Below are 53,467 nucleotides of genomic sequence, written 5' to 3'. Positions count from 1 at the left end.
GCTCCGGATCACAAACAATAAAATGCGGACATGACGGTTTTTTGGATTCTGCAAGTCATCGGTCAAACAGTGTGAACGTGCGAGGCCGCCTGCGTCGAGAGACTTCGATATCTCATCGGGAGGTCGAAGAGGCTTTCGATCTGCTTGATCTCACTGAGCGTTCGGGCATGGCCCATACGCTGGCCGCGCATCGGAATGCCATTGGCCGGCTGCTGCCTAGCCTCGTCAGCCACCCGCTGTTCTCGCACGAGATCCAGCGGCTACAGGAACTCGCCGAAAAGTCTCGCGCAGTTCTTGGCGTGTCGGAGGATGAGGCCGAGGTAGAGATCGCATCTCCTGTCCATCCTCTGGCTGCAGCTTATGTCATTCTCGGTTCTCGGCTCGGGGCCGAAATACTTCGCAAAAGGCTGAAGGCGGCACCGACGGATTGGGACTCGGGAGCAGAAGCCTATTTCAACGACGGAGGGTCGCAGCAGCACTGGAAAGTTCTCCAGCAAATGCTCGGCGACATCGATTGTGAGCGGGAAGCGAACGAGATCGTTGAAGGCGCGCAGGCCGCTTTCGGCGTTTTCCTTGAAGAGGCGAACATCGCGGCACGACACGGAGGGGTTTCCGCAACGTTATGAATGTTGACTTGTCCAATTGCGACCGCGAGCCGATCCATCTCCTCGGCCATGTCCAGAGTTTCGGATGCCTCCTCGCGGTGTCGTCCGACTGGATAGTCCTGCACGCCTCACGCAATGTGGAAGACCATCTTGGGCTCCCGGCCGAACAGCTGATCGGCCAGCCCTTGCGCGACAGGATCGCCCCCGACGGGTTGCACGCCATTCGCGGCCGGCTGCAGACGCTCTACACGGACGATGCGATCGAGCGCCTCTATGGGCTTGAGCTGATCGAAGGCGATGACCGCAAGTTCAATGTCGCCATTCACATTTCCGGAGCGGCGATCGTCCTCGAAGTAGAGCCAGCGTCCGACACGGAGCTGGAAAAGGATCACCTTTCGTCGGTTCGCGGGATGATCGAACGCCTAAATGCAGGGGGTGAGGTCGAGGAGATTTGCCACACGGCCACCCGTTTTCTGCGTGCCCTGTGCGGGTTCGATCGCGTGATGGTCTATCGCTTCGGCCCGGACGATACCGGCGAGGTCATCGCGGAAGCTGCGGCGCACCACGTCGATTCCTTCCTGGGTCTTCGTTACCCGGCAACCGACATCCCCCGTCAGGCGCGAGAGCTCTACAAGCGGTCGCTCATTCGCATTATCAGCGATGTCGATGACGAGGTCTCCCCGATAATTCCCGAGACGAATTCGGAGAAAGTCCCGCTCGACCTGTCGCTCAGCACCTTGCGCGCGGTTTCCCCGATCCACCTCGAATACTTGAGAAACATGGGCGTGAAGGCTTCGATGTCGATCAGCATCCTCCACCAGGGACGTTTGTGGGGCCTGTTCGCCTGCCATCACTATGAGCCGCGCGTTCTCGATTACAGCATTCGCTCGGCGTGCGACCTGTTCGGACAGATGTTCAGCTTCGTACTGGGCCAGGCTGAATCAGAGCGTGGGAGGAAGGACGCGGAAGTGGCCCGCGATCTTCATGACCGGCTGATGCGCCAATTGGCAGAGGATTCGAATATCTCGCGGGATTTCGGCCTGGTGGTCGAGGGGCTGTCCGAACTCATCCCGTTCGATGGTGCCGCCGGGTGGATCAACGGCAACTTCCAGTCGATCGGTGTGGCGCCCACCAAGGAGGAGTTCCTCCAGCTGGTAAAGTTCCTCAACACCACCGCCACCAGCCGGGTCTTCGCCACCGATAGCCTTCACAAGGTCTTCCCGCCTGCCGAGGATTACATCGAGCGGGGCGCGGGCCTGCTGGCCCTGCCCGTTTCCCGCACGCCGCGCGACTATATCGTGCTGTTCCGCCGGGAGGTCGCCAAGACGGTGAAGTGGGCGGGAAATCCCGAAAAGCCGGTGGAACTTGGCCCCAACGGTGTCCGGCTTACCCCGCGCAAGAGCTTCGAAGCGTGGAAGGAAACGGTGAGCGGCCATTGCGCCGAATGGACCGCCAGCGAATTGCAGGTCGCGGACGCAATCCGCGTTACGCTCCTCGAAGTCGTGCTGCGCATGTCGGATGCGGCGAATACCGACCGCACGCGGGCGCAGGAACGGCAGGAACTGCTCATCGCGGAACTCAACCACCGCGTGCGCAACATTCTCAACCTAATTCGGGGGCTGGTCGACCAGAGTCGTTCCGAGACGACATCGGTTGCCGATTTCACAAAGACCGTAAGCGATCGCATTCATGCCCTCGCCCGTGCGCATGACCAGATCACGAAAGAGTCCTGGGCCGCGTCCTCCCTTCGCGAACTCGTGAAGACCGAGGTCGAGGCCTATCTTGCCGACAAGGGTGAGCGGGTTCACTTCAACGGCATCGAGGCGATCATCAAGCCCGAGGCGTTTTCGACCCTGGCGTTGGTGATTCATGAGCTCACGACCAATTCGGCGAAGTATGGCGCACTCAGCGACAGTAGCGGAACCGTTGCGATCACCTTGTCCCGGGAGGCGGACGATGCGCTGACCATCCTTTGGGAAGAACGCAATGGACCACCGGTGAAGCCGCCTCTTCGGCGCGGTTTCGGATCGACGGTGATCGATCGGTCCATACCCTTCGAACTGGGCGGGCAGGCGGAGGTGAACTATCCGCTCACCGGCCTGACTGCGCGCTTCGTCATCCCTTCTCGCCATATCGAGAGGTTCGAGTATATCGAAGGCGGGAAGATCACCCCGGACGCAGCTCCTACCGTCTCCGCAAGTGAGCCGCGGATCGCTGGCAAGGCCCTGCTTGTAGAGGACAACATGATCATCGCCCTCGACGGTGAGAAGCTGCTTCGCGAACTGGGCGCATCGGAAGTCGTCGTCGCATCGAATGTGGACGAGGGCCTGCGCCTCATCGATGAGGTGGCACCGGATTTCGCAGTGCTCGACCTCAACCTGGGCACTCAGAACAGCCTGCCTGTTGCGGAGCGCCTGAAAAGTCTTGGCACGCCCTTCGCCTTTGCGACCGGCTATGGCGATGCCTCGGCCTTGCTCACGGACTTTCCCGACACGCCCGTGGTAACCAAGCCATATGCGAAGGCGAGCCTTTTGACGGCCATTCGAAGTTTTTTTTAAAGGGGCTTTTTCCAGCGCAAATCGAACCAGCCTGAGGGGTCTTGCCCACGGGGAAAACTATCCCGAAAAGAAGGCTCGTGAAACCGCGCAAGCTTCCATCGCACTTTTCGGTCCACTGATCAGCTCCGCCGAAACCTAAGCGCCACTGCCGCATTCCAGCCTCATGGTTAAGGAGATTGCACAGTGACCAAGAACTTCGAACTGTCCGACGGCGGAGCCAACCACCAGAAACCCACACGCGATGACGACGTGATGACCACGGCACAGGGAGTGCCGATGGCCGATGACCAGAACTGGCTGAAGGCAGGGGCACGCGGCCCGAGCCTCCTGGAAGATCATATCGCGCGCGAGAAGATCTTCCATTTCGACCACGAACGCATTCCCGAACGCGTGGTCCATGCACGCGGATATGGCGTGCATGGCCATTTCGAACTGACGCGGGCGATCCCCGAATATTCGAGCGCAGCCATCTTTAACGAGGAAGGTGTGAAGACGCCCACCTTCACCCGTTTCTCGACCGTAGCAGGCAATAAGGGTTCTCCCGACCTGGCACGCGACGTGCGCGGCTTCGCGACGAAGTTTTACACCAAGGAAGGCAATTGGGACCTCGTCGGAAACAACATCCCGGTCTTCTTCATCCAGGATGCGATCAAGTTTCCCGACCTGATCCATGCCGCCAAGCCCGCGCCCGATCGCGGCTTCCCGCAGGCGCAGACCGCCCATGACAATTTCTGGGACTTCGTCTCGCTGACCCCAGAATCGATGAACATGATCATGTGGATCATGTCGGACCGCACCATTCCGCGCTCCTTCCGCTTCATGGAAGGCTTCGGCGTCCACACCTTCCGCCTCGTCAACGAAAAGGGAGAGGCGCATTTCGTGAAGTTCCACTGGAAGCCAAAGCTGGGCGTGCAGTCGGTGGTCTGGAACGAGGCGTTGAAGATCAACGGCGCCGACCCGGACTTCCATCGCCGCGACATGTGGGATGCGATCGAGATGGGCGACTATCCCCAATGGGACCTCGGCATCCAGGTTTTCGACGAGAAGTTCGCCGACGAGTTCGAATTCGACGTGCTCGATGCGACCAAGATCGTGCCAGAGGAGCAGGTACCGGTGGAGATTATCGGCACGCTCACCCTCGATGCCAATGTCGACAATTTCTTTGCCGAGACCGAACAGGTCGCCTTCTGCACGCAGAACATCGTGCCGGGCATCGATTTCACCGAGGACCCGCTACTGCAGGGCCGCAACTTCTCCTATCTCGATACGCAGCTGAAGCGGCTCGGCAGTCCCAACTTCACCCATATCCCGATCAATGCGCCCAAATGTCCAGTGCGGCATTTCCAGCAGGACGGACACATGGCGATGTCCAATCCCAAGGGCCGTGCGAATTACGAGCCCAATAGCTGGGACGGTCCGATGGACGACAATCGCGAGCCTCGCGGTCCGCGTGCCTGCCCGATGCGCGGCTTTACCAGCTACGAAGCGCCAGTCGAAAGTCCGAAGATCCGCGTGCGCAGCGAGACCTTCGCCGACCATTACAGCCAGGCGCGGCAGTTCTACATCTCGCAAACGCCGGTCGAACAGACGCATATGGCCAATGCGCTGACTTTCGAACTGAGCAAGGTTGAGCGGATGGATATTCGCGAGCGCATGATCGGCCATCTTCGCCATATCGACGACGATCTCGCCAAGGAGGTCGCTGACGGGATCGGCCTCGAAAAGCTGCCGGAAAAGGTGCCGGTGGCGCGCAAGCCGATCACCGACCTGCCGGAAAGCCCGGCCCTGTCGATCCTCAAGAACAGCCCGAAAAGCTTCAAGGGCCGCAAGCTCGGCATCTACATCGCCGAGGGAGGAGATGCGAAGATTGTGCGTGCGCTGATCAAGGCGGCGAAGGACGAAGGGTCCGTCACCGAGATCATCGCCCCGCATGTCGCCGGCGCTAAACTGTCCGATGGCAAGATGCTCGAAGCCGACGAGAAGATCGATGGTGGCCCCTCGGTCGTCTATGATGCCGTGGCAATCGTCATGGGCGAGGATGCGGCGAAGAACTTCGCCAAGGACAAGCCGAGCATCGACTTCGTCAACGACGCCTTCGCCCATGCCAAATTCATCGCCTACGTGCCCGAAGTCATGCCCTTGCTCGAAGGCGCAGGCGTCGCTGACCGGATGGATGACGGGTTCGTCAATGTCTCCGGCGGCGGCGACGCGGCGCAAGGCTTCATCAAGACCTGCAGGAAGCTGCGCCACTGGGACCGGGAAGCAGTGAAGAAGGACTAAGGTCCAACTGCGGCCTTCCCTGCGCGACAGCGCGTAAAATCTGGAATCGGGGCAAGGTGCAATGCGCGCCTTGCCCCTTTTCAAATCCGCCCGCTCGTCTTCGCGGCGGAAACAATCATGCCCCTCCGGCTTTTTCTTCCTGAAGGAGCGAGAAGAATGGCAGCGCGCGCATATTGGCAGGGACAGATCAGGCTGGCACTGGTGAGCATCCCTGTCGAAATCTATTCGGCGACCAAGTCGGGCGCCCGGATCAGCTTCAACCAGATCCATGAACCGAGCGGAAAACGCATCTCCTACGAGAAGGTCGTTCCCGGCATAGGACCGGTCGACCGCGACGACATCATCAAGGGCTAAGAAATATCGAAGGGCAATTACGTCCTGCTCGAGAACAAGGAGATCGAGGCAGTCAAAATCGAGAGCAAGCGCACGCTGGAACTCGTCCAGTTCGTCGATACCTGCGAGATCGATCCGCTCTATTTCGAAAAGCCTTCTTACGTCGCTCCGCAAGACGAGCTGGCGGATGAAGCGTTTGTCGTGCTGCGCGAGGCGTTGCGCCGGTCGAAAAAGGTGGCGCTTGGCGAGCTTTCGGTTCGCGGGGTGGAAAAGCTGGTCGCGATCAAGCCCTGCGGCAAAGGACTACTGCTCGAAACACTCCGCTATGCGGACGAGGTTCGCAAAGGCCAGTTCTTCTTCGCCGATATCGACGACGCCAAGCCGAAGAAGGAGTTACTCGATCTCGCCACCACACTGATCAAGCAGCGCAGCGCACTCTTCGATGCCGCAGAATTCGAGGATCGCTATGTCGAAGCGCTGAAAAAGCTGATCGACGAGAAAGCCAAATCGAAGAGCAAGAAGGCGATCATCGAGGAAGTTGCTGCATGACTGAGATTAGAGCGCAAAGCTGCCCAACGGCTCGGGGCGAGACCTACCAACAATCCTAAGATGAGCGCCAACGGCTGATCTCCTCGGCGGAAGGCAATGTCTCACCTTCAACACTCCACCCATAGCGCGTCGACAAGGCCGAGCCCCACAAAGGGAGGTATCACAAGGGCGTTTCATCCCATGGGTCCGAAAAGCACGCCCTGGGAGCAGCCTCCAGAGGCCTAGATGAGAATCGCTCGCAAAATAAAATAGGAAGAGATTGGCAGAATTCTGCGAAAAACTGCCTTTAGAAGTGGAAAATCTTTATTTGCCTTAACCACGAAAGTGGAAAGACTTTTTTGTAAATGGAAAAACTCTTTTGTCTTCCTACACTTGTTGTCAGACAAAAAAGATATTCCATTTTCGCACGCATTTCTGCGGCTCTCAGCCTACCCTGTGACAAAATAGTTTTTCCATTTTGGCTCCCTTGCGCGGGGTAAAAGGAGAACATCATCACTTGGACGCTTAGCTTGCGACAATAAAGATATTCCGTTTTGAGACCTGAGAATCCGCAAAATCTCGCCATTCTATTCGCGTAGGGCCGGAAGGCGCAATCATATCCGCTTCACCTCGATCCCGTATTTGCGGATCGCATAGCCGATCTGGCGCGGCGTGAGGTTGAGCAGGCGCGCGGCTTTCGCCTGCACCCAGCCCGTCCGCTCCAGCGCATCGACCAGTTCGCGCTTGCCGATCTTGGTATTGCCCTGCCCCTCCTCCGTGGCAGGGGCCGCCTCGTCGCCCGCCCGGCGCGTGAGCAGATCGCGCTCTGCCTGCTGCACTTCGGGTTCGGCCATGGGCTGGAAGACGGGCAATGGCGCCGAAATCGAACTGTTCCAGAGCTTGGCGGAAAGACATTCATTGTGCTGGCAGGCCAAATCGTTGTCGCTGATCCGCGCATCCAGCGCCATGGTCGCGGTCCGCCGGATGCAGTTCTCCAGCTCGCGCACATTGCCGGGGAAATTGCATTGTTCGAGGATGGTGAGCGCTGAATCCGCAAGTTCGTGCGTCGTATCGTTCTCCTGGTCGAAACGGCGCAGGAACTCGAAGGCCAGTTCGGCAATATCCTCGCGCCGGTTCCTCAGCGGCGGAAGCTGGATCGAAACCACGTTGATCCGGTAATAGAGGTCCGCACGGAACTCGCCTTGCTTGACTGCTTCTTCCAGATTGCGATTGGTGGCGCAGACAAGGCGCACATCGACCTTGATCGTCCTGGTGCCGCCCACCCGCTCGAACTCGCCTTCCTGCAATACGCGCAGCAGCTTGGCCTGGAAGGCGGGCGAGATGTCGCCGATCTCGTCGAGGAACAGCGTCCCGCCATCGGCCATTTCGAAGCGGCCCTTGCGCTGGTTCACAGCGCCGGTGAAAGCACCCTTTTCATGGCCGAACAGTTCGGATTCCAGCACGGATTCCGGCAGGGCCGCGCAATTCAGCTTCACGAAGGGCTGCTTGCGGCGCTGGGAATTGTCATGCAGCGCGTGGGCGAACAGTTCCTTGCCCGTGCCGGATTCCCCGCGCAGCAGGACGGTCGACTTGCTCCGCGCGGCAAGGCGGATTTGCTGGAGAGCGCTGTTCAGCGCCGGGCTGGAGCCGACAATGCCGCGGGTCTTGCCGCCGCTGTCCCGCTCCGCGCTTTCGGAGATGACCTTTTCGAGCAGCCGCTGCCGGTCGAGCAGCCGCTCCCGGTCGCGTCTGACAAGCTCCATCAAGGCAATGGTCTGGCCGATCAGGTTGGCGACCATGGTGAGGAAGCGCACATCCTCGTCGGCTGCGTGGTAGGTGGTGCTTTCGTCCCAGTCCTGTTCGATGGTGAGCGCGCCGGCAACGCGCTTGTCCACCTTGATCGGCACCCCGATGAAGGAACGACGCACATCGGGCGAAGGCGCCTCCTGGCCGTGCCAGCCATCGAACAGGGGGCTGTTGTCCATATTGTGCACGACCACCGGCATTTCGGTGGCGATGATCTGGCAAACCGCCTGTTCGGGGACCTGCCCGCTCCATTCCTGCGCCAGTTCCTCGCTCCAGCCGATGCCCACGACATTGGCGGGATTGCCGTGCTCATCCACCAGCATGATCAGTCCATGGTTCATGTCGAGGAAGCTGGACAGCAGCGTCAGCACATTGCCCAGAGTGACTTCGAGCCGTCCCGAAGGCACGGCGAGGATCTTCGATATCTCGTAGACACCGCGCAGGGCGATGTCGGCTCTGGTGTGGCTTTTTCGAGAAGCGGTTCCGTTCACGGCCAGTCCCGACCGTCCCGGACCTTGGGTGCTCGCGATAACCGGCATGGACGTAACCTTCCTGCCGTCAGCGCATCACGCCTCCTTGCGCCCGCCGGATCTGTTGCCCGCTGGGCAAGACAATTCAGGAATACGTTTATGGTCTCAAATCCGTCTTAAATACACAAGGGAAAAGGCGGAAGTACTTCGCCAGGGAAGATCATCGCCCATCCGTTCTTGCGAAGATCGGGGAAGCGTTTGGCAATCAACCGAATTTATACAGGACACCGAACCCGCCGCGGGGATAGTTCCACTCGATTTCGCCCGTACCCTTGGTCACAATCCGGCAGGTGCCGCACTCCAGACAGCCATCGGCGGCCAGTTCGACCTGGCCCGATTCGGCCACGGAGTAGCAACCGGCGGGACACAAATGGATCATCGCCAGCAGCCCGGCCGAGGGGACCTCGTGCGGTTTCACGCGGATATGCGGCCGGCCAGCATCGACCAGGTAGCGGTTCTGGTAGAGCTTTTCCTCCACCTTCGCGGTCTGGATTGTCGTCATCTCGTTCATCGCCATGCCCTCGCCAGCTTGAATGCATCGCCCAGCATTCCCCTGAGCGTGCGGGTTTCGCGGAAGTTCTTCATGATCGCCTTTTCCTTGCTCTTCTTGTCCACACCGTCGACGCGGAACCAGGTCTGCATCGCCTGGCTGATGAGCTGCGGATAGGTGCCGAAGAAATTGCCCTTGTTTCCATGCAGAAGGGCCGGGATGCCCTTGTATTTCTTGAGGTCCTTCATCACGAAAGTATCCTCCAGCCGGGCAAGGTAGCGCTTGAGGTTGGCCTCGCTCATCTCCTCCCGCTTGCGGTGGAGTTCGATGACCGTTTCGGCCGCCAGCCGGCCCGTCGTCATCGCCAGGTTCGATCCCTCGCGGTGGACCGCGTTCACGAATTGCCCGGCATCGCCGACCACCAGCCAGCCATCGCCATGCAGCTTGGGAATGGCGTTATATCCGCCTTCCGGGATCAGGTGCGCCGCATATTCCTTGCACTCGCTGCCTTCCAGCAACGGCCTGATCGAGGGGTGCTTCTTGAACGCATCCAGCAGTTCGTAGGGCGTGACCTCGCTTTCGGTCATGTCGGAGACGATGCAGCCGATCCCGACTGATATGCTCTCCTCGTTGGTGTAGAGGAAGCCGGTACCGGTCATGCCCTTGGTGATCGTGCCCATCGCCTCGATCACCACGCCTTCATTACCTTTCAGGTTGAAGCGCGCCTCCACCACCTCGCGTGGCAGGAAATGCATCTCCTTTACCGCCAGCGCCACGCTGTCTGGCGAGACTTCCTCGCGCAGGCCTGAGCGCTGGCCGACAAGGCCGTTCACGCCTTCTGCCAGCACCACGATATCGGCCATGATCGGCGCGCCCTGCCGGTCCGTCTGCACGCCGATCACCTTGCCCTTGAGGTCGCGGACCAGTTCGGTGACGGTGGTTTCGCACAAGAGCAGCGCGCCTGCCTCGCGCACCTTGGCGCTGAACCACTTGTCGAACTGCGCGCGCAGGATGGTGTAGCGGTTCGGCTTGTCCTCGTTGAAGTCGTCCGACCGGTAATGCATGCCGGTGTGCGAGCGATCGTCCATCGTCCACATGCGTTGTTCGATCACATGGCGTTCCAGCGGCGCGTCCTCGCGGAAATCGGGGATGATCTGCTCCAGCGCATCGGCATAGAGGATGGCTCCCTGCACGTTTTTGGAGCCGGAATATTCCCCGCGCTCTATCTGCAGCACGTTCAGGCCTTCGCGCGCCATGACCAGCGCCGCGGCATTGCCCGAAGGCCCTGCCCCCACAACGATCGCATCGAACTTTTCATCGATCATGACTGGTCCTCCTCAACTGGCGAGCCGGTTGATGCGCAGCCGCGCAGAAAAGGCCTGCGTCAGCGCCGGCAGCAGGGTGACGGCATCGGCGACGATGCCGAGATGGGCGAATTCGAAGATCGGGGCCTTCGGATCGGTATTGATCGCAACGATCATGTCCGCCCCTTCCACGCCGACGCGATGCTGGATCGCACCCGAAATCCCGGCAGCGATGTAGAGCTTGGGCCGGATGGTCTTGCCGGTCTGGCCGATCTGCCGGTCGGCGGTGATCCAGCCTTTCTGGACCAGCGGGCGCGAGCCGCCATATTCGGCGCCCATCACCTCAGCCAGCCGCTTCACCAGCTGGAAGTTTTCCTCCGAACCCAGACCGAGCCCACCCGCGACCACGATATCGGCATAAGGCAGGTTGGCCTTGTCACTGTCCCGGTCGGCGATGAAATCGAGCACCTTGGTGACGATATCGTCCTCGACGATCTGCGGATCGAATTCGACGATCCTTCCCGTCCGCCCCGGATCGCGTTCGGGCATGGGCATCACGCGCGGGCGCACCGTCGCCATTTGCGGGCGGAAGTTGAGCGTGAAGATCGTGCATAGCAGCGATCCGCCGAAAGTCGGCCGGGTCGCGGCAAGCGATCCCTCCTCATCGATCTCCAGCTCGGTACTGTCGGCGGTCAGCCCGGTCTTGAGCGTGGTGGCGACAGAGCCCGCCAGGTCGCGCCCGAGATTGGTCGCGCCCAGCAGCAGGATTTCCGGCTTGTAGGTGTTGACGAGGTCGGTCAGCACATTGGTCGCGGTTTCGTTGCGGTAATGGACCAGTGCCGGATCGCAGGCGAGGTAGACGCAGTCCGCGCCGAATTCGAAGCACTCCTTCGCCGCTTCCTCCAGCCTGGCGCGATCATCGCCCATGACCACCGCGGCCAGTTCAACCCCGCGCTTGTCCGCCAGCTTGCGGCCTTCGCCGAGCAATTCGAAAGAGACGGAGTGGATCTGGCCATGCTCGATCTCCACCGCCACCCAGACATGCTTGTAGGCCTTGAAGTGTTCGGGCAGCTCCTTCCTGGTATTCGCGCGCCCACCCCCTTGCGGCGTTGCCGGCTTCTTGTCCTCTGCCATTGCTGCCTCCTTCAGAAGTGGTGCGCCGCCTGGTCGAAAAGGTCCTTTTCGACATCAGGGGAGCGCGCGAAAATCGCATCGATCAGGGCATTGGCCCGTGCTTCGGGATTGCCTTCATTGTCGACGAGCTGGACCTCGTCTGTCCGGCCACCGGGCGCGAAGACCTTCTTCACGATGGTGGGAGAGCCGCGCAGCCCGCATTGGGTCAGGTCCTCGATCCCGACGGCCTCCGCATTCCAGGTCACGACTTCGGCCCGCGCCGCCTTCAGCGCGTTCTCCACCGAGCCGCGTCGCATTTCATTGGTCGCCTCGAGCATGGTGATGAGGACCGGGAAGCGGCTTTGCAGCACCTGCACCCCGCCCTCCGCGCGCCGCTCGACAGTGATCGTCCTGTTCACAAGGTCCGTCTCGACGATCTTCGAGACATAGGTCAGCTGGTTGCGGTCGAGCCGCTTGGCGATGCCCGGGCCGACCTGCGCCGTATCCCCGTCAATGGTCTGCTTGCCGGTGAAGATGATGGCGGGATCGCCGAATTCCGCGCCGATCTTCTTCAGCGCCATCGACAGTGCAAAGCTGGTCGCCAGCGTGTCGGACCCGGCAAAATAGCGATCGGTCAGCAGCACCGCACGGTCAGCGCCGAAGGTCAGCGCCTTGCGCAGCGATTCCACCGCCGTCGGCGGCCCCATGGTCAGCACGGTCACCTCACCGCCGAACTTGTCGCGCAGCCGCAGCGCTTCCTCCAGCGCGAACAGGTCATAGGGATTGATGATCGTCGGCACGCCCTGGCGCATGATCGTATTGGTCACCGGATGGACGCGGATCTGCGCGCTGTCGGGGACCTGTTTGATGCAGACGACGATATGCATGGCTCAGGCTCCCGTGATTTCCGTGAGGGGCACGAAGGGCTTGGCCGGTTCGGGCTTGGGCTGGATCGCTTCCTGGTGAACCTTGAACACACGCTCCGCGATGGGGGAGGAGGCGACGAAATCGTCATAGGCCTGCTGCAAATGCTCACGGCACAGCGTGCGCAGCGCCTCATCCCCGGCATCCTCCAACGCGCCTTCGACTTCGCTGCCGCGCAGATACTGCCCCATGCGGCGCATGATGTGCAGCCGCGCGACATGCACCACTTGCGGTTCGTAAGGCACGTCGAGGAAGTCGAAGAACTCCTCCGCGCTGGAGAGCTGTTGCAGGTCTTCAAGCAGGCTCATGGTCGTCCTCCCTGGACTTGGTGCGTTCGCGATGGGCAAGGCGCGCTTCGAGGAAGTCGATGCGGTCGAGCAGTTCGGAAATCGCCTCGCCCACAGGATCGGGCATCAGGTGGTGGTCGAGGTCGATGCGCCCGCCGGGGCGGCGCCGGTCGGCCGGATCGCGCACGACGCGGCCCGGAATGCCGACCACGGTCATACCCGGCGGCACGGGATCGACGACCACGCTGTTGGCGCCGATACGCGCGCTCGCGCCAACGGTGATCGGGCCGAGGATCTTGGCCCCGCAGCCCACCAGCACACCACTTTCCAGCGTGGGATGGCGCTTACCCGCCTGCCAGCTCGTGCCGCCCAGGGTGACGCCGTGATAGAGGGTGACGTCGTCGCCGATCTCCGCCGTCTCGCCGATCACCACGCCCGCGCCATGGTCGATGAAGAAGCGCCTGCCGATGGTGGCCGCCGGGTGGATGTCGACATTGGTCAGCAGGCGCGACAGCCAGGACAGGAAGCGCGCCGAAAAGCGATGGCCGCGCAGCCACAGCCGGTTGGCCAACCGGTGCCAGACGATGGCATGCACGCCCGGATAGGTCAGCACGATCTCCAGCCGGCTGCGCGCGGCGGGATCGCGGGCGGCCACGCAATCGATATCCTCGCGCAGCAGCCGGCCAAGCGAGGGCGGCGGGCGACCAGCCTCCGGTAAGTGGTCGAGGACGCGCGAGGCGGGCATCAGTTCGCTCCCACCTTCGGCGTGGACAGGCTGTGCAATTGCGCGAGATCGGCGAGGCCGACGCCCTGCTTCGTCGCAAGCGCACGGGCACGCACCTGCGCAAGGATCGCGTCGAGCCGCTCCTGCTCTGCTTCAAGCCCGATCGAGCGCAGCATTCCATGCACCGCCGCCCGGCCCGAATGGCGGCCAAGCACGATTTCCCGATTGCGGCCGAAGCGTGCGGGATCGAGCGCTTCATAACTTTCCGCATCACGCAGCAGGCCGGAGACATGGATCCCGGATTCGTGGCGGAACACAGCCGCGCCTACGATCGCCTTGTCATCGGGAATTGCCCGGCAGGCAGCGCGGGCAACCAGCTCCGCCAGCGTCGGCAGAAGGGTCAGGTCCACCTGCGTCTTGCGGCCCAGCGTTTCTCCAAGGCCGGTGACGACCTCCTCCAGCGCGGCATTCCCGGCCCGCTCGCCAAGCCCGAGTACGCAGACGCTTGCATGCGTCGCCCCTGCCCGCACCGATGCCAGCGTATTGGCGGTGGCCAGGCCAAGGTCGTCATGGCCGTGGAATTCCAGCTCGAGATCGGTCTCGCGAACGAGCATCGAGAAGATTTCGTGAGTAGCGAAGGGATCGAGCACGCCCAGCGTATCGGCAAAGCGGAAGCGGATCGCCCCGGCCTGCTCCGCCGTCACCACCACGCGGCGCAGGAAATCGTGATCTGCCCGGCTGGCATCCTCGCCGCCGACGGAGACGACAAGGCCCTTGTCGAGCGCATAGGCGACCGTGTCCTCTATCCGCTCGAGCACGTCGAGGCGGCCAGTGCCGAACTTGACGCGGATCTGGCGGTCGGAAACCGGCACCGAGAGATGCACGCGTCGCGCGCCGGTCCTCATCGCCAGGTCGACATCGGCGCGGGTCATCCGGCACCAGGGAATGATTTCCGCCCGCCCGGCATGTTCCACCATCGCGGAGATGGCGGCGATTTCCTCCTCGCCCATGGCGGGAGTGCCCGCCTCGATCTCGTCCACACCGGCGGCGTCCAGAGCCGCCGCGATGCCGAGCTTCTCTTCGAAAGTGAAAGCGACACCCGGCGCCTGCTCGCCATCGCGCAACGTGCTGTCGTTGATCACGACCGGAAGGGCGAAGCTGGACATCACGTGGTCTCCTTTCATGCGGGGCGGTCAGGCATAGGTCGGGTTGAATTCGGCGGAGGAGGCGTTCTCCCGCTCGCGCCAGAAGGGCGACATGTCGCGCAGCTTCTCGATGATGCCGGGCATGGCGGCGATCACCTGCTCCACATCGCCTTCCGAATTCTCGCGGCTGAAGGAGAAGCGGATCGCGCCGTGGGCGGCGGTGTAAGGCACGTTCATCGCCCGCAGCACATGGCTCGGCTCGAGCGAGCCGGAGGTGCAGGCGGAGCCGGAGGATGCCGCGATACCCTCGCGGTTCATCAGCAGCAGGATCGCCTCGCCCTCTATATATTCGAAAGCGATGTTGGTGGTGTTGGGCAGCCGGTTCTCGACATCGCCCGTCACGAAGGAATTGGGGATCGCCTGCAGCAGCGAGCGCTCCAGCCAGTCGCGCAGCGCGGCGACGCGGGTTTGCTCCTCCTGCATATATTCCGCCGCCAGCTCGGCCGCCTTGCCGAGGCCGACGATGCCGGGGACATTCTCCGTCCCCGCGCGGCGGCCACGCTCCTGGTGCCCGCCCCGGATCAGCGGGCGGGAGCGCACGCCCTTGCGGACGAACAGCGCACCGATGCCCTTGGGGCCGTGCAGCTTGTGTCCGGATAGCGAGAGCATGTCGATCTCGCTCTCGGCGAGGTTGATCGGCAGCTTGCCGACCGCCTGCACGGCATCGGTATGGAACAGCGCGCCGACCTGGTGGGCCATCCTGGCCAGCTGCTCGACCGGAAAGATCGTGCCGGTCTCGTTATTCGCCCACATGATCGAGACGATCGCGGTCTTGGGCGAGAGCGCCTTGCGATAGGCTTCCATGTCGAGCCGTCCCGCGGAATCGACCGGAATGATGTGCACCTTGGCCCGCTCCGTCTTTTCCAGATGGGCGACCAGGCTCAGCACGGCGGGATGTTCCACCGCCGAAGTGACGATCTCATCCCGTCCGCGCTGCGTTTCCAGCGCGGAGAGGATCGCCATGTTGTCGCTTTCCGTCCCGCCCGAAGTGTAGATGATCTCATGATCGAAAGGCGCGCCGATCAGCGCCTGCAACTGCTTGCGCGCCTTGGACACGGCATCGCCGACCTTCGCGCCGAACTCGTGCATCGAGGAGGCATTGCCGAACTGTTCCGAGAAATAGGGCATCATCGCTTCGACGACACGCGGATCGCAACGCGTGGTGGCGTTGTTGTCGAGATAGGCAGTCGGCATGGCGCGGATCTCCTCAGTGGACGGGGGCTACAGGGACGACGAGCAGCGGGATGCCCAGCGCTTCGACCAGCTTGGCCTGCACGCCTTCGATCGTGGCGCCCGAAAGGTGGCAGCCGACGCAGGCGCCGGTGAGCTTCACCATCACCCGGTTGCCGTCGACATCGACCAGCTCGCAATCGCCGCCATCGCGCTGGAGCGAGGGGCGGATCGCGTCGATGGTCTCTTCGATCTTGCGGATCTTCTGCAGCGTCGACATTTGCGCGGGCGCATCCGCCCGGCCCGCTTTCTTCTTCACGGGGCGGGCAACCATTGCGGGATCGAAGGCCAGCGCTTCGGGCAGGATTCCCTCGGCAACCATCTCCGCATTCACGCGAGCCAGCACTTCCTCGATGCCTTCGGCACAGGTCGAACAGCCGCCGCCGGCCTTGGTGTAATTGGTCACTTCCTCGATGCTGGTAAGCTTGTTCTGGCGCACGGTCCGCGCGATCATCTCATCGTCGATGCCGAAGCATTTGCAGACGAGCGCGCCTTCCTCGTGATCATCCTCCCACACCTCGCCGCGATAATTGGCGACAGCAGCCTGCAGCGCCTCGTAGCCCATCACCGAACAATGCATCTTTTCGGGCGGCAGGCCGCCCAGGAAATCGGCGATGTCCTGGTTGGAGATCTTCAGCGCCTCGTCGATCGTCTTGCCGATGATGATTTCGGTGAGGGCCGAGGAAGAGGCGATGGCCGAACCGCAGCCGAAGGTCTGGAACCTGGCGTCAGTGATGGTCTGCGTCGCCTCGTCCACCTTGATCATCAGCCGCAGCGCGTCACCGCAACTGATCGCGCCGACATCGCCCACTCCGTCCGCGCCTTCCAGCGTGCCGCTGTTGACCGGGTTGAAGAAGTAGTCCTGAACCTTCTGGCTATATTCCCACATGGCCTATGTCCTCAGCCGAATGATTTGCCGCACGAGCAGCTGTTGGTTGCGTTGGGGTTGTCGAAGGTGAAACCGGAGCCTTCGAGCGCGACGACGAAATCAATCGTGGTTCCGGCCAGCAGCGGCTGGCTGACGGGGTCGATATAGATCGCGACCTCGTCCTTCCCGATCACCGCGTCATCGGGATCGGGCTCGCTCACGAGCCCCATCTTGTACTGGTAACCGGCACAGCCGCCCGCATCGACCTGGATGCGCAGCCCGGCCGTTGCGCTGCCCGCCTGGTCGATAGCCTGGCGCACCGCCTTTACCGCACTGTCAGTCAGGACGATCATCGCACGAACTCCACAGCGATTGTTTCTGTTCGATGACGGAGCAAACTCCGTGCCACTTCGCAAAAGCCGTTGGTTTGCAGGGATCTGCGTGTGGATGCCGGGGCGGCGCTTGTTGGCTTTCGCACAAACCGGACAGTGCTTTGTTGCAATGCACACAAAGCGTGGAACCGTTGCGGGCGCGGCAACTCCCCAACTTTGCAGGGAAAAGCGAAACGGCCCGTTTCCTGCATGGGTTGCGGCGCCAACCCCAAGGGAGTGCCGACATGACCGCTACCGATATTATTGCCTTCGAAGATACCGCCTTTGGCGAACTGGACGCAGCCCACCGCCTGCGCAACGCCGTGCTGAAGGAAGCCCTGCCCAAGCCCGGAACATTCGGCTTCCGCGGCGATATCGCGCTCGCCTTCCAGGACCAGGTCGCCGACGAGGCTCGCCCGCCGGCCTATTCGATCGAGCAGGTGCTGGCGGTGGCCGATGCCGCAAGCGGGAAGATCCCCCTCCTCGCGGGTTATTTGCACGACTTCACCTGGCTGAAAGACGTGGGCGAAGTGCTGGAAGACTATTTGTCGCCCGAGGGAACCTATGTCTTCTTCGTCAACAATATCGACTTCCTGAAGAAGTACCGCGTGCCGCTGTCCGGTAGTCTCATGGCCTATGTCCTGCCGCTCGACGAATCCACCGTCTGGAAGGAAGTGCTGGAACTGGTCGGTATCGAGAAGAACGATATCAAGAAACTGGGCGCGGCCGAGAAGCTCGAATATGTGATGGATGCCGTCGCCAAGTTCGAGGCAACCTATCCCGAACTCTCCTATGAGGATGGCCTTTCCGTCATGGAACCCGTCCGCAACCGCAATGAGAACCGGCCTGTCTGAGGCAGGCAAGGTGACGCTCAGCGACGCTCCTTTCGAGGGCGTGGATTTCGGCCCCCTGCCCCCGCAGGTGCACGCCCTGCTGCAAGAGGGCGTGCGGGCACATCGCCACGACAACGCCGCCGCCGATGCCTGCTTCCGCGCCGCGCTGGAGCAGGATCCGGCGGCGCTGCCTGCCTATCTGTGCCTCTACAAGATCCACACCTATGGCGGGCGGCTGGCGGAAGCTCGCGCAGCCGCCCTCGCCGGACTGGCAGAGGCGTGCCGCCAGGCTGGCTGGCCTGCCGATTGGCGCGACTGGCCGCCATTGTCCGGATCGGCGGAGGGGCCGGGCCGCTTTGCGCTCTACACGCTGAAGGCGCTCGCCTTCATCGCATTGAAGGACGGACGGGAAAGGGACGCGCGCGCAATGCTGGAAAGGCTAGCCGAACTCGATCCGCAGGGGCTGGTCGGCTGGCAGGTGATAGGCGAGCTTGCGGCCGGGGCGAGCGCCTGACTATTCGCAGCCCTGCCCGCTATCGACCTCGTCCTCTTCCTCCAGTGCGACGCCGGCCAGGCAGATATCGCCGTCCTCGTCGATCAATGTCTCGATCGCGGTCAGATGCGCGCCGAGGCAAGGCCCGTCCACGCATTCACCGGTTCCCAGATCGAACAGCGCGCCATGCTTGCCGCACTGGATGCGGGTGCCTTCCCCGTCGAGGAACTCGCCGCGCTCCCAGTCGAGATGTTCGTCCTGGTGCGGACAGCGGTTCTCATAGGCGCGGACATGCTTGCCCCAGCGCAGGATGAATATCGGCCAGGGGGCGACCAAACCGTTCTCGTCGCGCTTCGCCAGGACGAAGGGCAAGGCCCGGCGGTTCGGAATGTCCTCCGCGGAGCAGATGGCGAAGATGGCCTCGCCGCTCATGCTGGCTGCACCCCATGCGGCTGGCCCAGCGGCAGCAGGCCGTAGCGAAAGCTCTGCGTCATATGCCGCGCACGCTTGAGGGCCTTCTCAGCCAGCTCCGGCGGCAGCATCTCTTCCGCCGCCTGCTCGAATGCCGCCAGCCAGCGGGTAAAATGCGCCTCCTCCACCTTCAGGTGGACATGATGCGAATAGGCGGTGCCGCGCTGGTAGCGGTCCGTGCCGAGCAAGGCATGCGACCAGAAATCATCAACGATGGTGAAGTGCTCTTCGAAATCCGCGATCTCCGCGCGGAACATCGGGCCAAGCAGGTCATCGGACAGGGCCAGCTCGTAGAAGCGCCGGACCATGGCGGAAATGCGCGCTTCGGAGTCGAGGGCGTCCGTTGTCATGAGGCGATGCTTTCGCGTGTCTGACTGGCGGCATTGCGGGCGAGCAGCGCAGGCCCCTCCTCACTACCGAAACAATCGTCGTAATCGTCGCATTCGGTGCAGACGGGGGCGGCACACAGACTGAATTCCTTGGCCGAGCACATCATGCGGTAGAAGAACTTCTTCCACTTCATGTCCTCGCTATTGCGCCGTGCCAGCCGGGCGAAATGGCGTTCCATCAGCTGCGACAGCTCGCCCCGGTCGGCCAGGCCGAGATCCTGCCACAAATGGTTGGGCCGCAGGCAGCGCCGGGCGATCATGCGCGACAGCAGCATCTCGAAGGCGGAGGCTTCGGAGGAATACATCCACAATATGTCGCGCAGCGCCTTTTCCTGCGGATCGGGCGTCAGGCTGGTAGAGGATGCGGGCAGGCCGCCGGGAAACATCATCGCGTTGAGCTTGGCGATCTCGCCGGAATCGAGGCCGATCCGCTCGGGCAGCGGCACCTGCTCGGTTTCGGCTTCCGCCAGCACCATGGCCGCAATCGCTGCGGCCACATGCAGGTCGAACGCGTCCGCCCCGCGCTTGCGTCCGCGCCGGACCAGGTCGGAATAGTGACGCTGCGCCGCCTCCATCGTCCTCAGGCTGCTTCGTGCTGCTGGCAATTGGTCGGGCAAACGCGGGCGCAGGCGCCGCAGCCGATACAGGCATCGGCATCATCGAGCGCCATCACACGCTTCTCGATATCCTCTTCGTCATCCTCATCGTCGAGGTCGACGATATCGCCATCGTCATTGAGCCCCTTCAGCGTCATGACATCGCGCCCGCACACCTTGAAGCAGCGGCCGCAGCCGATGCAGGTTTCCGGATCGATGGCGACGAGGTATTCGGGCGTCCATTCCCGTCCGCCCCTGGTGAGGGCAGTCATGACGCCGTTTCCATCGTCTTCAGGCTGGCCTTGGCCTCGTTCAGTGCCGCGTAGGTCTCGCACACGCGCTCTGCGGTCGCCATCACGTTTTCCAGGCCGACCGGCAGCTCTTCCGAGAGGTCATGCAGGTCCATCTTGGCCTGCATCGCACGGGCGGAGAGCTTCTTGACCTCGGCTTTCAGCGTTTCGACATCGGACATGGGATTCCTCCTCAGTAATCAGCGACTTCGGGGAAGCGCTCGATCATTGCGATCGCGCTGGTGATGACCTTCTCCGCCTCCGCATTGAGCTTTTCCATGCTCAGGAAACCGAAGCGGTGAACGTCGCGCAAGGACTTGCTCAACACCACCAGCCGGCCACAGATCAGCACCATCCGGCCGAAGCCTTCATGGCTCATCTTCATCATCGGGCTCACCATCTTGCCGCAGCGCTTCTCGATCGCGAGGCAGAGTGCTCCATAGTAGAGCTCCAGCCGCCACAGCGTATCGGGGTCGGGATCGCCGATGATGGGGATCAGCTTGCGCTTCTCCTTGTCGACGATGAAAGGTTCGAGCAGTTCCATGTCGCTCTTGCGGTCCCATGACCCATGGGTGTCCTCCGCGCGGATCTGGGCGACCAGGTCCTTTGCGAAGCCTTCGATGACGGGTTTTTCAAGGGTCGTTTCGCTCATGGCTCAGGCCTCCTCCTCTTCGAAGTCGAAATTGCGGTCGCCCGACTTGGCGAGGATCTTGCGCAACCATGGCGGCGGCGTGCCCTTGAGCACATCCTGCAACTTGGCGAGCATGCCCTCGATCGGCTCGGGCTCCGCCACTTTCATCGGGTGGATATTCTGGGCGACGACCCGCGCCGCGCCGGAGCCGCCAATCGCGGCGACGACAAGGATGGACACGCCTTCCAGCGCCTTGAGCTTGGGCTCCAGCTTGTCTTCGTTCCCGTCCTCGTTGAGCTCGCCGGAAAACTCCTCGACCCGGTCGAGCGCCCAGCCTTCAGGCGTGAGGTCATAGATCGCAAGGTTGCGCGCCCAGCCGAAATGGGCATCGATCCGCTCAAGGTCCTGCGTGGCAAAAGCTACTTTCATGGGACGGGTTCCTCCTCGGTCAAAGGGGCGGTGGTGAGTTGCAGCCAGGCATCGCGCCAGTCTTCGGGCTGCGGCTCGTGATGATGTTCCATCAGCATGTTGCCGAGAGTAAAGATCAGGTCGCGCGTGCCGCGATAGCCAATGGTGACGAGATGGGCGGCGCCCAGCGTGTCGAACATCGGGATGCCGACTTTGAAATGGGGGATGTGCAGCCGCTCCGCCGCTTGTCGGCCATGGCTGTGCGTCACCAGCAGGTCCGCATCCCCTGCCCCTTCCTCGAGATCCTCGAGATCACCGATCAGCACCGTTTCGCAGGGCAATTCCGAAAGGACGGGCGACTGCGTCGTCGTGACCGCAGTCCGTATCTGAGCGCCCATTTCGTGCAGGAAGTGCGACAGCGCGTGCAGCAGGTCCGGCTCCGCGCCGATCGCCACCCGCGTTCCGCCGATGGAAAAGTGCCCGTCCAGCATGGCATCGACCAGCTGACCGCGCTGACGGCGATATTTGCGCGGAACGGGACGTCCGGAGATTTCCGACAGGAAGCAGATCAGTTCATCACATGGCGCAAGGCCGGTCAGGCGGTCGAACAGGCGGAAAGGCACGCCCGCCTTCTTCTCCAGAGCTTCCGCCGCAGGCCGCATCTGTTCGCCGATGGCGATGGTCCAGCCCGCGAGGCCCATGGCGGCAGCCTCTTCCCTCCCCGTGCCGCCGAGCGTGGTGGGCGTGAAGTCATCCGGAATATGGCCGTCGAGCGATCCGGAAATGTCGGGCAGGAAGGTCGGCTCAAGCCCGAAAGCCTCAATGATATCGCGCAGCTCGTCGATATCTCCGGGGGTGAGGTGGCAACCAGGAAGCACATTGACCTGCCGCACATCGCGCTTCGCATCCGCCGGTGGGGGCTCCACCAGTCCCTCCACCAACGCCTTGACGGCCTTCGCCCAACCATCCTGGAAAGCGCCGGTGAAATCGGGTGTTCCAACCTGCACCAGCGCCAGATCGGCCAGTTCCGGATGACGATCGCGGATTTGTGTTACGAAACCGGCGAGGTCGTCACCCTTGATCTCGGTCACGCCGGTGGAGCAGATGCCGATGAGTTCTGGGCCGGTCTTCTTGACGATGTTGAGCACCGCCTGTTCGACATTCTCGAACCCGCCCAGCACCGTCGCCACTTCGGACATGGCGGTGGTCTGCAACGGGATCGCCTCGCGGAAATGGCGGACGAACAGCACCAGCCCGAAGCTGGTGCAGCCCTGCGATCCATGCAGCAGCGGCATGGCCCCGCGCATGCCCATGAAGGCTAGCGCGCCGCCGATCGGCTGGCTCATCTTGAGCGGATTGACCGTGCAGGCCTTGGTGGATTTGACGATCTGGGCCATCACGCCGCCTTTGCGGGCGCTGTTGGCTCGCGCGGCATATCCGCGCTCTCCCCGATCGCACGGTCCTGCCAGCTCGCCTCCTCGCCCGCCCAGGGCGCCGGGCGGCGCACTTCCTGCCACACGGGATTGGAGAGCGAGCGGTCGATCTCCTGCACCAGTTCGACCATGCCGTGATAGCCGGCATAGGCAGCGTGGCGTTCCTGGTTGATGTCGAGCCAGGGCATGCTGGCCTTCAACGCGATGAATTGTGAGCGCCCGCCCGACAGCATGATGTCGGCCTCGGCCTTGCGCAGCATGCGGTACATCTCGCGAGGGGTAAGATCGTCGTACATATGGGCATCGTCGCCCATGATCTTCTTGATCTTCTCCTTGTCCTCACGCGTCGATTTCTTGACCGAGGTGCCGACGATTTCCATCCCGGCTTCCTGCAGCGCGGCGACCACGGACCAGCTCTTCACCCCGCCGGTAATGAGGAGCACCTTCTTGCCGGAAAGGCGCTGCCTGTAGGGTTCGATCGCCGCCCAGGCGCGCGCTTCCTCGCGCGTGATCACCGCTTCGGTGCGGTCGATCAGCTCTGCATCGGCGCCGCGCTCGACCAGCAGGCGGGCGATTTCGCGCAGGCTGTCGGACATGTCTTCGATGCCGTAGAAACTGCCCTCGAAGAAGGGGATGTCGTAGCGTTCCTCCATCTTGCGGGCGACGTTGATCATCGCCTTGGAGCAGACCATCATCGCCGCCTTCGCGCGATGCGACCAGGCGACCTCCTTGTACTTCGCGTCCCCTGAAATGCAGGAGAGGATACGAATGCCCAGTTCGTCCAGCAGCGGCTTTACCTGCCACAATTCTCCGGCCAGATTGTATTCGCCGATGATGTTGATGTCGTAGGGCGTCGTGTATTCCGGCTCCTGCGTGCCGATCACGTGGCGCAGCAGCGCTTCGCCCGCGAGCTTGTTACCGAGGTTCTTCGGTCCGACAAAGCCGGGCGACTGGATGGGGATGCAGGGCGTGCCGAACTTCTCGCTCGCGGCCTTGCACACCGCGTCGATATCGTCGCCGATCATGGCGGGCACGCAGGTCTGGTAGACGAAGATCGCGGGCGGATCGTATTTCTCCACGATCTCGCGGATCGACTTGTAGAGCTTCTTCTCCCCGCCGAAGACGATGCTGTTCTCATCCATGTCGGTGGTGAAGCCGGTGCGATATGTCCGCGCGCCGGAACTCTTCGCGCCGCGATTGTCCCAGCTGTTCCCCTCGCAAGCGATGGGTCCGTGGACGAGATGGGCAACGTCCGTGATCGGCTGGAGAGCGATCTTGGCGCCGTCAAAGGCGCAGCCGCCTGCCGCTCCCCCGGGCTGAAGCTGCTTGGTGCAGCCCTTCTTGCGTTCCTTTTCCGACTTCGCCTGGTTCTTGCCGCAGCCGGGTTCGTTGAAGACGTCCTGGATGGTCTGGTTCAGTGAGGGTGTGGTTGTGGCCATCTCATCTCGTCCTTTCGAACCCGGCTGTGGCAGTTGGCTACGGCTCTCCGATCAACGGATGATGTCGTAGCTGTAGTCGGTGAGCGCCGGATCGTTCGTGGTCGCATCCATGTGCTCGAAGATCCGGTCGAGGATCGTCACCAGGACATTCAGGCCGCCCTGGTAACCCCACACCGGGTAGCGGTGCTTGTGGTGGCGATCGAAGATCGGGAAACCGAGCCGGATCAGCGGCACGCCCGTGTCACGCTCCAGATACTTTCCGTAGGTGTTGCCGATGATGAAATCGGGCTTCTCGGTGAAGATCAGCGAGCGCATGTGCCACAGATCCTTGCCGGGATAGGCCTGGCAATTGGCTCCGAAGGGCGAGCTGTCGAACAGCTCCTGCATCTTCGCGGCCCACTTCTTGCCGCCATTGGTGGCGAGCACGACATTGGGTTCCCCGCCCAGTTCCATGATGAACTGCGCAAGGCCGTAACAGAGGTCCGGATCGCCATAGATTGCGAACTTCTTGCCATGGATATGGGCGTTTGAATCCGCCACTGCATCGACCAGCCGGCCGCGTTCCTTGGCCAGTTCGTCAGGGATCTTCACGCCGGCAAGCCGGGCGACTTCCATGATGAACTTGTCGGTCGCCTCGATCCCGATGGGATGGTTGAAGGCGGCGACTTCCTGGCCGTGTCCGGCGATGAAGGGCAGCGTCTTTTCGGTGCAGTATTCCTGCATCGAAATCGTCGCCTTGGCGTGGATCGCGTTGGCCGTATCCTCCAGCGTGGTGCCGCCGTCATACATGCGGAATTCGCCATCGGTGGGCGTGTCCCACACGTCGGACGGATCGCACAGCATAGTGTATTCGACGCCCAGCAGGTCGAAGATCCGGCGCACTTCGCGCTGGTTGCCGACCGTGTAGCCATCAAACCCGCCCACGAAGTTGATCTTCGTGTTGGCCTTGCGCGTCAGCGGCTCCGCCATCTTGGCCTTGCCGTCCCAGAAATATTCCAGGACGCCCTTCAGTGCATTGTCATAGCCGGTGATGTGGCTGCCGACGAATGCGGGCGTGTGGGCGAAGGGAATGTCGAAATCCATCGGGATGGATTCCTTCTCCCGCGCCGTCTTGATGAAGGCGTTGAGGTCGTCCCCGATGACTTCGGCCATGCAGGTGGTGCTGACCGCGATCATCTTCGGCTTGTACATGTTGTAGGTGTTGGCAAGGCCGTCCACCATGTTGTTCAAGCCGCCGAACACCGCCGCATCCTCGGTCATGGATGAGGAGACGCAGGATGTCGGCTCCTTGAAATGGCGCGAGAAGTGCGAGCGGTAATAGGCGACGCAGCCCTGCGACCCGTGGACGAAGGGCAGCGTCCCTTCGAAGCCGACCGCAGCGAAGACCGCGCCCAGCGGCTGGCAGGCCTTGGCCGGATTGACCGTCAGCGCCTCGCGGCTGAAGTTGAGCTCCTTGTACTCCTCGGTCTTCGCCCATTCGCGAACCCGGTCGATTTCCTCGTCCGGATAGGGGTTTTCGAACTCCGCCTTCTTCTTCGCGAGCATTTCCTTGTATTCGGGCCCGCGGAACAGCTCGAAATGGTCGAGCACCTGGTCAGCATTCTGGGGCATCGGTGCCTCCTTGGATCATGGGTTGAGGGTGGGCCGTCACTCCGCAGCGATGGCCACGTATTCCGGATCTTCCTTCCAGGGGGTCGGCGACATCTTCCAGACGGGCGAGTTGATCGCCATGTCCATGTCGCGGGCGAAAATCGCGAAGCCGTCATAGCCGTGATAGGGGCCGGAATAGTCCCAGCTGTGCATCTGGCGGAACGGCACGCCCATCTTCTGGAAGACGTACTTTTCCTTGATGCCGGAACCGACGAGGTCGGGCTGGATCTTCTCGACGAACTTCTCGAATTCGTAACCGGTCACATCGTCATAGATCAGCGTGCCGTCCTTCACGTAATGCTGGGCGGTGCGCTGGTAATCGTCATTGTGGCCGAATTCGTAGCCGGTGCCGACCACTTCCATGCCCAGGTCCTCATAGGCCCCGATCACGTGGCGCGGACGCAGGCCGCCAACATAGAGCATCACCTTCTTGCCCTCGAGACGGGGCTTGTACTTGGCGATCACCGCATCGGTCAGGGCCTTGTACTTGGCGATGACGCGCTCGGCGCCTTCCTGGATCTTCTCGTCGAAATAGCTGGCGATCTTGCGCAGCGATTCCTCGATCTTGGTGGGGCCGAAGAAATTGTACTCCACCCAGGGAATACCGTATTTCTCCTCCATGTGCCGGCTGATGTAGTTCATCGAGCGGTAGCAGTGGAGGACGTTGAGCTTCGCCTTGGGCGTCGCCTCCAGCTCTGCGATCGAGCCATCGCCTGACCATTGCGCGATCACGCGCAGGCCCATTTCCTCCAGCAGGATGCGGCTGGACCAGGCATCGCCGCCGATATTGTAATCGCCGATAATGGCGACATCGTAGGGCGAGGGTTCGAAAGCGGCGGGCTTGCCGTCCTGCTTGTCGAACACCCAGTCGCGCACCGCGTCATTGGCGATGTGGTGGCCCAGCGATTGCGACACGCCGCGGAAACCTTCGCAGCGGACCGGCACGATGGTCTTGCCTTCGTACTCCTTGCTCTTGCTCTTGCTGACCGCCTCGATGTCATCGCCGATCAGGCCGATCGGGCATTCGGACTGCACCGTGATGCCCTTGTTCAGCGGGAAGAGCTGCTCGATCTCGTCAATGATCTTGGCCAGCTTCTTGTCGCCGCCGAAGACGATGTCCTTCTCCTGGAAATCGGAGGTGAACTGCATGGTGACGAAAGTGTCGATGCCGGTCGTGCCGATGTAATAGTTGCGGCGGGCGGCCCAGCTATACTGGCCGCAGCCTACGGGCCCGTGGCTGATATGGATCATGTCCTTGATCGGCCCCCAGACCACGCCCTTCGAGCCGGCATAGGCGCAACCGCGAATGGTCATGACGCCCGGGATGGACTTGATGTTGGACTTCACGCCGCAATCGGAATTGCCTTCCTCATGCACGTTGAGGTGCTTGGCGCGGCGCTTGGCTGTTTTCGCGGGATAAACCTCCAGCACTTCCTGGATCAACGCACGGTTGCGTTCCTTGGCTTCCGCGATGTCGGTGGTGTTCGAGACGCTCATTGCTTCAACTCCTGGTTGATCCGGTGGCCCGGGCCCCTTCCTGGATTCGGGAGAAGGGGCCCGGGGATCGGGAAGTGCCTGCGATCAGACGAGTTCGGAGGCGGTCTTGCCGACCTCGGTCTCGTCGACGGCCTTCATGATGCCGTGCTCCATCAGCATGTCCTCAAGCTCGTCCATGGTGATGGGAGTGGGGATCACGCCGTTGCCGGCATTGTTGTGGATCTTCTCCGCCAGTGTCCGATACTCATTCGCCTGGTTGGAATCGGGCGCGTATTCGATCACCGTCATGCGGCGCAGCTCGGCGTGCTGGACGATGTTGTCGCGCGGGACGAAGTGGATCAGCTCGGTGCCCAGCTTCTTCGCCAGGGTTTCCGCCAGCTCCAGTTCCTTGTCGGTCTGGCGCTCGTTGCAGATGAGCCCACCAAGGCGCACCCCGCCGGAATTGGCGTATTTGAGGATGCCCTTGGAGATGTTGTTGGCGGCATACATGGCCATCATCTCGCCGGACATGACGATGTAGATCTCCTGCGCCTTGTTCTCGCGGATCGGCATGGCGAAACCGCCACACACAACGTCGCCAAGCACGTCGTAGGAGACGTAGTCGATATCCTCGTAAGCGCCGTTTTCCTCGAGGAAGTTGATCGAGGTGATGACGCCGCGGCCAGCGCAGCCGACGCCCGGTTCCGGACCGCCGGATTCAACGCAGCGGATATCCTTGTAGCCGACGCGCATCACGTCCTCGATCTCGAGGTCTTCCACCGAACCGGCTTCGGCCGCGAGTGACAGGATGGTGTCCTGGGCCTTGGCGTGGAGCATCAGGCGGGTGGAATCGGCCTTGGGGTCGCAGCCAACGATCAGGATCTTCTGGCCGAGGTCGGCCAGTGCGGCCAGGGTGTTCTGCGAAGTCGTCGACTTGCCGATGCCTCCCTTGCCGTAGAATGCAATTTGACGAAGTGACATTTCGTGCTCCTAACTTTCATGTTTGAGCCATCTTCCGTCCGGACCGGCTCCTCCTGCCCGAACACTCTCCCGTCGCTTCGTCTTGGTCAGCGGCGGGTCAGGCGCGTCACGTTGATCTCATCGCGTCGCGGCTGCGGATGCTGCGTTGCAACGGGCGTGCCAGTTTGCGTGGAGGGAGCGGAAATGTGCGGTTTTCCGCCGGTTTCGCAGGGTTTCCGGCCGTCTCGCCATCATGTGACAAACGGAACAAAACTGGCCGCCTTGTCGCAAAGGGCACAGTTTTGTCGCCGTCCGGCCGACAATTCCCGGCGCATTCGCCGGACAGGGCATCTGGAACGATTCTTGCTGGGCTAGCCGGATCGCAAGAAGGGAGTTTTCCATGCAGATCGGAGTTGAGAGCAGCAAGGCCGTGGACCAGCGGCGCATCTTCGTGATCGACGAGGACGAGGTGACGCGTGCGGCGCTGCAATTCATGCTCCACGACGAAATCGAAACCCACGAACTCGCCAGCCTGGAGGAGGCCTATGCCAAGGGCACGGACTGGCTGGTGCCCGACCTGTTACTGGTCGGAATCGGCATCGTGGCCGCAAAGGGCCTGCCTGTGCTGGCGGAAATCGCCAAGCGCTTTCCCGATGCGAGGATCCTGGTGGTCACCGGGACCGAGGACGAGGAACTCGCACTCGAAGCGCTCAAGTCCGGCGCGCATGGTGCCCTGATCAAGCCGCTCCGCCTGGAGGATGTGCGCGCGAAGGTCGACACGATCCTCGGCCGGCCCGGCGGCGCGCCGCTGGTGCAGATCGGCGGGCTGACTCTCTGAGCTAGCGGCTCAGCACGACCACCAAATCCTCGGCCAGCTCCTCCTGCTGGAGATGGCTGGTTATGATCCGGTCGATATCCTCTGTCGTCTTCGGGCGGTACCACACGCCTTCGGGATAGATCACCAGCAGCGGGCCGGTGGTGCAGAAGCCCAGGCAGCCGCTGGCAGTGAAGCCGACCTCGGCACCCAGGCCCAGCGCCTCGATCCTGTTGCCCAGATGCTCCCACAAAGGCAGGGCGCCATTCGCCCCGCAGCTCCCCTTGGGATGCATCGGCGGGCGCTGGGTGGAACAGGCGAAGATGTGGCGCTTGTAAAGCTGCGGCAGCTCTTCGGGCAGCTCCATCAGCCCGTTTCCTCCGGGGTATTCACCAGCGCCTGCAATTCGCCGCTCTCATACATTTCGCGCACGATGTCGCAGCCACCGACGAATTCGCCCTTCACATAAAGCTGCGGAATGGTCGGCCAGTCGGAATATTCCTTGATGCCTTCGCGGATGAAGGGATCTTCAAGGACATTGACGCCGACATAGCTCACGCCCAGCGCGTCCAGCACCTTCACCACGCCGGCGGAGAAGCCGCATTGCGGGGCCTGCGGGACGCCCTTCATGAACAGGACGATGTCGTTATCGGTAACGAGGCTGGTGATCCGGTCGGAAGTGCCCATCTGTCGTGCTCCGTTCAGTCTGTCGTTTCGGGGATGAAGGTCTGCAGGGCCAGGGCGTGCAGTTCGCCGCCCAGCTCCTTGCCGATGGCGCTGTAGACCATCTTGTGCTGCTGGACGCGGCTCTTGCCAGCAAAGGCGGCGGAGGTGACGCGCGCGGCCCAGTGATCGCCGTCACCGGCCAGATCGACCATGACAACCTTCGCATCGGGAAAGGCCTTGAGGATACGCTCCTCGATGATGCTTTCTTCCATCGGCATGGGGCATGCTCCTCAAACGTGGCTCAGGATCTCGACGGTGACGTTCTCGGTGCCGAGAACCGTCGCCTCGCAGGCGAGGCGCGACTTCGAACCGACACCCACGATCATGTCGAGCTTGCTGTTCTCGTCGGACGTCATCTTGGACAGGCCCTTGCGCCCTTCCAGCACGAAGAGGTGGCAGGCATCGCCGCATTTGTGTTCGGCCGGATCACCGCCGCCGATAAGCGAAAGCAGCGCGGCGCCTTCGGGGGCGTCGACAGTACGGTTGGCCGGCAAGATGGTAAGCGTTGACATGGTGGTTGGTCTCCGGTGGTCAGTAAATGGCTGCGCCCGCCCCTGCATTGATCGAGGAGTCCTTGAGCCGGGCCACGATGAAGGCGACCTGCTCGGGCGTGAGGTGGGCGTGGAAGGGCAAGGCGATGGCGCGATCGGCGACCTTTTCGGTCACGAACAGGTCGCCCTTATGCCAGCCCATCTCGCGATAGGTGCGCTGCAGGTGCAGCGGGCTGGAATAGGCGCAGGCCTCTATGCCTTCGGTGTGGAGATCCTCGACAATCGCATCACGGGAAGATCGGGAGAAGCGCGTGCCGAGATGCACGACGTAGAGGAACCAATGCAGTTCTTCGACGCAGGAAGCGGCATAGGGCGGCTTGATGCCCTCGAAGCTCTGGATGAACCCGTCATACATCGCCTGGATCATCCGCCGGCGTTCAAGCAGGTAATCGATCCGCGAGAGCTGGGAAATGGCCAGCGCTGCGGTCACTTCGCCCATCGCTGCACCGAGCGGGGCAGCGGTAGTGGCGGAAACGGAGCTGCGTTCCGACAGGGACCGTGAGCGCTGACGGCGAATGCTCATGGCGAGGTCCATATCGTCGGTCACGACGATCCCGCCTTCGCCGCAGCAAATCACGCCGGGCTGGGATAGGTCGAATATGGCAACATCGCCGAAGGAGCCGACGATTCCCTTCTTGTGGCGCGACCCGATCGCCTCGCTCGAATCCTCGACCAGGAAGAGGTCGTGTGCCTCCGCCACTGCACGCAAGGCGGGCCAGTCAGCCGGTTGGCCGGCGGTATTGGAAGCGATGATCGCCCGGGTCGCCGCGGTGATCTTCTCTTCCACCTTTTCCGGCTGGAGCGTTCCGAACCAGTAGTCGATATCGGCGAAGACCGGCGTCGCGCCGACACAATGGACGGCATGACCGAGCTCGCGAAAGCCGTGCGCGGCCAGGATCACCTCATCACCCGGCCCAATTCCGCGCGCAACCAGCGCCAGCAACAGGCCGAGCGAGGCATTGCTGACCGCAATCGCCTGCGACCGGCCGGTATAGGCAGCAAAGGCCTGCTCCAGCTGCGGGACAAGCGAGCCGTCGCTCAACTTTTGCCCGCGCAAGACCGTGTCGACCGCGGCGAGATCTTCCTCGGCCAGATCGGGATCGCAGAGCGGGATCTGATACGGCTCGCTATTGCTGATCGAGACGACATTGCCAGTCATGCCGGGACCTTTCGTGCGATGAGGATACCGGTTGCCTCCTCGGGTGCTTCGGTAACGCGGAAACAATGTCCCGCAGTGTCGAGCAGGTGAAGCGCGACCGAGCCGGTTTCGCGGAACGGATCTTCCAGCACATCGGACGCGTCGCAGTGACTGCAGGAAAGGTCCGGCAGCAGCTGCCGCAGTGCCTGTTCCAGCACGACCGGCTCCGCCTCCGCGTCGATGGCCGCCAGCAGCGCATCGACCCGGGCGATCTCTGTCTCGCCCAGGCTCATCTGCCGTTCCCCGTCATTGCCAGAACCTCTTGTCCGGATCGTTGTTGATCCGCAGCAGGAGTTCGGGAAGGCGCGCATAGCGGCTCTCTTCGATCCAGCCGTCGGTCTTGTGATCCTTCGCCATGAGCCGCCATTCGCCGATCGCAGCATCCCAGCGGATCAGCGCGATGTCGATTTCCCCGCCCTTTGGGTCGATCTTGCGGGAACAGCAGTCGGACCGGATCAGATAGCCATCGCGCACAGCGGACACGTTCGGGCTGACATAGCGATAACGCTCGCGCCCCTTCAGGGCGCTCTGGATGCGGCGCAGGTCGAGCTCGTTTGGATGGGCCGCAACCGGCTTGTCCTGCGAGGTTCTCCGGGCCGTGGCTACCGACATCGCCGCCTCCTTCAGACCTGCCGCAGTTCGTCTTCGAGGCAGCCGACCACCACCCCGCCGGCGAACTCCACCAGGTAGACCGGGATGTTGGCATCGACATGGTGCCCGACATTGACGATCTCGCCCTCTGTCCCGGCGCGGGCGAGGACGGCCTCAAGCTCTGCGCCCGGATGGCTGCCGTCATTGACCAGGTCGACACTCGCGCAAACGCGTTGGCCCCATTGGTAGATCGGTTCGCGCAGGTCGATCATCGCCGTCCTCCCACCCTTCGCGGCAGGGTCGATGGCAGCTCGTCCTCCTCCTCGCAGCCAAGGTCGAGCGGCTCGAGCTCGCGCCGCTTCATGCCCACGCGATTGCCGGTCTCGAAGAACTCGATGCCGTAGATGTAGAACTGCTGCAGGAAGGTGCCGATCGATACGACGACCCCTTCCTCGTGCTTCTTGACCAGGATGTCGCCGATTTCCTTGCCGGCATAGGTCCCGTCATTGCGCACGGTGCGCTTGGCGCGGACCCTTTCGCCATAGCGGAAGGCGGGCGGGTTGTTCAGCTCGACGACCTCGCTATCGCGTACGATGTTAGTCATCGGCCTCCTCCATCGCGTTGAGGACGTCGATAAGGACTTGCGCGCCGATCCGGTCGCGCGGTTCCAGTGCCAGGAGCTTTTCGGCGGCCTCCCGCCCCTCGTCGAGCTTGCCGAGCCGCAGGTTCAGATAGGCATAGCCCTTGAGGCTGAAGAGGAAGAAGCGCGGCAGCAGCGCGCCGCAGTCCGAGAAATCGGCATCGGTCGCCTCAACCCTGCGCCAGTCGTCGCCCAGCACGCTGAGCTCCATCGCCTTGCGCATGCAGCTGCGCGCAATGTTCAGCGCTTCGGACAGACGGCCCTTGTAGAAATAGAAGCGGTAGAAGGCGATCAGCACCGCGGCATGATCGGGTGCGATGTCCGCCGCCGAATAGATATGCGTTTCAGCGACATCGGTGAGGTGATAACGCTCCGCCGCCTTGTCGAGATGTTCCTGCGCCTCGCGCGGCAATCCGCCGCCAAGCAGCGGGCTGGCGAGGATCGTCCGCTCGAGCGCGTCCGAAGCCCCGCCGAAGCCATCGAGCATATGCCCGTTCGCTGCCGCCTTCCCGGTCATGCCGCATATCTCGGCAGGGTGGAGTCGATCACGCAGGTATTGTCGATCGGGCAGATCGCCACGCATTGCGGATCGTCGAAATGACCCACGCATTCGGTGCACAGATCCGGGTCGATCACGAAGGTGTTGCCCTTCTCGGAGATCGCCTGGTTCGGGCACAGCGCTTCGCACGCCGTGCAATTGGTGCATTGGGAGGCGACGATCTTGTAGGGCATGGCCGCCTCACCCCGCGTTCAGCAGCGCGCCCTGGCGGATCGCCGCGTCGCCGCGCTGTTCATGGGTGACTTCGCCGGATGCGACCTTGGCGAGGTATTCCTTGAACCAGGCCAGCGCCGACTTTTCGATATAGTCATGCGCATATTGGTCGACCGGCTCGATGCCCGCTTCGGCCAGCTCGGCCTTCGGGCAACCGCCGATCTTGGCGACGAAGACCGCGTGGCAATCATTGATCGCACGGGTGATCGTATCGAGCGCGTCCTCCTCGCCATAACCGCCCTGGCAATAGAGATCGACGCGGCGGTGGCCGACGAACTTCGCGCCACTGGAAGAGAGTTCGTAAATCTGGAACTCCTTGGCGTGGCCAAAATGCTCGTTGATGATGCCATGGCCCTTGGTGGCGACGGCGACGAGCAGCTTGATATCGCCGGCAGCTTCCAGCCCGTCCAACTCGCCCTTCTTGGCCTCGACCTTGGCCTGGCGTTCTGCCTCGACTGCCTGCTGGTAGGCCTTGCGCCCCTCGGAGTCGTAATTGACCTCCATCTCCATGATCTTGTCAGTGGTGAATTCCTCCGACCGATCCTCGCCCAGCAGGCCGACGGCATCGGCGCGGCACTGGCGGCAATGGCGCATCATGTTCATGTCGCCCTCGCACTCGTCCTGCAGCGCCTTCAACTCCTGCGCCGAGGGACCGCGCTGGCCGTTGAGGCCGAACACAGTGCCATGCTCGGGCGCGGAGATCAGCGGCATGATATTGTGCAGGAAGGCCCCGCGCGACTTCACCGCCTTGTTCACCTCGACCAGGTGCTTGTCATTGACCCCCGGGATCATCACCGAGTTGATCTTGGCGAGGATGCCGCGCTCGGTGAGCATCTCCAGGCCCAGCATCTGGCGCTCGGTCAGGATCTTGGCAGCTTCGTATCCCGTCAGGCGCTTGTTCTCCCAGAACACCCACGGATAGATATGCTGGCCGACTTCGGGATCGATCATGTTGATCGTTATGGTGACGTGATCGACCTTGTACTTGGCGATCTCGTCCACCCAGTCCGGCAAGGCGAGGCCATTGGTCGACAGGCAGAGCTTGATGTCCGGCGCGACTTCCGAAATCAACCGGAAGGTCTCGAAGGTCTGCTTCGGATTGGCGAGCGGATCACCCGGCCCTGCAATGCCGAGAACCGTCATCTGCGGGATGGTGGATGCGACCGCGAGAACCTTCTTGGATGCCTGCTCGGGCGTAAGCCGCTCGGACACGACGCCCGGACGGCTCTCATTCGCGCAGTCATATTTGCGATTGCAGTAATTGCATTGGATGTTGCAGGCCGGCGCCACCGCCACATGCATGCGGGCATAATGATGGTGGGCCTCCTCGCTGTAGCAGGGGTGGTTCTTGACCTTCTCCCAGATCTCGGCGGGCATGTCCTCCGGTCCGCCGGAAGAGCCACAGCTGGCCTTGCCGTCGCCGCCTTCGGTGCCGCAGCCCTTGTGTTCGGCCATCTTCTGCATGACGTCCGAGATATCCACCACCGCTTCATCCGAAGCTGAGGTCCTTGCGTTTTCCAGCGACAAGTCGGTCATGTTCGCTCCTCGATCCAATTGCTCCGCACGCAGCATCGCGCGCGGAAGGGAGATGATGCGGAACCTGCTTCGCAAGCACTGTGCCAAAGCGGTAAATATATGAAATACAGTGATTGTTCTACGCAATTGGCCGCAGGATTGTCGCAACCAGATGTGCGATGTCCGTCAATGTCGCGAAGGCGACATCCAAAAAAAGCGCCGCTGGGTTACAGCGGCGCAAGGGATTTCGACCGGGCTGAACTTGATCGCAGCTAGCCGTCCAGCAGCATGGCGATCGCCCGGTCGAGAGGCATGTCGATGGCGGTAATCTCCTGCTCCTCCAAGAAGCGGCACTCGTTGCGCGTCAGCCCGTCGACCTCGACCACGGCGTAGTGCGCGCCGCCCGAACGCTTCATCACCTGGCGCGCATAAGTGCGCAGCAGCTGGTCGTCGAAATGGCAGCCCAGGAACAGGAAGCTTTTGCCGGTGCGGCGGCGGCGGACCTCTTCCGGGATCGGCGTCTGGATATCGATCTCGGTCAGGACTTCGACATAGTCCGCATCGGAAATGAGGAAATTGCCCGCGGGCGCGATGCTGCCATGCGGCGTATAGAGCAAGGTGTCCGTTCCTTCAGCCTCCGCCTCTTCACACTCCGTACCGTCGGGCATGTAGAAGCGGTACCAGGCAGGATCGGTGATCACCGCGCGATGCGTGCCCTGCACCTCGACCCAGCCCTCACGGCCGGAAAGGGCGCGGCGCATTTCCCCGGCATACCAGCTGTCGACCACCAGCGGCGGCGCCAGTTCGGCCAGCCAGCGATGCAGCGGCGATGGCTCAACCGGCGTTGCGAAGGCCTCCTGCATCAGCGCGGTCACCGTCTGCCGGTGGCGGTAACTCTCGATATATTGCGCCGCCGCCCAGACATTGCCGATCGCGCGCGCCGGGAGCCGCACCTTGCTGCCGAGAAAATCGGCCAAGGCAGCGGTGGTCATCGGCGTCGGCGTCTCCGCCAGTTCCGAAATGCCCGGACCGAGGTAGGGAACGACCTCGCCCGCGCGCAATCTCGTGGCCAGATCGGCTAGGACCTCGGCCGGATTGTCGAGTATGGCGGCAGTCATCGCGATCACTCCACCTCGCTGCGCTTGCGCGCATTGACCGTGATCGGCAGCGAAGTGTCCTCAGCCATGTCCGGCAGGTCGAGGACCCAGCCATTGGCCAGCCTTATCCACCCGCCCCACAGGCCTTCATGCTCCTGTTCGGCGACCGGTTCCTCGAGGTCCTTCTTGGGGACATAGGCGGACAGGACGCCTTCGGCCCTGCGCAACATGATCTTCACGGGTTGGTCTCCTCGTCGGGATTGGGGGATCGCGAGGGCGCTTCGGCATCGGCGTCGGGCGCCGGGAAAGCGACCACGCGCCTGCCGGGTTCGAGCAGGTAATGCAGGCTCTCGACCTGGCCGATCCGCTGGCGCGCGATATCGCGGATCGGCTCCTCCGGATCGTCGAGCAGCGGCTCCAGTTCCTCTTCAGCGATGCGTTCGGCAACGATCAGGCGCACGCCTGCGTCGCTGTCGGCGATCAGCATGGCCAATTGGGGGAGCGGCAGGCGCTCGGCGACAATGCGGCGGACCGATGGATCGGGATCGAAGCCCATATCGGGCAATGCCGGCTTGTCGATCCGCCGGGCGACCCATGCGCGCACTTCCGCATCGGGATCGTGACGCACCAGCGGGAGCAATTCGGGCGGCATCCGCCGAACGGCGGTGATCCGCACCATGTATTCGTTGTCCCCCATGGCAGGTAGCAGGTCGCGTCCCTGCAGGCGGGAAGCGGCGGCGATCCTAACATCGACATCCTCGTCTTCGATCATTTTCCTGATCTTCTCCTCTGGCAGCCGCAGCGTGGCCATGGCCCTGACTTCGGCTTCCGGATCCTTCAGCAGCGGCGGCAGCAGGAACAGGTTGGCATGGCGAGCAGCCCCTGCCCGTACTTCGAAATAGGGGTGGTCGAGATACTGGTCGGCCAGGCCGGGATTTTCCTGCAGGAAGCGTTCCACACGGCGGGCACGACGGTCACGGATGCAGGCCTTGCCCTTGGCGCACAAGCCCATGGCGTTGATCGCCTGGTGGTCGCATTCCCGGCATTTCACCGGGCTGCCCTTCCAGTCGATCGCCTGCCCAAAATCGTCGGGGCCGAAATCGTCCTCTGCAATCACGGCAGGCGGGGCGAGGCTGCCGATGCTCAAGCTGGCACGCAGGTTTGCGGGACCGGGCACACCGTGTCGCATTGCGGGTGGTCATAGGACCCTTCGCATTCGGTGCACTTGTTGGGATCGATGATGAAGGTCTCCCCCTTCATAGAGATCGCGGCATTGGGGCATTCGAATTCACAGGCGCTGCAGCCCGTGCATTGCGATGCGATGATCTTGTAAGCCATTGGCGAGACTCCTGCGATTGGCGTGCCACAGCGCCCGGCGCTAGTGGCGGGCTCGACAGGCCAATCGAAGCAGGAACCATGCCAGACGGCAGACCCGCGGAATTGCGCGGTTTTTCGCAGCCCCCCATGTCGCGCCCCCGACATTCCTTGTCGGCGCTGCGACAAGACCGCCCCGGCAGCAAGAGAGGGAGCGGGCGCGCCCTGCCCCTCCCCTGCCGCGCCTTTTCAGTGACTTGAGGAGGATGGGGCCGATTTTACCGGCGAGACGCATCCGTCTGGCACGGGGATTGCGTCAGGAGACTGCCGAAACAGGCGGGCGAATGCTCCCCCAAAGCCGGAGGCCCATATGGCGAATGTAACCTTTTCCTCGCCCCGCATGGCGCGCGACATCACGGTCTATGCCGTTGCGGGCGATCGCGGGACGATCCTTGCCGTCGCCCAGCAGAACAAGGTCCCTATCCCGTTCGATTGTCAGGACGGCAATTGCGGATCCTGCGTCGTCGAGGTCACGCATCTCGATGCGCCGACCAAATACAGCAAATACGGCATCGCCCTGACCGAGGAGGAAAAGGAAACGCTCAAGCAGCTCGGCAAGATCACCAAGGATGAGATTTACGAGGCCGAGGTGAACGACATGCCGCCACGCTACCGCCTCGCCTGCCAGTGCTTCGTCCGCAACGAGGATATCATGGTGACCTTCGAGGGCGACGAAACGCTGCCTGCCCAGCGCCCGCACATCACTCATGCGGCCCGACATTTCACAGGCGGCATCAAGGTCAATTCGCTCGACGAGTTCCTTGGCTATGCGGTCAAGATCGAGGAAGATGCGGCGACGCATTTCTACGACCTTGCCGAACAGATGAAGGCTTGCGGCAATGACGAAGTCGCCAAGCTTTTCTACCAGCTGGCCGGCTTTTCCCGCCAGCACCTCAAGGAAGCGCAGGAACGGGCGAAGGAGATCAAGGCCGATGTCGTCGTGCCGCCCGATTACGTCTGGCCCGATCAGGCGACGCCCGAACAGACATCGCTGATGGCAGGCGATGCCGCACTGTCGAAGATCGATGCGCTGAAGGCTGCGCTGATCGGCGAAAGGCGCGGCTATGACTTCTACCTCGCCATTGCCGAAACCACCCACGAGCCGGAGGTCAAGGCCATGGCCAAGCTGTTCGTGCAGGAGGAAGCGGAGCACCTGAAAATCCTCGAAGCCTCGGTCACGCGCGAGGAATGGATTCAAAGCAACCCGACCGTTGATGCCTGAGGAAAGGACGCGGATGGAAAACGTCGAAGAATTCCTAGCCCATGCGATCCAGCTCGAACGCGAGGCGGCCGACCGTTTCGGACAACTCGCCGATGCGATGGAGACCGGCGGTAATGTCGAAGTCAGCAAGCTGTTTCGTCGGCTGGCCGACTATTCGCGCATGCATCTTGCCGATGCCCAGGAACGTGCGGGATTTCGCGATGTGCCAAAGAAGGCCCCCGAGGACTTCAACTGGCCCGACAGCGAGAGTCCCGAAGCCGCGGCGATCTGGACGGCCGATCCGCTGATCTCCGCCGAGGAGGCCCTGCTTGCGGCACTCGATGCCGAAATGGCGGGTCTCGACTACTACTCCGGGGTCCTCGCCAAGACCGAGGATCCCGAGATCATCGCGCTGGCCACGGAATTCGTCGAAGAAGAACAGGGCCACGTCGCGGAACTCCAGCGCTGGATTTCAGCCCGCAAGAACGGAGCCGGCAGCCCGGCGACGACCTGACCCGGTTCCGCCAAGGCAAGCCGGTAGCCCCCACGCCGTGGATCCTGCTGGCTCAGCTGAACAGCATCGGGATCACCGACAATATGAGCTCAAATGAGAAGAATTTAACCTTTAGGTAAGCATGATTTTCGCCGGGCCAAAATCGCCAAAACCCCAAGAAATCCTAGGATTTCCGCGGCATACACGCAAAAAATTTTTGGAATTTCTTTTTTGTAACCAAAGCGAAAACGGAACTTCTTTTTTGTAAATGGAAAAACTCTTTTGTCTTCCTACACTGTAAATCGCAGACTGCGCCCTATTCGACGGTCACCGATTTCGCGAGGTTGCGCGGCTGGTCGACATCGGTGCCTTTGACGCAGGCGACGTGATAGGCGAGCAGTTGCACCGGCACGGCATAAACCAGCGGTGCAATCAGCGGGTGGACCTTGGGCATCTCGATCGTGGCCATGCAGCCCTCGCCTGCTTCCGCCAGCCCTTCAGCGTCGGAGATCAGCACGATGCGCCCGCCGCGCGCGGCGACTTCCTGCATGTTGGAGACGGTCTTTTCAAACAGCGGGCCACTCGGCGCCAGCACGATCACCGGCACGTGCTCGTCGATCAGCGCGATGGGGCCGTGCTTCATTTCGCCCGAGGCATAGCCCTCTGCGTGAATGTAGCTGATTTCCTTGAGCTTCAGTGCGCCTTCCAGCGCCAGCGGGAAGTCCGGTCCGCGCCCCAGGTAGAGCACGTCACGCGCAGGCGCGACCAGCGGGGCCATCGCCTTGATATCCTCATCATGGTCGAGCGCGGCGTTGAGAGCGGCGGGCGCTTCGAGCAGGTGATCGACGATCTGCGCCTCTTCCTCAGCGCTCATCCGCCCTTTCTTCACCGCGAAATGAGCGGCCAACGCGGCGAGAACCGCGAGCTGGCAAGTGAAGGCCTTGGTGGAGGCGACGCCGATCTCCGGCCCGGCATGCGTGGGCAGCAGCAGGTCCGCCTCGCGCGCCATGGTGCTGGTGGGCACGTTGACGACCACGGCGATGGTCTGGCCTTCCGCCTTGCAGTGGCGCAGCGCCGCCAGCGTGTCTGCCGTCTCCCCGCTCTGCGAGATGAACAGCGCCAGCCCGCCCTTGGTCAGGATCGGTTCGCGGTATCGGAACTCGCTGGCGAAATCGATGTCCACCGGTACGCGGGCAAAGCTTTCGAACCAGTATTTCGCGACCATCGCGGCATAATAGCTGGTGCCGCAGGCAACGATGGTGATGCGGTCGACGGCGGAAATGTCGAAATCGATCTGCGGCAGGGCCACCTTGCGTTCCAGCGGGCGGAGATAGCTGCGCAATGTCTGCGCCACCACGGTCGGCTGCTCGAAGATCTCCTTCTGCATGAAGTGGTGGAAATTGCCCTTCTCCACCATCGCCGCGCTCGCGCCCGATGTCGTGACCTCGCGGGTAACCGGGTTGTTATCGCGGTCGAAGATTCGCGGTCCGTCCTTGTCGATCACCACCCAGTCGCCCTCGTCGAGATAGGCGATCTTCTGGGTGAGCGCGGCGAGCGCCAGCGCATCCGAGCCGAGATAGGTCTCGCCCTCGCCGATACCGACCACCAGCGGCGAGCCGAGGCGCGCGCCGACCAGCAGGCCGGGATGATCGCGGAAGGCGATGGCGAGCGCGAAGGCCCCGCGCAGCTGCGGCAGTACCTCGCCCACGGCTTCCTCCGGCGACTTGCCCGCCTCGATAAGTTCGGAGACGAGATGCGCAACGACCTCGGTATCGGTCTGGCTCTGGAACACGCGGCCACGCGCCTGCAGCTCGGCCCGAAGCGGAGCGAAGTTCTCGATAATGCCGTTATGCACGACCGCGACCTTGTCTGTCGCATGCGGATGGGCGTTCTGCGTGGTGGGCGCGCCATGGGTGGCCCAGCGCGTGTGGGCGATGCCGACCATCCCGTCCGCCGGATTGGACGCCAGTTCCGCCACGAGGTTGGAGAGCTTGCCCTCGGCACGGCGGCGGACCAGCTCACCATCCTCGATCACGCAGATCCCGGCACTGTCATAACCGCGATATTCCATGCGCTTGAGGCTATCGACCAGGCGCGCTGCGACCGCTTCCTTGCCGACGATACCGATAATTCCGCACATTGATGCTTATGCCCCTGCGATCTGCCGCCGGTCCGGCGGCCAACTGGTTACTGGCGACGATGTAAGCGCCGGATCGTCCCCATGCCAAGCGGCATGTGAACCCTTGCTTTAAACGATAGGGAAGGCGCTCAGGCGGCGAAGACGACGCCTTCCGCCTCTTGCGCCACCATCTTGCCCGGCTCAATGGTGGCGGTGCCTTTCTGCTCCCCCTGCACCACGCGATAGGGGGCAAAGATCATGCGACTGAAGCCGTCCGATTCGACATGGATGCGGATCGCGCGATCGAAACCTTCCTCGCCAATGCCGCCTTCCACCGCGACATGGGCGACGCTGGTGGCGGCGATGATCGCGCCCTCGCCCGCCTGTTCGGCCAGGGCCGCCTGCGTACTATCATAGACCTCGTCCAGCGGATCGGTGCTTTCCTCATCGGCAACACGCATGAATTCGATATCGCCGCTCTCGCCAGCGCGCGCACCGAAAGGAACGATCTTGCCCTTCTCCGCCAGCAGCTGGAAGGCGAAGTCGCGTGAGGCCTGCAGCATGGCGCCCAGTTCCTTTTCACCCAATGTGCGGTCAGCCATCCTTGCGCTCCTGTTCTTTCTTCTTCTTCATCGCATCGTGGAAACGGTCCGCCCAGCCGGGCTTCACCAGCTGCTCGGCGCGGACCATGCGCAGTTCCCCGTCGGAGACGTCGCGGCTGACCGCGCTGCCTGCCGCCACGATCGCATCGGCGCCGATCTTCACCGGCGCGATCAGCGCGGAATTGGAGCCGATAAAGGCGCCCGGCCCGATCACCGTCTTGTGCTTGAAATAGCCATCGTAATTGCAGGTGATCGTCCCCGCGCCGATATTGGCATTTGCACCCACCGTGGCATCGCCGAGATAGGTTAGGTGGTTGGCCTTCGCCCCCTCGCCCAGAACGGCGTTCTTCATCTCGACGAAATTGCCGATCTTGGAGCCTTCCTCCAGCACCGCGCCGGGGCGCAGGCGGGCATAGGGGCCGATCTGGACATGCTCCTTCAGCAACGCACCTTCGAGGTGGCTGAAAGCATGGATGATGACATTGTCGGCCACGGTCACGCCAGGGCCGAAGACGACGTTCGGCTCCACCAGCACGTCCTGCCCCAGCACGGTGTCATGGCTGAAGAAGACCGTCTCGGGCGCGACCAGCGTGGCGCCTTCCGCCATCGCCTTGGCGCGCGCGGCCTGCTGGAAGCGGCGCTCGGCATCGGCCAGTTCGGCGCGGCTATTGATGCCGGCAACCTCATCCGGGTCGGAAGTAACGGTGACGGCGGTGGGAATATCGGACGCAATGGCGACATTCACCACGTCGGGCAGGTAGAATTCGCCCTGCGCATTCTCATTGTCGATTTCGCCCAAGAGCTTGAACAGCATGTCGCTGCGCACCGCCATCAGGCCGGAATTGCATAGCGGGCAGGAGCGTTCTTCGTCGGTCGCATCCTTGAATTCGACCATCTTGGTGATCCGCCCGTCGCGGGCGATCACGCGGCCATATTGCAGCGGGTCATAGGGCTTGAAGCCGAGCACGACGACCGCGGGCGCGTCCTCACCATGCAGGCGTTTCAGCATGCCCATCATGGTCTCGGCGCGTACGAAGGGGACGTCCCCGAACATCACCAGCACATCGCCTTCGAACCCGTCGAGAGCACCCTTCGCCTGCATCACCGCATGGCCGGTGCCCAGCTGCTGGTCCTGCACGGCATAGGAAACGCGGGTGCCGAGGCGGGCTTCCACCTGCTCGCGCCCCTCACCCACGATCACCACCGTGCGTTCGGCACCCAGCCGGTCCACCTGGTCCAGCAAATGCTCGATCATCGGCTTGCCGCCGATTTCGTGCAGCACCTTGTGCCGCTGGCTCTTCATCCTCGTGCCCTTGCCCGCGGCGAGGATCACGGCGGCGATCGGTCTTTCAGCTTCCCACATGCGCATCGCCATGCCACCAAATCATTGCGGTTTCCACAGCCCTGCGCCACAGGGCGCGGCCATGAGCGAATTTCCTTTCCGCATCGTCGGCTTCGATCTCGACGGAACGCTGGTCGATTCCGCGCTCGACCTGGCGCCTGCCGTCAATCACGCATTGCTGGCTGCCGGGCGCGATGCCGTGTCGCTGGAGACAACACGTAGCCTGATCGGCGGCGGGGCGCGGCGCATGCTGGAACGCGCGTTGGAAGTGACGGGCGGCCCGGTGGAAGCGCCGCATTTCGAGGATTTGCACGCCGCGCTGCTGGAGCATTACACCGCCAATATCGCCGCCAATACAAGGCCCTATGAAGGGTGCCTCGACGCGCTGGACATTCTCGCCGGACATGGCTGCCAGCTGGCCGTGGTGACCAACAAGGCGGAGGACCTCGCGCGCAAGCTGATCGAGGAACTCGGCCTCACCAGCCGTTTCGCCAGCATCATGGGCGGCGACACGCTCGGCCGCGAACGCGCCAAGCCCGCGCCCGACATGATCCATGAGACGATCGCGCGCTGCGGCGGCGGGCATTTCGCCATGGTCGGCGATTCGACTTTCGACGTGAAGGCCGCGAAGAACGCCAGCGTGCCCGCCGTGGCCTTCAGCTTCGGCTATCACGACGTCCCGCCCGAGGAATTGGGCGCGGACGTGCTGATCCACCATTTCAACGAACTGGTGCCCGCCCTCGCAAGGTTCTGATCCTGGGGAATCTTGTCAGGAGTGCATCCGGTTCCTAGAACCGCGATGGGAGGGGGCACTCATGACACAGGAAGGGTATTCTATCAGTGCGGGACCGATCGGGGTTCTCGGCCGCGTAGCAAGGTTGGCGCTCGGCGCATTCATGGTTGCCATTGCACCGGTGACCCTTCTCTACGTGGTCTTCTTCTACCTGCAGCTGGGCTCCGTCATACCGGGCCTGCCGGCAGAATATGCCTATCTGTCGCTCTACCAGCCGCTACTGCTGCTAATCGCTTATGCCCTGTTCCTTCTGGCAGTCATTCCGATCTCGATCTGGATCTACCGGGCTCATGCCAACCTTCATGAGGCAGGAGTGGACGAGCTCAACTATCGGCCGGTATGGGCCGTCGCGAGCTTCTTCGTGCCGCTGGTGAACTTCGTGGTGCCGTTCAGGTCCATGCGCGAGCTCCACAACCGGAGCGAAGGGCGCGAAAGCTGGTTCGCGGATTCGAGCGTGGATGACGTCTCCATATGGTGGACGTGCCATGTCACGGCAGTGCTGATCCTGGCGTTCACGACATCGACGCTCCTGATCAATGCCCTGCCCGGCATCTGGCTGACGACGCCTCCGGCCGCGGACACTGCATTGAACGTCGCCGGGCATTTCCTGCTGGGCTGCTCTGCCTGGAAATTGTTCGGGATCATCGGAACGATCACGCAATACCAGTCGGCGGGTGTCGGTACGGCCAGGACCTTCGACTGAAGCCTACTCTTCCACCGCCTTCACCAGCCGCCGCTCCACCGGGGCGAGGACGTTCACCAGTTCCTGTCCGCGCTTTAGCACCTGGCCGTGTTCGCCGAACAACGCCCACATGCCCTGCCGGTTGCGCAGCGCAGGGCGCTTTTCGAGGCGCATTTGCGGCACGTCGGCAGTGCGGCGGAAGGCGGCGAAACTCGCGCATTCCCTGGTGAAATTCATCGCATAGTCGCGCCATTCGCCGGCGGCGACCATACGGCCATAGAGGTCGAGGATGCGGGCAAGCTCCTGCCGGTCGAAGCCCACCTGGTTGGGCGGGCGCTGGCCTGGGAAGGAGACGATATTGCTGCCGGGAAGCGCCGACACCTTACCGTGCTGCATCAGCTATCCGTGCCGCTCTTGCGACTGGCGGCGGGCGCATCGAGCGGCAATTGCGTCTGCTTGCCCTTCATCCCTTCGAGCTGCGCCTTCATCTCGGCGAGTTCGCGCTCCATTGCCTCGATCCGGCCCAAATCGGGTTCGCAAGGTTCGTCGCAGGGTGTGCCATAGGGAATGAATTCGCGCAGCCAGGTTTCCGCCGGAACCAGCGTGGAGCGGGCCTTGAGGCCGATCATCGTCGCGCCTTCGGGCACGTCGTCCGTGACCACCGCATTGGCACCCACGCGCGCGCGCTCACCCACGGTAATGGGGCCGATCACCTGCGCGCCAGAGCCGATGATGACATTGTCGCAAAGCGTCGGGTGGCGCTTGCCGGCCTTGCCATTGGTCGGGTTGGTGCCGCCCAGCGTGACGCATTGGTAGATCGTGACGTTGTCGCCGATCTCCGCCGTCTCCCCGATCACGGTGAAGCCGTGGTCGATGAAGAAGTTCTTGCCGATGATCGCACCGGGATGGATGTCGATCGCGGTCATCCAGCGGCTGATGTGATTGACGAGGCGCGCGAGGAAGAACAGCTCCGCCTCGAACAGCCAGTGCGCCAGGCGATGCATGCCCAGCGCCCAGACACCGGGATAGAGCAGGACTTCCCAGCGCGAACGCGGCGCCGGATCGCGCGCCTTGATGGAGTCCAGATAGCTGATCAGGCGTTCGAACATGACAAACGATTTTCCCTCAAAACCGGAATCAAAGCAAGCGCGGCTCTTCCGGACCTTGCACGGCTTCCAGCGCAGCACGCCAGATACCTTGCCGAGGTGGGGATTTTCTTTCCAGGCTCAAGCGGTCAATTATTTCCACCAGCCTTTCAATGTCCTGCGGCGCCCTGCTGGCACGCGGAATCAGGTAATCGGCCGCATCGGGGCCCAGCGGCAGGCCGCGTTCGGCGCCCATGGAAAGCAGCAATTCGCCCGCCATGGCATCGTCCGGCAGGCCGATTTCGAGCTGCAGGGCCGCGCCCAGCCGGGACCTGAGATCGGGCAGGTTTATCTCCCATGGCGGCTCCCCGCCAACGATCAGCAGCGGCGTTTCGCTTTCCTGCGCGCGGTTCCAGCGGTGGAAGACCTCATCCTCCGCCAGGTCCTGCGCATCGTCCAGCACATCGCCCTTCCCGCCCTGCGCGAACCATTTTGCGAAGAGCGTCTTGCCCGAACGCGGCGGACCGGTCAGCACGGCGGTGCGGAAGGGCCAGCTTTCGGGATGCGCCAGCGCCTCTGCCACATGGGCATTGGCATTGCCGATCACGATACGCGGCGGACCGCCGCTTCCGGCTTTCAGAGGCAGGGCAATCTGCGACATGATGGGCGCTTTTGGCCCCGCTCAGCGGGAAATGGCAATGGCGTTGTTGCCCTCGGTCACCTGCCAGCCATTGGCGCGCAGGGCAGCGGCGAGTTCCGACATACTGCCGGCAAAGTCGACCCGCACCACCGATGTGCCGCCGATCGCCGTACTGGTGACCGCCATCCCGCGCACGCCGTCAACCGAACGCAGGCCGGTAAGCGCGGCATCGAAGGATCGCGGATCGGGCGTGGTTGCCTGCACGGTGATGGCGGTGACCACAGGCGCCTGCACAGGCTGCGTGGCGATTTCCTCCGGCAGGCCCTCGCTCTCCACCGTCTCGCCCGCCGCAGCCGCCTCTTCGGCCTGCTGTGCACGGCGGCTGGATTCGATCAGAGCGCGGATTTCCGGGCTGATCTCGACCATGTCGAGCGTCAGCGACGGGTCGGGCCGCAAGGTGCCCTGGCTCAACGCGCGCTGGAAGATCTGGTCGAACTGCACCACCGCGCGCTCCAGCATGGCGGGCAATTCTTCCACGCTGTCCGCACGCATGGTGAATTCGGCGAGGTAGCGATTGTCCGGACCATGGCGGGCAGTGAACACGCCTTCCACCGGGCCGCCCGGCCAGAGATATTCGAGCCGCGCGACCGGCACGAGGATGTCCGCCGCGCTGAACTGGTCGAGCACGGTGTTCCACCAGGCGCGGCTGCGGCGGCCGGTCTGGCCATAGGTCAGCAGCAGCGATTCCCCGCCCGAACCCGAGGGGCGGACATAGTCTATGGTCGAGGTGCCTGACTGGTATTCCGCCCAGGCGCGCTGCCACGGGTTGCGATATTCGAACATGGTCTGCGTGCCGCCGGTGATCATCACCGGCAAGGTGAGCATCGGGGCCGAGCGAGCCTGCGCCCCTACGCCGCCCAGCAGGGCGCCCGCGCGCTGCCGGTCGAAGATCACGCCAAGCCGCGCGATATAGCGGCGTGGACCGATCTTCTCTTCCTCCACCACGATCGCCGCAACCATGGTCTCCAGCCGCGAATCGGGAATCTCGGGGCCGTCCAGCCGCTCCCACGCGATGCGCTGCGCCTCGCGCCAGCCATTCTCGCGCGCGTCCTGCGCATTGTCGCCGCGCACATCCACCTCGATCCCGCGCACGTCGATATCGGTGGAGCTGGCGACGGGCGCGATACCGCGCTCCCCGCCCACTTGCGCGAACAATGCCGCCCCGAAAACGAGCAGCAGCACAGCCCCCACGGACAGCAGGGTCAGGCGGTGCGATTGCGATCGGGAGAGGGTTGCGGAGATAGACATCGGGGAAATCGCGGCCCTTTTGCCCAAAGGCGAGTGGAAATCCAAGCTGGAAAGTCTAAAGGCTGGTGGCATGTCTTCGAACACACCCTCCTATACCTACGAACAGGCCGGCGTTTCCATCGATGCCGGCAACCGGCTGGTCAAGGCGATCGGCCCGCTGGTCAAGGCCACGATGCGCCCCGGCGCTGATGGCGAGATCGGCGGATTCGGCGGTTTCTTCGATCCCAAGGCGGCAGGCTACAAGGACCCGCTGCTGGTCGCCGGCAATGACGGCGTCGGCACCAAGGTGAAGCTCGCCATCGATCATGACCGGCATGACCGCATCGGCATCGATCTCGTCGCCATGTGCGTGAACGATCTGATCGTGCAAGGCGCGGAACCGCTGTTCTTCCTCGACTATTTCGCCACCGGCAAGCTGGATGGCGGCGTGGCCGAACGCGTGATCGCAGGCATTGCAGAGGGTTGCAAGATGGCCGGCTGCGCGCTGATCGGCGGCGAGACGGCGGAAATGCCGGGCATGTATGCCGATGGCGATTACGACCTCGCCGGCTTCTGCGTCGGCGCGGTGGAGCGCGGCGAGCAGCTGACGGGCGAGAAGGTTGCGCCCGGCCATGTGCTGCTCGGCCTTGCCAGCTCCGGCGTCCATTCTAACGGCTATTCGCTGGTCCGGCGGCTGGCGGCGGACAAGGGCTGGAAGATGGAAAGCCCCGCCCTGTTCGACCAGGAGCGCCTGCTGGTGGACGCGCTGATCGAGCCGACGCGCATCTATGTGAAGAGCCTGCTTCCCGTCATCCGCGCGGGCAAGATCGATGCCCTCGCCCATATTACCGGCGGCGGGTTGCTCGAAAACGTCCCGCGCGTGCTGCCCGATGGCGCGCATGCGGTGATCGACGCCGATGCATGGGAACTGCCGCGGCTGATGGCTTTCCTGCAGGCGCAGGGCAATATCGAGCCGGGAGAGATGGCGCGCACCTTCAACACCGGCATCGGCATGCTGCTGGCCGTGACGCCCGACAATGTCGATGGCGTGACCGCAGACCTTGAGGCCGCAGGCGAGACCGTGTTCCGAATCGGCGACATCGTCGAGGGCGCGAAGGGCTGCACAGTGAAGGGTTCCGCCGGAACCTGGTCCGCCAAGACCGATTGGGAAGCCACGCATAATGCCTGAGAAGGCAAAGGTCGCGTGCCTCCTCTCGGGCAATGGCACGACGATGTCGGCCCTGCTCTTCGCCTCCAAGCTACCCGGCTGCCCCTATGAGATCGTGCTGGTCGCCAGCAATGTGCCCGACGCGCCGGGCCTGAAGATCGCGGCGGCGGAAGGCATCGCCACCTTCGCGCATGACCACAAGGGCATGAGCCGCGAGGATCACGAGGCGGTGATGGACAAGGCGCTGCGCGATGCGGGCGCGCAATATCTCGCCCTGTGTGGCTATATGCGCATCCTGACCGCGGATTTCGTGAATGGCTGGGAAGGCCGCATGGTCAACACCCACCCCTCGCTGCTGCCCAAGTACAAGGGCCTCGACACGCACCAGCGCGCGATCGATGCGGGTGACAAGTTCGGTGGCTGCTCGGTGCATGTGGTAACGGCGGAGCTCGATGGCGGGCCGCTGCTGGGCCAAATGCCGGTGGCGATCCTTCCGGGAGATACGGGCGAGACCCTTGGCCGCCGCGTGATCCTGGCCGAATACCAGCTCTATCCGCGCATGTTCGCCGACTATGTCGGGCGGCATAACCGCGTCGATTGGCTGCTCGAACAGGTGAGCAAGCTGGCGATGGCGCTGCCCGAAGTGGAGCCACGCGAAAGCCACGGTGCGCCCGGCTGGCGCACTGGTGGCAAGAGCGGGAAGTTCTTCGCCTATCTCTCCGACCGCCATCATGGCGAGGAGCATATCGCGCTGCTGGTGAAGACCAGCGGCCCGGACGAGATGGCGAGCCTGATCGAGACCACCCCCGAACTCTATTACCGCCCCGCCTATTACGGCGCGAGCGGCTGGGTCGGTCTGATCCTCAACCGCCCCGATGTCGATTGGGACCATGTGGCCGAATGGCTCGAGCGCAGCTGGGCTTCGGTCGCGCCCAAGCGCCTCACCAAACTGCGCGACGCGGCGGACGAGTTCTAGGCGTGGCCACCGTCCCGCCCCGCCCGCACCTGCTGGCCCGCTCACGCACGGCAGAATGGGCGGACCGGGTGATCGAGGGGATCTGGGACAAGGGGCTGCACCCACAGCCGCCGCTCGAACCCGATGCGCTGTGGGAGATCGGCGCGAAGGGCTTTTCCGAAGAGGATGAGCGTTTCGGCCGCAGCGAGGAGGACGTTGCCGATTTCCGCCTGCGGCTTGAGAAGCTGTGCGAGGCACTACGCGAGGAGGCGGAGCTCAATTCGCTGGGCCACACGATGGCCTATGGCCAGATTACCTCGGCCATCAGGGTGCGCCACGATCTCGGCCGCTTGTGGCAGCGCAAGCCGGGGATCGAGCGCACGCCGATAGCGCCTCCGATCATCGTCGTCGGCCAGATGCGCGCGGGCACCACGCGCATGCATCGCCTGCTCGCCGCCGATCCGGCCCATGCGGGCACCTGCCTCTATCACGGCATGAACCCGGTGCGGCCCTTTCCCGATATCCGCCCGATCAAGACGCGGCTCGGCCTCGCGATCGCGCGGCAGATCAATCCGTGGATCGACACGCTGCATCCCTTCGGCGCCCTGCGGGTGGATGAGGAATTGCCATGGCTTTCCCATGCGCTTTCGCCCGTGGCGCTGGAGGCACAGTACCGCATCCCCTCCTATGTCGCATTCAGCGAGGCGCGCGATGCGACGCCCATCTATCGCGAATTCGAGCGGATGCTGCGCACCGATGCTGCGATGATGCGCAATACCGCTCTGCCGCGCGTGCTCAAATGCCCGCAATATGCCGAGGACCTCGCCCCGCTTCTGGCGCGCTTCCCCGATGCGCGCGTGGTCGTCACTCGCCGCAACAGCGTGGAGGTGCTGGCGAGCACGGTCTCGGTCGTCTCCTGCCAGATGGCCTACCAGACGGAGAGCGCCGACCTCTCAGTGATCGAGGCGGAGTGGACGCGGAAGCTAGCCTTGCGTGAAGAGCGGATGACCGCCGCCCTCGCCCCAGTTGCGGGACCGGTCGCAGAAGTCGATTTCGATGCGCTGAGTGCGGACTGGGAAAGCGAGATCGCGCGCGTCTATGCCCTGCTCGAACTCGACTTCACCGCTGCAGCGCACGCCGCCATGTGTGCCGAGCAGCGCCGGGCGGCGAAAGGCCGCCACACAGCGCATCAGGCTGACTACAGCGAACTCACCGCGAAATAGCGCTCATTCCGCACGGCCCAGCGACGTGATCAGGCCGACCAGCGAGCTTTCGGCGGGGTGGCCGAAGGCTTGCCATTCCACCAGCTTTCCGTCGCGCACCACGGCGCGCCATTGCGTATCACAGACCAGGGTGTGATTGCTGGTGAGCGAGCGCCCGGCAAGCAGTGCCGTGTCCCCGAGATTGCTCGCGCGGTTGATTTCCACGCGCAGGTCCGGCGCCACCTGGTTGACGGCTGCCAGCGCCCTCAACATTTCGTCGCGTCCCTCGATGCGTCCGCCGCGGCTGTCCTCGAACACGACGTCGTCAGCAAGAATCCGAGCCATCGCGACAGTATCGCGCGCATTGCACGCATCTACGAATTCTTGCGCGATCTCGGTCGGCGGCCTTTTGTGCCAGAACATGAATCCTTGCCCCCGCAAGTAACTCGCAGGAATATTCCTACAACACTCATATGATTCGGCCCGCTATTCGCTTTAGAAGCATGTTATTATGTAGCTCTATATCGGAAAAATTCTCCGAATGACACTGCGTTAACCAATATAAGCACGGCGAATTCGTAATAGGAATTCGTTTATTGCCATACTAAGTAAATTTCCTATCCCGTGGGGACATGAAACAAGCGCAGCGAGGCCGGACGAGGTTTCCCCCGCCCGGCCTCGGCTGCTCTTCACTTGTGGCAGGCGGGCTGCCCGCAGATGGTCAGGCCGCAGTGCGAGCTTTAGCGACGATGGCACCAATTTCGTCGGCCAGCGCCAGCCGCTGCTTCTTGAGCTCCTCGGCACGATCGTCCGATGCGGCTTCCACTTCGCTCTCGATGCGATGAATCTCGCGGTTCACCTCATGATATTCTTCCGCCAGCCGGGCGAAATGCGCATCCTCCATCTTGAGGCGATGAAGCACGGCGTGATCCTGCGGGAATTCGTCGGCGAGTTCATGCGGTGTATGCGACATTTGTGATCCTCCTTGGTCTGTCCCGAGAAGGATTAGCGGGCCCGCACCGCCCTCACCTTGCGGCACATCAAAAAACCCCGCCGGATTTCTCCGGCGGGGTTTTTTGTCTGCCCTACCGCTTCGCTACTTGAGGGCGGTAGAAATCTCTCTTGGACAGAGAGATTAGCCGACGATTTCCTCCGGCTTGAAGAAGAAGGCGATCTCGATCGCGGCATTCTCTTCGCTGTCCGAACCGTGGACCGAATTGGCTTCGATCGATTCGGCATAGGTCTTGCGGATCGTGCCCTCGGCAGCATCGGCCGGGTTCGTCGCGCCCATGATGTCGCGGTTGCGCTTCACGGCGTCTTCACCTTCCAGCACCTGCACCACGACCGGGCCGCTGATCATGAAATCGACCAGCTCACCGAAGAAGGGGCGTTCCTTGTGAACCGCATAGAAGCCTTCGGCCTGTTCGCGGCTCATGTGGATGCGCTTGGAAGCAACGACGCGCAAGCCGGCCTCTTCCAGCATCTTGGTGACGGCGCCCGTCAGGTTGCGCTTGGTGGCATCGGGCTTGATGATCGAGAAAGTGCGGGTGACCGCCATGGGGTGTTCCTTCGCGAGATTGTGATTTTGAAGTCTAGCGGCCTCTGAACGGGCCGGTCGCGCGCGCCCCTAGCGCCCTTGCCGGCATTGGGCAAGAGCGCGAGGCACCGGAGCAGGCAGGAGGAACGCTGGGTATGGGGCGGCTCAGCCGTCCCTGCCCACCGTCAGCTGGATGATGGTCGGGCCATCGTCATCGGGCATGGCGCTGACAGAAAGGACGGTGCCGTCCTCCTTCTCGCCGCCGATCAACTCCATGCCATTCGCGCTGATTTCGGAATTAATGGTAACACCCGCCCGATCGGCCTGTTGGCGGTAGAAGGCGATGATCTTATCGGGCGAATCCGGGCTGGTCATGTTGACGATCGCGCCTTGGCGATTATCGCCTCCGATGGTGATGTGGCTGTCCACCGTGGCGCCCGGATAGATCGTAAAGCCGTCGGGCAGCTCGACGTCGCCCGAATCCGCACCGCCCATGCGCATGGTGGCTTCGTCACCGTCCTCGCCCCTCATCCGGAGCGTCACTTCATCGCTATCGCGATCGGCGCTGTAGCTCATCTCGCCGTCTTCGGTGGTGATGGTCCCCTCGTCAGACGAACCGCAGGCTGCCAGCAGCATCGCGGACGCCGCCGCTCCCAGAAATTTTCGCATTACCTCACCTCCCTGTCTCTAACCGGCAGTTGTCCCGTTGGCAGGTACAAGGTCAAGGCCCTTCGACCCAACGGCCCGCATCGTCCTGCTTCCAGAAATGCCGTTCGACCTCCTCGCCCTCGCCCAGCATGCGCCAGGTATCACGGGCATGCTGGATGGTCGCCTCGTCGAAAACGAGCATTGCGCGCT

The 53,467-nt window shown here is 62.8% G+C and carries 64 protein-coding genes and 1 pseudogene (1 of these 65 running past the window's edge); 14 read left to right on the top strand and 51 right to left on the bottom strand.

The annotated features are described in order from the left end of the window. The first annotated feature begins 167 nt into the window (after nt 1-167). The 4 genes and pseudogenes from E5222_RS04165 to ku all read left to right on the top strand — a co-directional run. On the top strand, nt 168-626 hold the full coding sequence (locus tag E5222_RS04165; RefSeq protein WP_136692440.1) for a heme oxygenase-like domain-containing protein: 459 nt from the start codon (nt 168-170) through the stop codon (nt 624-626). After that, a complete protein-coding gene (locus tag E5222_RS04160; RefSeq protein ID WP_136692439.1) occupies nt 623-3,163 on the top strand; it encodes an HWE histidine kinase domain-containing protein in 2,541 nt (846 codons plus the stop codon). The genes E5222_RS04165 and E5222_RS04160 overlap by 4 nt, the downstream gene beginning before the upstream one ends. A gap of 183 nt (nt 3,164-3,346) precedes the next feature. Then, nucleotides 3,347-5,443 (top strand): catalase, encoded by a 2,097-nt coding sequence (locus tag E5222_RS04155; protein ID WP_246021535.1) that lies wholly within the window; start codon nt 3,347-3,349, stop codon nt 5,441-5,443. A gap of 156 nt (nt 5,444-5,599) precedes the next feature. After that, a pseudogene (gene ku / locus E5222_RS04150) lies at nt 5,600-6,316 on the top strand (non-homologous end joining protein Ku); the annotation flags it as partial. A 602-nt stretch (nt 6,317-6,918) separates the two neighbouring features. Here ku and nifA read toward each other — a convergent pair. The 11 genes from nifA to E5222_RS04095 all read right to left on the bottom strand — a co-directional run bounded on the left by nifA (nt 6,919) and on the right by E5222_RS04095 (nt 17,138). After that, complete coding sequence (nifA, locus tag E5222_RS04145; RefSeq protein ID WP_136692438.1) at nt 6,919-8,649, bottom strand: nif-specific transcriptional activator NifA; 1,731 nt, start codon at nt 8,647-8,649, stop codon at nt 6,919-6,921. Nucleotides 8,650-8,845: 196 nt separating this feature from the next. Beyond that, entirely contained in the window at nt 8,846-9,151 is a 306-nt protein-coding gene (locus tag E5222_RS04140; protein WP_136692437.1) for a ferredoxin family protein, read from the bottom strand. Then, nucleotides 9,148-10,455, bottom strand: a complete 1,308-nt coding sequence (locus E5222_RS04135) for an FAD-dependent oxidoreductase (protein ID WP_136692436.1) — start codon at nt 10,453-10,455, stop codon at nt 9,148-9,150. The genes E5222_RS04140 and E5222_RS04135 overlap by 4 nt, the downstream gene beginning before the upstream one ends. A gap of 12 nt (nt 10,456-10,467) precedes the next feature. Next, complete coding sequence (locus E5222_RS04130; protein ID WP_136692435.1) at nt 10,468-11,568, bottom strand: electron transfer flavoprotein subunit alpha/FixB family protein; 1,101 nt, start codon at nt 11,566-11,568, stop codon at nt 10,468-10,470. 11 nt (nt 11,569-11,579) lie between these two features. Further along, complete coding sequence (locus E5222_RS04125) at nt 11,580-12,434, bottom strand: electron transfer flavoprotein subunit beta/FixA family protein (protein WP_136692434.1); 855 nt, start codon at nt 12,432-12,434, stop codon at nt 11,580-11,582. Nucleotides 12,435-12,437: 3 nt separating this feature from the next. Further along, entirely contained in the window at nt 12,438-12,779 is a 342-nt protein-coding gene (gene nifW / locus E5222_RS04120; RefSeq protein WP_136692433.1) for a nitrogenase stabilizing/protective protein NifW, read from the bottom strand. Further along, nucleotides 12,766-13,503 carry a serine O-acetyltransferase gene (cysE, locus tag E5222_RS04115; RefSeq protein ID WP_136692432.1) on the bottom strand — a complete coding sequence of 246 codons (738 nt, stop codon included), beginning with the start codon at nt 13,501-13,503 and terminating at the stop codon, nt 12,766-12,768. The genes nifW and cysE overlap by 14 nt, the downstream gene beginning before the upstream one ends. Further along, a complete protein-coding gene (nifV, locus tag E5222_RS04110; RefSeq protein ID WP_136692431.1) occupies nt 13,503-14,648 on the bottom strand; it encodes a homocitrate synthase in 1,146 nt (381 codons plus the stop codon). Before nifV ends, cysE begins: the two co-directional genes overlap by 1 nt. A 27-nt stretch (nt 14,649-14,675) precedes the next feature. Continuing rightward, the gene (gene nifS, locus E5222_RS04105; protein ID WP_136692430.1) at nt 14,676-15,881 is read right to left on the bottom strand and encodes a cysteine desulfurase NifS; all 1,206 of its coding nucleotides are present in this window, start codon (nt 15,879-15,881) and stop codon (nt 14,676-14,678) included. A gap of 13 nt (nt 15,882-15,894) precedes the next feature. Beyond that, nucleotides 15,895-16,806, bottom strand: coding sequence for a Fe-S cluster assembly protein NifU (gene nifU / locus E5222_RS04100; protein ID WP_136692429.1), 912 nt, complete (start codon nt 16,804-16,806; stop codon nt 15,895-15,897). Between the two features lie 11 nt (nt 16,807-16,817). Then, nucleotides 16,818-17,138: an iron-sulfur cluster assembly accessory protein gene (locus tag E5222_RS04095; RefSeq protein WP_136692428.1), complete on the bottom strand. Its 321-nt coding sequence runs from the start codon at nt 17,136-17,138 to the stop codon at nt 16,818-16,820. A gap of 263 nt (nt 17,139-17,401) precedes the next feature. Between E5222_RS04095 and E5222_RS04090 the strand changes: the two genes are divergently transcribed. Continuing rightward, nucleotides 17,402-18,010, top strand: coding sequence for a hypothetical protein (locus E5222_RS04090; protein WP_136692427.1), 609 nt, complete (start codon nt 17,402-17,404; stop codon nt 18,008-18,010). Then, a complete protein-coding gene (locus E5222_RS04085) occupies nt 17,991-18,503 on the top strand; it encodes a hypothetical protein (protein WP_136692426.1) in 513 nt (170 codons plus the stop codon). Before E5222_RS04090 ends, E5222_RS04085 begins: the two co-directional genes overlap by 20 nt. Here the strand turns inward: E5222_RS04085 and E5222_RS04080 are convergent, their stop codons facing one another. The 12 genes from E5222_RS04080 to nifH all read right to left on the bottom strand — a co-directional run bounded on the left by E5222_RS04080 (nt 18,504) and on the right by nifH (nt 28,246). Continuing rightward, nucleotides 18,504-18,914, bottom strand: a complete 411-nt coding sequence (locus tag E5222_RS04080; protein WP_136692425.1) for a Rieske (2Fe-2S) protein — start codon at nt 18,912-18,914, stop codon at nt 18,504-18,506. It lies immediately after the preceding gene. Beyond that, the gene (locus E5222_RS04075; protein ID WP_136692424.1) at nt 18,911-19,303 is read right to left on the bottom strand and encodes a group III truncated hemoglobin; all 393 of its coding nucleotides are present in this window, start codon (nt 19,301-19,303) and stop codon (nt 18,911-18,913) included. The genes E5222_RS04080 and E5222_RS04075 overlap by 4 nt, the downstream gene beginning before the upstream one ends. Further along, on the bottom strand, nt 19,300-19,917 hold the full coding sequence (locus tag E5222_RS04070) for a nitrogen fixation protein NifQ (RefSeq protein ID WP_136692423.1): 618 nt from the start codon (nt 19,915-19,917) through the stop codon (nt 19,300-19,302). The genes E5222_RS04075 and E5222_RS04070 overlap by 4 nt, the downstream gene beginning before the upstream one ends. A 5-nt stretch (nt 19,918-19,922) precedes the next feature. Further along, complete coding sequence (gene fdxB, locus E5222_RS04065) at nt 19,923-20,210, bottom strand: ferredoxin III, nif-specific (protein WP_136692422.1); 288 nt, start codon at nt 20,208-20,210, stop codon at nt 19,923-19,925. Next, entirely contained in the window at nt 20,207-20,410 is a 204-nt protein-coding gene (locus E5222_RS04060) for a CCE_0567 family metalloprotein (protein WP_136692421.1), read from the bottom strand. The genes fdxB and E5222_RS04060 overlap by 4 nt, the downstream gene beginning before the upstream one ends. 11 nt (nt 20,411-20,421) lie before the next feature. Next, on the bottom strand, nt 20,422-20,880 hold the full coding sequence (locus tag E5222_RS04055) for a NifX-associated nitrogen fixation protein (protein WP_136692420.1): 459 nt from the start codon (nt 20,878-20,880) through the stop codon (nt 20,422-20,424). A 3-nt stretch (nt 20,881-20,883) separates the two neighbouring features. Beyond that, nucleotides 20,884-21,288 (bottom strand): nitrogen fixation protein NifX, encoded by a 405-nt coding sequence (gene nifX / locus E5222_RS04050; RefSeq protein ID WP_136692419.1) that lies wholly within the window; start codon nt 21,286-21,288, stop codon nt 20,884-20,886. Further along, nucleotides 21,285-22,664, bottom strand: a complete 1,380-nt coding sequence (gene nifN, locus E5222_RS04045) for a nitrogenase iron-molybdenum cofactor biosynthesis protein NifN (RefSeq protein ID WP_136692418.1) — start codon at nt 22,662-22,664, stop codon at nt 21,285-21,287. The genes nifX and nifN overlap by 4 nt, the downstream gene beginning before the upstream one ends. After that, entirely contained in the window at nt 22,664-24,139 is a 1,476-nt protein-coding gene (gene nifE, locus E5222_RS04040; RefSeq protein ID WP_136692417.1) for a nitrogenase iron-molybdenum cofactor biosynthesis protein NifE, read from the bottom strand. The genes nifN and nifE overlap by 1 nt, the downstream gene beginning before the upstream one ends. 51 nt (nt 24,140-24,190) lie before the next feature. Then, nucleotides 24,191-25,750, bottom strand: coding sequence for a nitrogenase molybdenum-iron protein subunit beta (gene nifK, locus E5222_RS04035; protein ID WP_136692416.1), 1,560 nt, complete (start codon nt 25,748-25,750; stop codon nt 24,191-24,193). Between the two features lie 36 nt (nt 25,751-25,786). After that, nucleotides 25,787-27,286: a nitrogenase molybdenum-iron protein alpha chain gene (gene nifD, locus E5222_RS04030; RefSeq protein WP_136692415.1), complete on the bottom strand. Its 1,500-nt coding sequence runs from the start codon at nt 27,284-27,286 to the stop codon at nt 25,787-25,789. Between the two features lie 84 nt (nt 27,287-27,370). Continuing rightward, nucleotides 27,371-28,246 (bottom strand): nitrogenase iron protein, encoded by an 876-nt coding sequence (gene nifH / locus E5222_RS04025; protein WP_136692414.1) that lies wholly within the window; start codon nt 28,244-28,246, stop codon nt 27,371-27,373. 379 nt (nt 28,247-28,625) lie between these two features. Between nifH and E5222_RS04020 the strand changes: the two genes are divergently transcribed. Then, nucleotides 28,626-29,063 carry a response regulator gene (locus tag E5222_RS04020; protein ID WP_136692413.1) on the top strand — a complete coding sequence of 146 codons (438 nt, stop codon included), beginning with the start codon at nt 28,626-28,628 and terminating at the stop codon, nt 29,061-29,063. A 1-nt stretch (nt 29,064) separates the two neighbouring features. On the opposite strand, the gene E5222_RS04015 is transcribed toward E5222_RS04020, so the two are convergent. The 16 genes from E5222_RS04015 to E5222_RS03940 all read right to left on the bottom strand — a co-directional run bounded on the left by E5222_RS04015 (nt 29,065) and on the right by E5222_RS03940 (nt 37,467). After that, nucleotides 29,065-29,406, bottom strand: a complete 342-nt coding sequence (locus E5222_RS04015; protein WP_136692412.1) for a (2Fe-2S) ferredoxin domain-containing protein — start codon at nt 29,404-29,406, stop codon at nt 29,065-29,067. Continuing rightward, nucleotides 29,406-29,726 (bottom strand): Grx4 family monothiol glutaredoxin, encoded by a 321-nt coding sequence (gene grxD / locus E5222_RS04010; RefSeq protein ID WP_136692411.1) that lies wholly within the window; start codon nt 29,724-29,726, stop codon nt 29,406-29,408. Before grxD ends, E5222_RS04015 begins: the two co-directional genes overlap by 1 nt. 14 nt (nt 29,727-29,740) lie before the next feature. Further along, the gene (locus E5222_RS04005; RefSeq protein WP_136692410.1) at nt 29,741-29,983 is read right to left on the bottom strand and encodes a BolA/IbaG family iron-sulfur metabolism protein; all 243 of its coding nucleotides are present in this window, start codon (nt 29,981-29,983) and stop codon (nt 29,741-29,743) included. Nucleotides 29,984-29,995: 12 nt separating this feature from the next. Further along, nucleotides 29,996-30,277: a 2Fe-2S iron-sulfur cluster-binding family protein gene (locus E5222_RS04000; protein ID WP_136692409.1), complete on the bottom strand. Its 282-nt coding sequence runs from the start codon at nt 30,275-30,277 to the stop codon at nt 29,996-29,998. Between the two features lie 19 nt (nt 30,278-30,296). Continuing rightward, nucleotides 30,297-31,475, bottom strand: coding sequence for a DegT/DnrJ/EryC1/StrS family aminotransferase (locus tag E5222_RS03995; protein ID WP_136692408.1), 1,179 nt, complete (start codon nt 31,473-31,475; stop codon nt 30,297-30,299). After that, nucleotides 31,472-31,747 (bottom strand): hypothetical protein, encoded by a 276-nt coding sequence (locus E5222_RS03990; RefSeq protein WP_136692407.1) that lies wholly within the window; start codon nt 31,745-31,747, stop codon nt 31,472-31,474. Before E5222_RS03990 ends, E5222_RS03995 begins: the two co-directional genes overlap by 4 nt. A gap of 13 nt (nt 31,748-31,760) precedes the next feature. Then, nucleotides 31,761-32,126, bottom strand: a complete 366-nt coding sequence (locus E5222_RS03985; protein ID WP_136692406.1) for a DUF3024 domain-containing protein — start codon at nt 32,124-32,126, stop codon at nt 31,761-31,763. Nucleotides 32,127-32,137: 11 nt separating this feature from the next. Further along, nucleotides 32,138-32,377 carry a nitrogen fixation protein NifZ gene (locus E5222_RS03980; protein WP_136692405.1) on the bottom strand — a complete coding sequence of 80 codons (240 nt, stop codon included), beginning with the start codon at nt 32,375-32,377 and terminating at the stop codon, nt 32,138-32,140. Beyond that, the gene (locus E5222_RS03975) at nt 32,374-32,709 is read right to left on the bottom strand and encodes a nitrogen fixation protein NifZ (protein ID WP_136692404.1); all 336 of its coding nucleotides are present in this window, start codon (nt 32,707-32,709) and stop codon (nt 32,374-32,376) included. The genes E5222_RS03980 and E5222_RS03975 overlap by 4 nt, the downstream gene beginning before the upstream one ends. After that, the gene (locus E5222_RS03970; protein WP_246021534.1) at nt 32,702-33,262 is read right to left on the bottom strand and encodes a hypothetical protein; all 561 of its coding nucleotides are present in this window, start codon (nt 33,260-33,262) and stop codon (nt 32,702-32,704) included. Before E5222_RS03970 ends, E5222_RS03975 begins: the two co-directional genes overlap by 8 nt. Then, nucleotides 33,259-33,477: a 4Fe-4S binding protein gene (locus E5222_RS03965; protein ID WP_136692403.1), complete on the bottom strand. Its 219-nt coding sequence runs from the start codon at nt 33,475-33,477 to the stop codon at nt 33,259-33,261. Before E5222_RS03965 ends, E5222_RS03970 begins: the two co-directional genes overlap by 4 nt. A 7-nt stretch (nt 33,478-33,484) precedes the next feature. Further along, nucleotides 33,485-34,981, bottom strand: a complete 1,497-nt coding sequence (nifB, locus tag E5222_RS03960; protein ID WP_425456238.1) for a nitrogenase cofactor biosynthesis protein NifB — start codon at nt 34,979-34,981, stop codon at nt 33,485-33,487. 323 nt (nt 34,982-35,304) lie between these two features. After that, nucleotides 35,305-36,150 carry an SIR2 family protein gene (locus E5222_RS03955; RefSeq protein ID WP_136692401.1) on the bottom strand — a complete coding sequence of 282 codons (846 nt, stop codon included), beginning with the start codon at nt 36,148-36,150 and terminating at the stop codon, nt 35,305-35,307. Nucleotides 36,151-36,155: 5 nt separating this feature from the next. After that, nucleotides 36,156-36,359: a putative nitrogen fixation protein NifT gene (nifT, locus tag E5222_RS03950; RefSeq protein WP_136692918.1), complete on the bottom strand. Its 204-nt coding sequence runs from the start codon at nt 36,357-36,359 to the stop codon at nt 36,156-36,158. A 5-nt stretch (nt 36,360-36,364) separates the two neighbouring features. After that, a complete protein-coding gene (locus E5222_RS03945) occupies nt 36,365-37,306 on the bottom strand; it encodes a 4Fe4S-binding leucine-rich repeat protein (RefSeq protein WP_246021533.1) in 942 nt (313 codons plus the stop codon). Beyond that, nucleotides 37,273-37,467: a 4Fe-4S dicluster domain-containing protein gene (locus tag E5222_RS03940; protein ID WP_136692399.1), complete on the bottom strand. Its 195-nt coding sequence runs from the start codon at nt 37,465-37,467 to the stop codon at nt 37,273-37,275. The genes E5222_RS03945 and E5222_RS03940 overlap by 34 nt, the downstream gene beginning before the upstream one ends. Before the next feature lie 346 nt (nt 37,468-37,813). Between E5222_RS03940 and E5222_RS03935 the strand changes: the two genes are divergently transcribed. Together E5222_RS03935 and E5222_RS03930 are read left to right on the top strand one after the other, a co-directional pair. Next, nucleotides 37,814-38,725: a 2Fe-2S iron-sulfur cluster-binding protein gene (locus E5222_RS03935; RefSeq protein ID WP_136692398.1), complete on the top strand. Its 912-nt coding sequence runs from the start codon at nt 37,814-37,816 to the stop codon at nt 38,723-38,725. A gap of 13 nt (nt 38,726-38,738) precedes the next feature. Continuing rightward, complete coding sequence (locus E5222_RS03930) at nt 38,739-39,218, top strand: ferritin-like domain-containing protein (RefSeq protein ID WP_136692397.1); 480 nt, start codon at nt 38,739-38,741, stop codon at nt 39,216-39,218. A gap of 295 nt (nt 39,219-39,513) precedes the next feature. On the opposite strand, the gene glmS is transcribed toward E5222_RS03930, so the two are convergent. The 3 genes from glmS to glmU all read right to left on the bottom strand — a co-directional run bounded on the left by glmS (nt 39,514) and on the right by glmU (nt 43,293). After that, complete coding sequence (gene glmS, locus E5222_RS03925; RefSeq protein WP_136692396.1) at nt 39,514-41,337, bottom strand: glutamine--fructose-6-phosphate transaminase (isomerizing); 1,824 nt, start codon at nt 41,335-41,337, stop codon at nt 39,514-39,516. Nucleotides 41,338-41,465: 128 nt separating this feature from the next. Then, a complete protein-coding gene (locus tag E5222_RS03920) occupies nt 41,466-41,918 on the bottom strand; it encodes a hypothetical protein (protein WP_136692395.1) in 453 nt (150 codons plus the stop codon). Continuing rightward, entirely contained in the window at nt 41,911-43,293 is a 1,383-nt protein-coding gene (gene glmU / locus E5222_RS03915; RefSeq protein WP_246021532.1) for a bifunctional UDP-N-acetylglucosamine diphosphorylase/glucosamine-1-phosphate N-acetyltransferase GlmU, read from the bottom strand. The genes E5222_RS03920 and glmU overlap by 8 nt, the downstream gene beginning before the upstream one ends. A 49-nt stretch (nt 43,294-43,342) precedes the next feature. On the opposite strand from glmU, the gene E5222_RS03910 reads away from it, so the two are divergent. Both E5222_RS03910 and E5222_RS03905 read left to right on the top strand, forming a co-directional pair. Next, nucleotides 43,343-44,014 (top strand): HAD-IA family hydrolase, encoded by a 672-nt coding sequence (locus E5222_RS03910; protein ID WP_136692394.1) that lies wholly within the window; start codon nt 43,343-43,345, stop codon nt 44,012-44,014. Between the two features lie 61 nt (nt 44,015-44,075). After that, nucleotides 44,076-44,756 carry a DUF4328 domain-containing protein gene (locus E5222_RS03905; protein ID WP_136692393.1) on the top strand — a complete coding sequence of 227 codons (681 nt, stop codon included), beginning with the start codon at nt 44,076-44,078 and terminating at the stop codon, nt 44,754-44,756. 3 nt (nt 44,757-44,759) lie between these two features. Here the strand turns inward: E5222_RS03905 and E5222_RS03900 are convergent, their stop codons facing one another. Genes E5222_RS03900 through E5222_RS03885 form a run of 4 tightly spaced genes read right to left on the bottom strand, consistent with a single transcriptional unit; the run spans nt 44,760 to nt 47,768 of the window. Then, complete coding sequence (locus E5222_RS03900; RefSeq protein ID WP_136692392.1) at nt 44,760-45,131, bottom strand: DUF2794 domain-containing protein; 372 nt, start codon at nt 45,129-45,131, stop codon at nt 44,760-44,762. Further along, nucleotides 45,131-45,844 carry a serine O-acetyltransferase EpsC gene (gene epsC, locus E5222_RS03895; RefSeq protein ID WP_136692391.1) on the bottom strand — a complete coding sequence of 238 codons (714 nt, stop codon included), beginning with the start codon at nt 45,842-45,844 and terminating at the stop codon, nt 45,131-45,133. The genes E5222_RS03900 and epsC overlap by 1 nt, the downstream gene beginning before the upstream one ends. Nucleotides 45,845-45,872: 28 nt before the next feature. After that, nucleotides 45,873-46,481, bottom strand: coding sequence for a P-loop NTPase family protein (locus E5222_RS03890; RefSeq protein WP_136692390.1), 609 nt, complete (start codon nt 46,479-46,481; stop codon nt 45,873-45,875). A 21-nt stretch (nt 46,482-46,502) separates the two neighbouring features. Continuing rightward, nucleotides 46,503-47,768, bottom strand: a complete 1,266-nt coding sequence (locus tag E5222_RS03885) for a heavy-metal-associated domain-containing protein (RefSeq protein ID WP_136692389.1) — start codon at nt 47,766-47,768, stop codon at nt 46,503-46,505. 70 nt (nt 47,769-47,838) lie between these two features. Between E5222_RS03885 and purM the strand changes: the two genes are divergently transcribed. The 3 genes from purM to E5222_RS03870 are packed head-to-tail and all read left to right on the top strand — an operon-like array spanning nt 47,839 to nt 51,093. Continuing rightward, nucleotides 47,839-48,936: a phosphoribosylformylglycinamidine cyclo-ligase gene (gene purM / locus E5222_RS03880; protein WP_136692388.1), complete on the top strand. Its 1,098-nt coding sequence runs from the start codon at nt 47,839-47,841 to the stop codon at nt 48,934-48,936. Further along, nucleotides 48,929-49,891 carry a phosphoribosylglycinamide formyltransferase gene (purN, locus tag E5222_RS03875; protein ID WP_136692387.1) on the top strand — a complete coding sequence of 321 codons (963 nt, stop codon included), beginning with the start codon at nt 48,929-48,931 and terminating at the stop codon, nt 49,889-49,891. The genes purM and purN overlap by 8 nt, the downstream gene beginning before the upstream one ends. Before the next feature lie 2 nt (nt 49,892-49,893). Further along, nucleotides 49,894-51,093, top strand: a complete 1,200-nt coding sequence (locus E5222_RS03870; protein ID WP_169053470.1) for a sulfotransferase family protein — start codon at nt 49,894-49,896, stop codon at nt 51,091-51,093. A gap of 3 nt (nt 51,094-51,096) precedes the next feature. On the opposite strand, the gene E5222_RS03865 is transcribed toward E5222_RS03870, so the two are convergent. The 5 genes from E5222_RS03865 to E5222_RS03845 form a co-directional block, all read right to left on the bottom strand. Continuing rightward, nucleotides 51,097-51,495 (bottom strand): nuclear transport factor 2 family protein, encoded by a 399-nt coding sequence (locus tag E5222_RS03865; protein ID WP_136692385.1) that lies wholly within the window; start codon nt 51,493-51,495, stop codon nt 51,097-51,099. Nucleotides 51,496-51,793: 298 nt separating this feature from the next. Continuing rightward, the gene (locus E5222_RS03860) at nt 51,794-52,045 is read right to left on the bottom strand and encodes an HP1242/YdcH family protein (protein ID WP_136692384.1); all 252 of its coding nucleotides are present in this window, start codon (nt 52,043-52,045) and stop codon (nt 51,794-51,796) included. A 162-nt stretch (nt 52,046-52,207) separates the two neighbouring features. Beyond that, nucleotides 52,208-52,630 carry a nucleoside-diphosphate kinase gene (ndk, locus tag E5222_RS03855; RefSeq protein ID WP_136692383.1) on the bottom strand — a complete coding sequence of 141 codons (423 nt, stop codon included), beginning with the start codon at nt 52,628-52,630 and terminating at the stop codon, nt 52,208-52,210. 144 nt (nt 52,631-52,774) lie between these two features. Further along, nucleotides 52,775-53,278 carry a hypothetical protein gene (locus E5222_RS03850; RefSeq protein ID WP_136692382.1) on the bottom strand — a complete coding sequence of 168 codons (504 nt, stop codon included), beginning with the start codon at nt 53,276-53,278 and terminating at the stop codon, nt 52,775-52,777. A 52-nt stretch (nt 53,279-53,330) separates the two neighbouring features. Continuing rightward, nucleotides 53,331-53,467 carry the end of a DNA polymerase III subunit chi gene (locus E5222_RS03845; RefSeq protein WP_136692381.1) on the bottom strand. Its footprint extends 304 nt past the window's final position, so 137 of the gene's 441 nt are visible here — the last part of the coding sequence; its start codon lies off the right edge, out of view — the gene reads right to left on this strand; its stop codon occupies nt 53,331-53,333.

Source organism: Alteraurantiacibacter aquimixticola (assembly GCF_004965515.1).
In the GTDB taxonomy this organism is placed as follows: Bacteria; Pseudomonadota; Alphaproteobacteria; order Sphingomonadales; family Sphingomonadaceae; genus Alteraurantiacibacter; species Alteraurantiacibacter aquimixticola.
The sequence above is the reverse complement of the archived record's forward strand: the minus strand, read 5'-3'. Positions and strand labels throughout refer to the sequence as shown.

Bases quoted from the DNA above. Each gene is read 5' to 3' on its own strand.
- epsC (WP_136692391.1), bottom strand. From the start codon at position 45,844: ATGTTCGAACGCCTGATCAGCTATCTGGACTCCATCAAGGCGCGCGAT.
- grxD (WP_136692411.1), bottom strand. From the start codon at position 29,726: ATGGGCACTTCCGACCGGATCACCAGCCTCGTTACCGATAACGACATC.
- E5222_RS03990 (WP_136692407.1), bottom strand. From the start codon at position 31,747: ATGAGCCTGGGCGAGACAGAGATCGCCCGGGTCGATGCGCTGCTGGCG.
- E5222_RS04140 (WP_136692437.1), bottom strand. From the start codon at position 9,151: ATGAACGAGATGACGACAATCCAGACCGCGAAGGTGGAGGAAAAGCTC.
- nifV (WP_136692431.1), bottom strand. From the start codon at position 14,648: ATGTCCAGCTTCGCCCTTCCGGTCGTGATCAACGACAGCACGTTGCGC.
- nifN (WP_136692418.1), bottom strand. From the start codon at position 22,664: ATGGCCCAGATCGTCAAATCCACCAAGGCCTGCACGGTCAATCCGCTC.
- E5222_RS03965 (WP_136692403.1), bottom strand. From the start codon at position 33,477: ATGCCCTACAAGATCGTCGCCTCCCAATGCACCAATTGCACGGCGTGC.
- E5222_RS03905 (WP_136692393.1), top strand. From the start codon at position 44,076: ATGACACAGGAAGGGTATTCTATCAGTGCGGGACCGATCGGGGTTCTC.
- E5222_RS04005 (WP_136692410.1), bottom strand. From the start codon at position 29,983: ATGCCGATGGAAGAAAGCATCATCGAGGAGCGTATCCTCAAGGCCTTT.
- E5222_RS03860 (WP_136692384.1), bottom strand. From the start codon at position 52,045: ATGTCGCATACACCGCATGAACTCGCCGACGAATTCCCGCAGGATCAC.
- E5222_RS03900 (WP_136692392.1), bottom strand. From the start codon at position 45,131: ATGCAGCACGGTAAGGTGTCGGCGCTTCCCGGCAGCAATATCGTCTCC.
- purM (WP_136692388.1), top strand. From the start codon at position 47,839: ATGTCTTCGAACACACCCTCCTATACCTACGAACAGGCCGGCGTTTCC.
- E5222_RS04080 (WP_136692425.1), bottom strand. From the start codon at position 18,914: ATGAGCGGCGAGGCCATCTTCGCCATCTGCTCCGCGGAGGACATTCCG.
- E5222_RS03940 (WP_136692399.1), bottom strand. From the start codon at position 37,467: ATGGCTTACAAGATCATCGCATCGCAATGCACGGGCTGCAGCGCCTGT.
- E5222_RS03995 (WP_136692408.1), bottom strand. From the start codon at position 31,475: ATGACTGGCAATGTCGTCTCGATCAGCAATAGCGAGCCGTATCAGATC.
- E5222_RS04055 (WP_136692420.1), bottom strand. From the start codon at position 20,880: ATGAGCGAAACGACCCTTGAAAAACCCGTCATCGAAGGCTTCGCAAAG.
- nifB (WP_425456238.1), bottom strand. From the start codon at position 34,981: ATGCAGAAGATGGCCGAACACAAGGGCTGCGGCACCGAAGGCGGCGAC.
- nifK (WP_136692416.1), bottom strand. From the start codon at position 25,750: ATGCCCCAGAATGCTGACCAGGTGCTCGACCATTTCGAGCTGTTCCGC.
- E5222_RS03885 (WP_136692389.1), bottom strand. From the start codon at position 47,768: ATGTCTATCTCCGCAACCCTCTCCCGATCGCAATCGCACCGCCTGACC.
- E5222_RS03955 (WP_136692401.1), bottom strand. From the start codon at position 36,150: ATGACTGCCGCCATACTCGACAATCCGGCCGAGGTCCTAGCCGATCTG.
- E5222_RS04075 (WP_136692424.1), bottom strand. From the start codon at position 19,303: ATGACAACGGACGCCCTCGACTCCGAAGCGCGCATTTCCGCCATGGTC.
- E5222_RS04130 (WP_136692435.1), bottom strand. From the start codon at position 11,568: ATGGCAGAGGACAAGAAGCCGGCAACGCCGCAAGGGGGTGGGCGCGCG.
- E5222_RS04015 (WP_136692412.1), bottom strand. From the start codon at position 29,406: ATGGAGCTGCCCGAAGAGCTGCCGCAGCTTTACAAGCGCCACATCTTC.
- E5222_RS04060 (WP_136692421.1), bottom strand. From the start codon at position 20,410: ATGTCCGATGTCGAAACGCTGAAAGCCGAGGTCAAGAAGCTCTCCGCC.
- nifU (WP_136692429.1), bottom strand. From the start codon at position 16,806: ATGTGGGAATATAGCCAGAAGGTTCAGGACTACTTCTTCAACCCGGTC.
- E5222_RS04095 (WP_136692428.1), bottom strand. From the start codon at position 17,138: ATGATCGTCCTGACTGACAGTGCGGTAAAGGCGGTGCGCCAGGCTATC.
- E5222_RS04000 (WP_136692409.1), bottom strand. From the start codon at position 30,277: ATGTCAACGCTTACCATCTTGCCGGCCAACCGTACTGTCGACGCCCCC.
- E5222_RS03985 (WP_136692406.1), bottom strand. From the start codon at position 32,126: ATGTCGGTAGCCACGGCCCGGAGAACCTCGCAGGACAAGCCGGTTGCG.
- E5222_RS04125 (WP_136692434.1), bottom strand. From the start codon at position 12,434: ATGCATATCGTCGTCTGCATCAAACAGGTCCCCGACAGCGCGCAGATC.
- E5222_RS03920 (WP_136692395.1), bottom strand. From the start codon at position 41,918: ATGGCTGACCGCACATTGGGTGAAAAGGAACTGGGCGCCATGCTGCAG.
- E5222_RS03930 (WP_136692397.1), top strand. From the start codon at position 38,739: ATGGAAAACGTCGAAGAATTCCTAGCCCATGCGATCCAGCTCGAACGC.
- purN (WP_136692387.1), top strand. From the start codon at position 48,929: ATGCCTGAGAAGGCAAAGGTCGCGTGCCTCCTCTCGGGCAATGGCACG.
- nifX (WP_136692419.1), bottom strand. From the start codon at position 21,288: ATGAAAGTAGCTTTTGCCACGCAGGACCTTGAGCGGATCGATGCCCAT.
- E5222_RS04070 (WP_136692423.1), bottom strand. From the start codon at position 19,917: ATGGAGGCGGCGCAGCGTCACTATTCCGACCTGGTCCGGCGCGGACGC.
- E5222_RS04165 (WP_136692440.1), top strand. From the start codon at position 168: ATGGCCCATACGCTGGCCGCGCATCGGAATGCCATTGGCCGGCTGCTG.
- nifE (WP_136692417.1), bottom strand. From the start codon at position 24,139: ATGGCCACAACCACACCCTCACTGAACCAGACCATCCAGGACGTCTTC.
- E5222_RS04090 (WP_136692427.1), top strand. From the start codon at position 17,402: ATGACCGCTACCGATATTATTGCCTTCGAAGATACCGCCTTTGGCGAA.
- E5222_RS03980 (WP_136692405.1), bottom strand. From the start codon at position 32,377: ATGATCGACCTGCGCGAACCGATCTACCAATGGGGCCAACGCGTTTGC.
- nifT (WP_136692918.1), bottom strand. From the start codon at position 36,359: ATGTTGCGCAGGGCCGAAGGCGTCCTGTCCGCCTATGTCCCCAAGAAG.
- E5222_RS04135 (WP_136692436.1), bottom strand. From the start codon at position 10,455: ATGATCGATGAAAAGTTCGATGCGATCGTTGTGGGGGCAGGGCCTTCG.
- nifW (WP_136692433.1), bottom strand. From the start codon at position 12,779: ATGAGCCTGCTTGAAGACCTGCAACAGCTCTCCAGCGCGGAGGAGTTC.
- E5222_RS03975 (WP_136692404.1), bottom strand. From the start codon at position 32,709: ATGACTAACATCGTACGCGATAGCGAGGTCGTCGAGCTGAACAACCCG.
- nifD (WP_136692415.1), bottom strand. From the start codon at position 27,286: ATGAGCGTCTCGAACACCACCGACATCGCGGAAGCCAAGGAACGCAAC.
- E5222_RS03970 (WP_246021534.1), bottom strand. From the start codon at position 33,262: ATGACCGGGAAGGCGGCAGCGAACGGGCATATGCTCGATGGCTTCGGC.
- cysE (WP_136692432.1), bottom strand. From the start codon at position 13,503: ATGCCCGCCTCGCGCGTCCTCGACCACTTACCGGAGGCTGGTCGCCCG.
- glmS (WP_136692396.1), bottom strand. From the start codon at position 41,337: ATGTGCGGAATTATCGGTATCGTCGGCAAGGAAGCGGTCGCAGCGCGC.
- E5222_RS04085 (WP_136692426.1), top strand. From the start codon at position 17,991: ATGAGAACCGGCCTGTCTGAGGCAGGCAAGGTGACGCTCAGCGACGCT.
- E5222_RS03910 (WP_136692394.1), top strand. From the start codon at position 43,343: ATGAGCGAATTTCCTTTCCGCATCGTCGGCTTCGATCTCGACGGAACG.
- nifA (WP_136692438.1), bottom strand. From the start codon at position 8,649: ATGCCGGTTATCGCGAGCACCCAAGGTCCGGGACGGTCGGGACTGGCC.
- nifS (WP_136692430.1), bottom strand. From the start codon at position 15,881: ATGCCGACTGCCTATCTCGACAACAACGCCACCACGCGTTGCGATCCG.
- glmU (WP_246021532.1), bottom strand. From the start codon at position 43,293: ATGGCGATGCGCATGTGGGAAGCTGAAAGACCGATCGCCGCCGTGATC.
- fdxB (WP_136692422.1), bottom strand. From the start codon at position 20,210: ATGACTGCCCTCACCAGGGGCGGACGGGAATGGACGCCCGAATACCTC.
- E5222_RS04020 (WP_136692413.1), top strand. From the start codon at position 28,626: ATGCAGATCGGAGTTGAGAGCAGCAAGGCCGTGGACCAGCGGCGCATC.
- E5222_RS03850 (WP_136692382.1), bottom strand. From the start codon at position 53,278: ATGCGAAAATTTCTGGGAGCGGCGGCGTCCGCGATGCTGCTGGCAGCC.
- E5222_RS04160 (WP_136692439.1), top strand. From the start codon at position 623: ATGAATGTTGACTTGTCCAATTGCGACCGCGAGCCGATCCATCTCCTC.
- E5222_RS03865 (WP_136692385.1), bottom strand. From the start codon at position 51,495: ATGTTCTGGCACAAAAGGCCGCCGACCGAGATCGCGCAAGAATTCGTA.
- ndk (WP_136692383.1), bottom strand. From the start codon at position 52,630: ATGGCGGTCACCCGCACTTTCTCGATCATCAAGCCCGATGCCACCAAG.
- E5222_RS03935 (WP_136692398.1), top strand. From the start codon at position 37,814: ATGGCGAATGTAACCTTTTCCTCGCCCCGCATGGCGCGCGACATCACG.
- E5222_RS03890 (WP_136692390.1), bottom strand. From the start codon at position 46,481: ATGTCGCAGATTGCCCTGCCTCTGAAAGCCGGAAGCGGCGGTCCGCCG.
- nifH (WP_136692414.1), bottom strand. From the start codon at position 28,246: ATGTCACTTCGTCAAATTGCATTCTACGGCAAGGGAGGCATCGGCAAG.